The organism is Amycolatopsis sp. NPDC051903, from assembly GCF_044452505.1.
Lineage (GTDB): Bacteria > Actinomycetota > Actinomycetes > Mycobacteriales > Pseudonocardiaceae > Amycolatopsis.
The window spans coordinates 362,183-419,579 of the sequence record NZ_JBITBT010000002.1 but is presented as its reverse complement, the minus strand read 5'-3'; the positions used below and the strand labels follow the sequence as shown (position 1 = coordinate 419,579).

Genomic DNA, 57,397 nt, shown 5'->3' with positions numbered 1-57,397 from the left:
TTCGCGGGTCGCGGTGGTCAGCTGCTCGGAGCGCTCGGCCCAGCGGGCGCGGAACTCCGGGTCGGTGCGCAGGCGGCGGGAGACCTCGAGCCGCGTGCCGAGCCAGTCGGCGGGGTGCTCGCTGTCGCCGGCGAGCAGTTCGCGCATGACCTGCACGAGGCCCTGCTCGGCCACGACGTCGGCCATCCGGACCGCGTCGTCCTCGGCGAGGGCGAGGAACAGCGACTCCTTGTCGCGGAAGTGGTGGAAGATCGCCCCGCGCGACAGGCCTGTCGCCTCCTCGAGGCGGCGAACTGTGGCACCCTCGTACCCGTAACGGGCGAAGCACACGCGCGAACCGTCGAGGATCTGGCGCCGGCGTGCGTCGAGGTGGTCCTGGCTGACCCGTGGCATCCTCGAATCCTGACATCTGGGACGGGGCTTTCGCAATCCGTACGTACGTACTGTGACCCGGAGTCGCCGGAACCGCGCGCCGCCGTTCTTCGTCTCACCTTGGCCACGTACTGCTGACACGGACGGGGCTGGTGACTACGCTGTGCGTGATCACGGTGAGTGAGACTGGGGAAAGGGAACGGCCTTGATCATCGGCGAAGCAGGCCGTGCGGCGCAAACCGTCTTCGGCGACGTGGCCAGCCGCGCTCCCGTGTACGGCGGCGGTGGCGGCGGCACGTTCGAGATGGACCCCGCGGAACTCGACACCGTGATCGGGCTGTGGGAAGACCAGCTCACGAAGATCACCGAGGACGCCCAGACCATCCGCGCCATCTCCGACAACCTCCGCGCGCCCGGCACCGACCCGGCCAGCACCGGCTACGCCAGCACCGGGCTCGACTCGCTGCAGGCGCTCGAGGACCAGAACGAGTCGATGCGCAAGTACGTGCAGGGTTACGTCGAGAAGCTCAAGGCGGCCCGCGGCAAGACCGTCGCCGCCGACCAGGTGGCCGGCGACACGTTCGCGCAGGCCCGGTGACCGTGGCCGAGTTCGCTCGACGGGCGGCCCTCGGGTGCGCCGCGGTCCTCGGTTCGGCCCTGCTCGCCGCGTGTTCCGGTGCGACCGGGGGCACCGCGCAGCCCGCGCCGGCGTCGGCGAGTTCCCCGGCGGACACCAGCGGAGCGAATCCCGCGGTGCCCAAGGTCGGCCACCCGCTGGACGTGTCCGCGTACGTGGGCGATCCGTGCCGGACCGTGCCGCCTTCGGTGCTGACGCCCCTGGGCTACACCACGCCGGGCGAGCCGCACACCGCGGCCGCCGCCGACACCTCCGCCGGTCCCTACTGCGGCTGGCTGATCGGCGCCGAGGGACTGAGCGTCCAAGTGGGACTGCTGACCGGCAACCGCGACCGCGGCACGGGCGGGCTTTCCGGGCTGTACCAGGGCAAAGCCGCCGGGCAGGTCGGGTTCCTCGCGCCCGCGCCCGCGGTCGCCGGGTACCCCGCCGTCTACACGGGACTGCGGGACCGCCGCGCACGGGGCGACTGCGGCCTCGACGTCGGCATCGCCGACGACCTCGTCTTCTCGGTCGCCGCCCTGGGGTACCAGGGCGAGCAGGATTCCTGCCACGTGGCGGAAACCGTGGCGGCCGCCGTCGTCGGCACACTCAAGGGGGCTTAGGTGGACGGCAAGCAGATCTACGACAACTTCAGAACCGGCAACACCTCGGGCCTGCGCGCCGCGGCCACGCAGGTGCAGCAGCTGTCCTCGGCGTACCTGGAGCGGGCGCAGAGCATCAAGGACCTCCAGGACCGCATGGCGAAGTCGTGGCGCGGCGATGCGGCCGACGCCGCCAACGCCGGCGCGGGACCGCTGGAGAAGGCGTTCGCGAACACGGCGGACCCGCTCGACATGACGAACGCGTCGGTCGAAATGCAGGCCAGCAGTTTCGAGGATTCGAGCCACGCGGTGGTCGAGGTGCCGCCGAAGCCGGACAAACCCAACCCGTGGACGACGGGGCTGAAGGCGGCCATCCCGATCGCCGGGCCGTTCATGGCGGCCCACGACCAGAACTCCTACCAGGACAAGCTGAACGAGTACAACGCCGCCAACGACACGAACGTGCGCGTGATGGACCAGTACAACGGCGTCACCACGAGCACGAAGTCGGTGCTGCCGACGCAGTACGGCACGCTCGAGTCCGACGGCGCGGCGATCCGGCTGTCGACGCCGGTGCCGCCGGAGCACGTGACCCTCCCCGGGGGCGGGGGAACGACGACGCCGGGCGCGTCGGGCACCGGCACGACGACGGGCCACGGCCCGGCGACCGGCGTCCAGACCACCGGCACCGCCACGCACCACACCACCGGGAACCACCCCACCACGGGCGGGCCCGACACGAGCAGCACCGGAGGTACGCACCCGCACCCCGCGGGCCCGCACGACCCGACCGGCACCACCACGACGCAGAGCAGCACCGGCGGCACTGACACGCTCACGCCGCCGGGCCCGCGGGTTCCGGGCGGCCCGGACCAGTCGTTCGGGCCCGGCCGCCCCGGCGGCACGCTGTTCGTGCCGACCACCGGTGCGACCCCGGTGCCCGGTCCGGCCGGGCTGGTCGGCGGCAGCCCGGAAGACGCGCCGGGGCGCGGCGTGGCCGGCGGACGGGCCGGCGGTGCGGCGGAGCCGGGGGGTGTGCGCGGTGGCGCGGGTGCGCGGTCCGGCGTCGGTGGCCTGAAGGGCGTCGCCGCGGAGGAAGCGGCTGCGGCGCGGAGCGCGTCGGCGGGCCGGGGCGGGCCGATGGGATCCGCGGGCGCGGGCGGCCGTCGCGGGGAAGAGGAGGAGGACGCCGAGCACCGCCGTCCCGACTACCTCGTCGAAGCCGACCCCGACGCCCTCTTCGGCACCGACCAGCGGACCATCCCGCCGGTCATCGGCGGGTGACGGTCGTGGCGGGACGGGTCGACGTGCCCCTCGAGGCACTCGCGGCGCTGGCCGAACGCGAGCAGGTCGGCTCGTTGCACGTGACCCTGCGGCCCGAACCCGTGTGGCTGTCCGACCTCGAACGCGAAGAAGCGGCCAAGCGCACCGACGACGCGCTCGCCGAAGCCGGCCTGGTCGACGGGCGCGGCCGCGCGACCGTCGCGTTCCTCGACTGGCTGCCGCTGCTGTCGCGGCCCGCGCTGGAGTACTACGGGTGGGTTTCCGTCGACGGCCACACCTACGGCGTGCTCGTCGCGGCCGGCGGGCTGCAGGCCGTGCTCGCGGTGTCCGACGGCGAGCACGTGGGCGTGCAGGAGATCGACCGGCAGCGGCTGGTCGAGACCTTCGTCGAGCAGCTCCCGCGCGTCGGCGCGGGTGGCGGAACTCCGCGCACCGTCAGGGTTTCCGACCTCGCGGAGGCCGCGCGCGGCGGCGTGGACGCGTACCCGCTGGAGCCCGCGGTCGCCGATCTCGTCAGCCTCGTGCAGCGCCCCGTTCACGGCGGCGGTGAGCTGTACGCCGCCCGCCGCGACGAAGTGGGCCGCCGCGTGTGCCTGGCGGAACCGTTGCACTACGCCGACACGGACTGGGGCCGCTACCTCAGCTACACCACGGGTGCCGGCGCGGACGCCGTGATCCACCTCGCGCCGGCCGCGCCGGCCGACCTGTGCCGGACGCTGCGCGAGCTGGCCACCGAACTGGAGTGACGATGCCCGGCCTGCACCCCGAGATCACCCCGTACCGCACGGGCCGGCTCGACGTCGGCGACGGCCACTCCGTGTACTGGGAGGAGTGCGGCAACCCGGACGGCAAACCGGCGCTGGTGGTCCACGGCGGCCCCGGAGGCGGCTGCACCCCCGTGCACCGCCGGTACTTCGATCCCGCGCGCTACCGCGTCGTGCTGTTCGACCAGCGCGGCTGCGGCCGCAGCACCCCGCACGCCGGCGAACCGGTCGCCGACCTCTCCGCGAACACGACCCCGCACCTGATCGCCGACGTGGAGCTGCTGCGCACCACCCTGGGCATCGACCGCTGGCTGCTGTTCGGCGGTTCGTGGGGCTCGGTGCTTTCGCTGCTCTACGCCGAACGCCACCCGGGCCGCGTGAGCGAACTGGTGCTGCTGAGCCTCGCGACCGACCGGCAGGCCGAGCTCGACCTGCTCACCCGCGGGCTCGGCGCGGTCTTTCCCCGGGCGTTCGCGAAGTTCCGCGACGGCGTCCCCGAGCAGGACCGCGACGGGGACCTCGCCCGCGCCTACCACCGGCTCCTGATGGATCCCGATCCCGCCGTCCACGAACCGGCCGCCCGCCGCTGGTGCGAGTGGGAGGACGCGATCCTGTCGCGGGAAACCCCTTCGCCGCGCTTCGCCGACCCGGCCTACCGCCTCGCGTTCGCCCGTCTCGTTACGCACTACTTCGCCAACGCCTGCTTCTCCACCGACGGCGCCGTCCTGCGCGACGCCCCGCTGCTCGCCGGGATCCCCGCGGTGCTCGTGCAGGGCGTCCTCGACCTCGGCAACCTCGCCGGCACGCCGTGGCTGCTCGACCACGCCCTGCCGGACGCCGAACTGGTGCTGGTCTCCGACTCCGGGCACACCGCGGGCACGGGCTCCCTGGCCGACGTCGTCGTGGCCACGCTCGACCGGCTCGCCGGCTGAAGTCCCGGCAACGACCGGAAATCCGGGAAGATTCGCGCGGTGCCCCGCCCCGGCCCGGGACACCGCGCGACCCCCGGCTCTACGGGATGAGCAGCGCCGGCGCGCCCTCGTCGGCGTGGGCCTGTGCGGCCCGCGCGGCGCGCGTCTCCTCGGCCAGCCGGAGACCGGTGACGCGGGGCGGCACGCGGTCGAGGTTCCACTCGGTCAGCAGCAGCGCTACCTTCGCCTGCATTTCGGTGCGCAGCCGCAGGAACGAGTCGGCCGGGTCGGCGCCGACCTCGCCGAGCAGCAGCCACCACGCCCACGCCGCGGCGCCCGCGTTCGCGACGAAGTCCGGGATCAGCGCGACGCCGCGGGCGGACAGGGCGCCTTCGGCCTCGGGGGTCGTGGCGGCATTGGCCGCTTCCACGACGACCTTGGCCTTCACGAGGTTCTCGTTGTCCACGCGCAGCGCGTACGAGATCGCGGCCGGCACGAAGATGTCGGCGTCGGTCGAGACGATCGCTTCGCGCGGCAGCGTGCGCACACCCTCGGGTAGCCGGGTGCGGTCGACCTCGCCGAAGCGGTCGCGCAGCTCCAGCAGCGCCGGGATGTCCAGACCCTGGGGGTCGTGCAGCGTGCCGGCGGCGTCGGCCACCGCGACGACCTTCACGCCCGCTTCGTGCAGGTACCAGGCGGCACCGCCGCCCATGGTGCCGATGCCCTGGATCGCGACGGTCGTCTCGCCGCTGTCCCAGCCCCACGCGGCCGCGGCGCCGAGGCAGGCCTGCGCGACGCCGTAGCCGCCGATCACGTCACCCAGCAGCAGCCCGCCGGGCACGGGGGCGTTGAGGCCGGCCTGCACGCGGCGCAGCGTGCGCGCCGGGTCGGCCGAGCGGTGGATCGCGGCGTGGTAGGACTGCTCGAGCCCGAGCTCCTCGAACACGGAGTCGATGAGGTGCTGCGGCACGCCGAGGTCCTCGGCCGTCACCCAGCTGGCGTCGAGCCACGGGCGCAGGAACTCGCAGAACCGCGTGAGCACGCCGAAGGCCCGCGGGTCCTTGGGGTCGAAGTCGAGGCCGCCCTTGGCGCCGCCGACCGGGAGGTTGAACGTGGCCGTCTTGTTCGCCATCCCGCGGGCGAGGTCCTCGACCTCGCCCATGGTGCAGCCCGCCCGCATCCGCGTGCCACCCGTGGCGACGCCGGACACGAGGCTGTGCACGACCAGGTAGCCGTGCGCGCCGGTGACGGGGTCGGTCCACGTCAGCCTCATCAACGGTTCGGCGTTCTGCGGAAGCATCGGGCCACTCACCTCCAGGAGTCGGGGGCGGCCCGGGTCGGCCGCCGCTTTCGAGAGTGCGGGCGGACCGGGCTTCGCGTCCATTTAACGAAGCTGCACGAAGTTGTTTAGGGTTCCTGCATGGAGCTTTCGTTGCACCGCCTGCGGATGCTCCGGGAGCTGCGGCGCCGGGGGACGGTGACCGCTGCCGCGGCCTCGCTGCACTACACGGCTTCGGCCGTGTCGCAGCAGCTGGCGCAGCTCGAACGGGACGTGGGCGCGAAGTTGTTCGAACGGCTCGGCCGGCGAGTGCAGCTGACCGAGCTGGGTGTGCTGCTGACCGAGCACGCCGAGGAGATCCTGGGGTCGGTCGAACGGGCGACCTTGGCCTTGGAGGAAGCCCAGGGCGCGATGTCCGCCCGGCTGACCGCGGGGGTGTGGGCGTCGGTCGCGTCGGGCCTGCTGCCGACGGCGCTGACGGCGCTGGCCGCGGAGTACCCGGGCATTCAGCTCAAAACGCGCGAGCTGGCCCCCGAGGACACGGCCGAGGCGGTGCGCGACGGCACCCTCGACCTGTCGTTCGTGCTCGACTACTCCGACGCGCCGATGCAGTGGGACGCGGGGCTGGAACGCGCCGTGGTGGCCGTCGAACGGCTGCACGCCGCGGTGCCGGCCGGCGCGGTGCCCGGGGGGTCGGTGGCGCTGAACGAGCTGGCCGAGCACCCGTGGATCCTCGCGAGCCCCAAGTCGCACTTCGGGCGCGCGATGCGCATGGCCTGCCAGCGCCACGGGTTCGCGCCGAAGATCAACCACGAGGTGGAGGAGCAGTCCACGGCCATGGCGATGGTCGGCGCGGGACTGGGCGTCACGCTCGTGTCGGACCTGGGCCTGCGGCTGCTGCGCCCGCCGGGCATCGACGTGGTCACGCTGACGACCCCGCTGCTGCGGACGGTGTCCATCGCCTACCGGCGCACGGAGATCCGGCGCCCGGCGCTGCACCTGGTCATCGCCGCGGTCCAGGCCGCCGCCGCGGAGCTCGGGCTGGGCACCGAACCGGCGCTCCCGTGATCACCCGGATGGCCGGGAATTCCGGATGTTCACGGTGAACACGCAGGTCAGCAGTCCTTACGAGATTCTTGTGAATGCCGTGCGCGGCGGCGAGGCCCTGATTTTGTCGGACCCCGCGTGTAGCGTCCGAAGGCACGAGGTCCCACCCCAGGGACCTCCTTCGATCGGACGGCGAACGATGACTGCGGTGCACGATTTTCCGGAGAAGTCCGGAAGTGCGTCGAACCTGACTGCGCGGGTGCTCGCCGACCGCGCGGCCGGGGAGGCGTACGTCGCCTCGGTGTGCTTCAAGCACGGCCCACCGAGACTGCTGGGCGTGGAACTCGAGTTCACGGTGCACCACACCGAGGACCCGGCCCGCCCGCTCGATCCCGATGTCCTGGCCACGGCACTGGGTCCGCACACCCCGCGGACTTTGCGCCCCGACAGTCCCGCAGCCCCGCTCCCCGGAGGCTCTCCCGTGAGTCTCGAGCCCGGTTGCCAGGTGGAGATCTCCACCCTTCCCCAGGCCTCACTGCGTGAGCTGAACGCAGTCGCTTCGGCCGACCTCTCCTTTCTCACCACCCTCCTCGCCCGCCACGGTCTCGTGCTCGGCGAGTCGGGTATCGACGCGCACCGCCCGCCGCGGCGGGTGCTGCACACCCCCCGCTACGCCGCGATGGAGCGGCGGTTCGCGCCGCTCGGCGAGGGCGGGATCACCATGATGTGCAGCACCGCCGGGCTGCAGATCTGCGTCGACGTCGGAGAGGGCGAAGACGTGGCCGCCCGCTGGGCGGCGGCGCACCTCATGGGCCCGCCGCTGCTGGCGGCCTTCGCGAACTCCCGGGTGCACGCCGGCCGGGACTCCGGCGCCGAGTCCGCGCGCTGGCTCGCGGTGATGGACACGGAGGCGGTCCGCACGCGCGCGGCCGACCCCGGGCCCGATCCGGCCGCCGGCTGGGGGCGGCGGATGATGGACACGCCGCTCATGGTGCTGCCCCGCGGCGACCGGCCGTGGGACGCGCCCGACGGCCTGACGTTCGCCGACTGGATCCGCGGCCGCGGCGCGGCCGCGGTCCTGAGCCCGCCGACCGACGAGGATCTCGACTACCACCTCACCACGATGTTCACGCCGGTGCGGCCCCACGGGTACCTCGAGATCCGCTACCTCGACGCGCAGCCGCCGGGGGAGTGGCTGGCCCCGGTCGCCCTCGTCTCGGCGCTGCTCGCCCGTCCGTCCACAGTGGACGAAGTCCGCGAGCTGTGCGCGCCGGTCGCGGGCCGCTGGGCCGACGCGGCCCGCTCCGGGCTGCAGGACGACAGCATCGCCGCTGTCGCCAAGGACCTGGTGGAGCTCGGGATCACCGAGCTGGGGACCACCGGTCTGGACACCGAAACCACCACCGAGATCACCGAAAGCGTGCGCGCACGCGTGAACGGATCGAGGAGTCACCAGCGATGAGCGTCACCCCCGAGCACAACCCGCTGCTCGAGCTGAGCCCGCAGGACTTGCGGGCCCACGCGGCCGAAGCCCTCACGCGGGCGCGGGCCCGCAGCGTCGCCCTCACCGACGCCGTCGACGACGAGGACCTGGTGCGCCAGCACTCGAAGCTCATGTCGCCGCTGGTCTGGGACCTCGCGCACATCGGCAGCCAGGAGGAGCTGTGGCTCGTCCGAGACGTCGGCGGCCGCGAACCGCTGCGCCCGGACATCGACGACCTCTACGACGCGTTCCAGCACAAGCGCGCCGACCGACCGGACCTGCCGCTGCTGGGCCCGGCCGAGGCCCGCGCGTATGTGCGCGAGGTCCGCGAGAAGGCGTTCGACGTGCTGGAGAAGGCGCCGCTGGAGGGCCGGCGGCTCACCGAGAGCGCGTTCGCGTTCGGCATGATCACCCAGCACGAGCAGCAGCACGACGAGACCATGCTGGCCACGCACCAGTTGCGCCAGGGTGAGCCGGTGCTCCACGCCCCGGAGCCGCCCGCCGCGCCGACGCGGCGGCTGCCCGCCGAGGCGCTCGTGCCGGGCGGCCGGTTCACGATGGGCACGACGGCCGAGCCGTGGGCGCTGGACAACGAACGCCCGGCCCACGAGGTCGACGTGCCCGCGTTCTTCCTCGACACCACCCCGGTCACGTGCGGTGCGTACGTCGAGTTCCTCGAATCCGGTGGTTACGACCAGCGCCGCTTCTGGAGCGACGCCGGTTGGACCTACCAGCAGGAGCACGACATCACCGCGCCGCGGTTCTGGCACCGCGAGCCGGACGGCTGGTGGCGCACCCGGTTCGGGGTGCGCGAGCCGGTGCCGGTGAACGAGCCCGTTGTGCACGTGTCGTACTACGAAGCCGAGGCGTTCGCGGCGTGGGCGGGCAAGCGCCTGCCCACCGAGGCGGAGTGGGAGAAGGCGGCCCGCCACGACCCGGCGACCGGGCGCTCGCGCCGCTTCCCGTGGGGCGACGAGGAACCGGCGGCCGACCACGCCAACCTCGGCCAGCGGCACCTGCGCGCGGCCGAAGCCGGCGCGTACCCGGCCGGTGCGTCGCCGCTGGGGATCCACCAGCTGATCGGCGACGTGTGGGAGTGGACGAGCACCGATTTCCACGGTTACCCGGGCTTCGCGTCGTTCCCGTACCGCGAGTACTCGGAGGTGTTCTTCGGCCCGGAGTACAAGGTGCTGCGCGGCGGCTCGTTCGGCACCGACGCGGCGGCGATCCGGGGGACGTTCCGCAACTGGGACTACCCGATCCGGCGGCAGATCTTCTCCGGCTTCCGCTGCGCCCGCGATCCCCGGCCCGGCGAGGTGAGCTAGCGGCGTGTGCCGGCACCTCGCGTACCTCGGCGCGCCCGTCTCACCGGCCGAGCCGGTGTTCACCGCTCCGCACGCGCTGCTCGTGCAGTCGTACGCGCCGCGCGACATGCGCGGTGGCGGTTCGGTCAACGCCGACGGCTTCGGCCTCGGCTGGTACCCCGAGCCGGGCGGCGCGCCGCAGCGCTACCGCCGCCAGTCTCCGCTGTGGACGGACGCCACGCTGCCCGCGCTGGCCGCGTCGGTCCGGACCACGGCGTTCGTGGCCGCGGTCCGCAACGGCACCACCGGGATGCCGGTGACCGAGGCGGCCGCGGCCCCGTTCACCGACGGGCGGTGGCTGTTCAGCCACAACGGTGTCGTGCGCGGCTGGCCCGGATCGGTGGCCGGGCTGGCGAAGGCGCTCGACGTCACCGAACTGCTGACGCTGGAGGCGCCGACCGACTCGGCGCTGCTGTGGGCACTGCTGCGCGCCCGGCTTCGGGCGGGCGCCGACCCGCTGACCGCGGTCACCGACCTCATCGGCGAGGTCGAGGCCGCGGCACCGGCTTCGCGGCTCAACTTCCTGCTGACCGACGGCGAGACGCTGATCGGCACCACGTGGACGCACTCGCTGTCGATGCGCTCGACGGCGGGCGGCGTGGTGCTCGCGTCCGAACCGTACGACCCGGACCCGGCGTGGACCGCCGTGCCCGACTACCACGCCGTGCGGATCCGCCGTGGCGTGACCGACGTGATTCCCCTGACCTCCGATCGGAGCACCGCCTCATGACCGACGTGGATCTCGAAAGCCATCGCCGCGACGTCGCGGGCGAACTGCGCGCCGACGTGCGCGCGGGCCTGACGGCGAAGCAGAAGTGGTTGCCGCCCAAGTGGTTCTACGACGCCGAGGGCAGCGAGCTGTTCGAGAAGATCACCGAGCTGCCCGAGTACTACCCGACCCGCAGCGAGCGCGAGATCCTCGCCGCGCGCGCCGGCGACGTCGCCCGGCTCACCGACGCGCACACGCTCGTCGAGCTGGGTTCGGGCTCGAGCGAAAAGACGCGGCTCCTGCTCGACGCGCTCACCGCCCACGGCACGCTGGAATCGTTCGTACCGCTGGACGTGTCGGAGTCGGCGCTGGCCGACGCGGCCGAGGCGATCGCGGCCGACTACCCGAAGCTCGAGGTGCGCGGCGTCGTCGGCGACTTCACCCAGCACCTGCAGCTGCTGCCCGGCACGGCGCCGCGCGTCGTGGCGTTCCTCGGCGGCACCATCGGCAACTTCCTGCCCGAGGAGCGCGCGGCCTTCCTGAGTTCGGTGCGCGAGGTGCTCGACGAGGGGGAGTGGCTGCTGCTGGGCACCGACCTCGTGAAGGACCGCGAGACCCTCGAACGCGCCTACGACGACGCGGCCGGCGTCACGGCGGCGTTCAACCGCAACGTGCTGCGCGTGATCAACGAGGGCCTGGGCGCGAACTTCGACGTCGACGCGTTCGAGCACGTGTCCCACTGGGACGAGGAGCACGAGTGGATCGAGATGTGGCTGCGCGCGCGGCGCGAGGTCACCGTCGACGTCCCCGGCGCGGACCTCTCGGTGCACTTCGCCGAGGGTGAGCACATCCGCACGGAGATCTCCGCGAAGTTCCGGCGCAGCGGCGTCGAGGCGGAGCTGGCGGCCGCCGGGTTCGCCGTCGAACGCTGGTGGACGGACTCCCAGCAGCGGTTCGGGGTGAGTTTGGCAAGATCGGTGCGTGCGTAACCCTCTCGAGCCGCTCGCCCGCAAGCTCGGCACGCAGCCGTGGGTGATGACGTTGTCCCGCGCCATCATCTGGACCGACCAGCGGCTGCACCGCTTCTTCGGCGGCCGGGTGAGCCTCGTCGGCATCGCGGGCCTGCCGTCGCTGCGCCTGACCACGACCGGGCGCAAGAGCGGCCTGCCCCGCAGCACGAACCTGCTGTACTTCCCGCACGGCGAAGACTTCGTGCTGACCGGTTCGAACTGGGGGCGGCGGAGGAACCCGGCGTGGACCTACAACCTGCGCGCCGACCCGAAGGCCACGGTGGCCATCCGGGGCCGGGTCGTGGAGGTCAAGGCCCGCGAGCTGGAAGGCGCGGAGTACGACCGCATGTGGTCGGAACTGCTCGCCTTCTGGCCGGGCTACGACATGGAACGCGCGGCGGCGGCGCGGCCGCTGCCGGTGTTCGTCCTGTCCCGGCGCTGACCCACCCGGGCAGGACGGCCGACAAGAATCGGGCATAACGGGACAGAGCTCTTGTCAGGTGTGTGCGGATACGTGAAAGTGTTCGCCAGAAGTTCACCTGAGGGGAGTTGCCGGTGGGGCACCACGGGGGCAGCCGGCGCTGGGTGGCGTGGGCCGGCCTCGTCGTGGTCGGCGGCGGGGTGGTGGTCGCCGCGGTCAACCGGCCGGGGGAACCGGTCGCCGCTGGGCCGATCGTCGTCTCGCGTTCCGGGTGCGGCAACGGGTGGGCGGCGCCTCGTCCGGGGCCCCAGACGCTCCAGGTGCGCAACGACTCCGCGGTGACGCTGGAGGTCGAGCTCATCGACCCCGCCACGGGCGCGGTGTACGGAGAACTCGAAGGCGTCGGCGCCGGCACGACCCGCGCGATGCCGGTGAACCTGGCCGACGGCGCCTACGCGGTGCGGTGCGCCCCCGACGACGGCACCCCCTTCGTGGGGCCGGCCGTCAAGGTCAGCGGGGGAGCGAAGCGGCCCGGACCGGCGGTGGTGCCCGTGACGAACGCGGACCTGCTGGAACCGCTGAAGAAGTACCACGCCTACGTGACCGACGGGCTCGCCACACTCGCCGCGCAGACAGCGCAGCTGGCGCGGGCCGTCCACAGTGGAGACCGGGCCTCGGCGCAGCGGGCGTGGCTCACCGCGCACCTCACCTACGAACGCCTCGGCGCGGCTTACGACGCGTTCGGCGACGCCGACGGCGAGCTCAACGGCACCACCGCGGGCCTGCCCGGCGGAGCCGCGGACCCGGGTTTCACGGGCTTCCACCGGCTCGAGAACGGCTTGTGGCACAACGAAGACCTCGCCGCGCTCGAGCCCGTCGCGACGCGGATCGACGCCGCCGTCAACCAGCTGCGCGCCGACTTCGCCGACGCCCAGATCGACCAGAACGACCTGCCCCTGCGCGCCCACGAGATCGCGGAGAACACCCTGCAGTTCGAGCTCACCGGCCGCACCGACTACGGCAGCCACACCACCTTCGCGACGGCACTGGCCAACGTCACCGGCACCCGCGCGGTGCTCGACGTGCTCCGGCCCCTGCTCGCGTCCCGGTTCACGGGCCTGCCCGGCCTCGACGCCTGGCTCGACCGCACCGAGCGCGACCTGCGCGCGGCCGGGAGCACGGCGTTGACCGCCCTCGACCGGACCCGGCGCGAGAAGATCGACGCCGACGTCGCCGAGCTCACCGAACGCCTCGCCCCCATCGCGGCGATCGCCGAACCGAGGAGGGTGTCGTGACGCTCGGGCGGCGCGCGTTCCTGCGTGGCGCGGCGGCCGCCGGAGCGGGCGCGGGACTGGTAGGCCTCGGCGGGAGCGCGTCGGCGGCGATGCCGGTGCCGTTCCACGGCCCGCGCCAGGCCGCGGTGCTGAGCGAACCGGCGCGGCACTCGGTGGTGGCGGCGTTCGACGTGGTCGCCGAGAACCGCGGGGAGCTGACCGACCTGCTGCGCGAGCTGACGGACCGCGCTGCTTCCCTCACCGCGGGCGGCGCGCCGGCCGCGCTCGGCATCACCGGACCGCCCGCCGACTCCGGCGTGCTCGGGCCCGAGGTGCCGGCGGCGGAACTGGCGGTGCTCGTCGGCGTGGGCTCGTCGCTGTTCGACGACCGCTACGGCCTCGCCGCGCGCAAACCCGCGAAGCTCAAGCCGATGCCGGTGTTCCCCGACGACGCGCTCGAGGAGCGCTGGTGTCACGGTGACCTCAGCGTGGTGCTGTCGGCGGCCGAACCCGACACCGTGCTGCACGCTCTGCGCGACCTGACTCGCGCCACCCGCGGGGGGATGCAGGTGCGCTGGAAGATCGACGGCTTCACCTCACCGCCGCGCCCGGCCGGCGCCCCGCGCAACCTGCTCGGGTTCAAGGACGGCACCGCCAACCCCCAGCCGGCCGACGCGGACCGTCTCGTGTGGACCGACGACGGCGGCAGCTACCAGGTGGTGCGGCTGATCCGCATGCTCGTGGAGTTCTGGGACCGCGTTGCGCTGGCCGAGCAGGAGAACATGATCGGCCGCCGCCGCGACACCGGAGCCCCGCTCGACGGCGCCGAGGAGCACGACGAACCGCGCTACGCCGAAGATCCCGTCGGCACCGTGATCCCGCTGACCAGCCACATCCGCCTGGCCAACCCGCGCACCCCGCAGACCGGCGACGAGCGGCTGCTGCGCCGCGCGATGAACTACGACCTCGGCGTGGACACCAACGGCAACCTCGACATGGGCCTGGTGTTCACGTGTTACCAGCGCGACCTCGAGCGCCAGTTCGAGGCGGTGCAGAAACGGCTCGAAGGCGAGCCGCTCACGGACTACGTCTCGCCGTTCGGGGGCGGGTACTTCTACCTGCTCCCGGGCGTGACGGACCCGGCCGACCACTACGGCCGGGCGTTGCTGGCCTGAACGGGAAGGGGCACGTCGTGGGCAGGAGCAGGAGGACCGCGCTCGCCGCGGGGGCGCTGGGCGCGGCGGCGTTACTGGCGGCGGCGTGTGCGAGCAGCGCGGCGGCACCGGCGGTGCCCGGGCACGCCGTGGACGCGGCGACGTTCGCGACCGCGACGCCGATCAAGCACGTCGTGGTGATCTTCGGCGAAAACATCTCGTTCGACCACTACTTCGGCACGTACCCCACCGCCACCAACGAGAACGGCACCCCGTTCCACGCCGCACCGCACACGCCGAAGGTCAACGGGCTCGACCACGAGCTCCTGACCGACAACCCCAACGCGTACAACCCGAAACGCCTCGGCCCCGGCCAGGCGCTCACCTGCGACCAGGCCCACGACTACAACAAGGAACAGGCCGCCTTCAACGGCGGGCGGATGGACAAGTTCGTCGAGAACACCGAGAAGGACAAGTGCACGGGCCAGCCCGTGCTCTTCGGCGAACCCGGCCTGGTGATGGACTACTTCGACGGCAACACCGTCACCGCGATGTGGAACTACGCCCAGCACTACGCGCTGGGCGACAATTCGTTCGACGCGGTGTTCGGCCCGTCGAGCCCCGGCGCGATCAACCTGATCTCCGGCCAGACCCACGGCCTGCAGCCCGTCGACTCGGTGACGGGCGAGCCGAAGGTCGATCCGAACACGGCGGCCTCGCCCGACGAGCACGGCGTCGGCACGATGATCACCGACCCGGACCCGGCGTTCGACGACTGCTCCGACAAGAACCACACCGCCACCGACAACCTCGGCGCGTTCCAGGGCCGCAACGTCGGCGACCTGCTCAACGCGCGTCACGTCACGTGGGGCTGGTTCGAAGGCGGCTTCAAACCCACCGGCGCGGCGAACGGCTACGCGGTCTGCGGCACGCAGCACCCCAATGTCGGCGGCATCCCGGCGGTGGACTACAGCCCGCACCACGAGCCGTTCCAGTACTACGAGTCCACGGCCAACGCGAAGCACCTGCCGCCGAGTTCGCTGCCCGCCGTGGGCCAGACCGACCAGGCCAACCACCAGTACGACGTGAGCGACTTCGACGACGCGCTGGCCGCCGGCACCATGCCGGCCGTGAGCTTCCTCAAGGCACCGTCCTACCAGGACGGACACGCCGGCTACTCCGACCCGCTCGACGAGCAGGCGTTCGTCGTGTCGGAGATCAACCGCATCCAGGCCTCGCCGCACTGGCGCGACACCGCGATCGTGCTCGCCTACGACGACTCCGACGGCTGGTACGACCACGTGCCCTCGAAGATCGTCAACGGCTCGCACGATTCGGCGCAGGACTCCGCCGTCTGCACCTCGCACCCCGTGCGCCTCGGCGGCTACGCCGACCGCTGCGGTTACGGCCCGCGCCTGCCGCTGCTCGTGATCTCGCCCTACAGCCGCGTGAACCACGTCGACCACACCATGACGGACCAGACGTCGGTGCTGCGGTTCATCGAGGACAACTGGCACCTCGGCCGCATCGGCGACGGCTCGTTCGACGCGCTCGCCGCACCCCTGACGGGCATGTTCGACTTCGCCCACCCGAAGGCGGGCCCGCTGAAGCTCGACCCGAAGACCGGCGCGCCGGTCCGCTGAACCCCGGCGGCCCGACCGAGCCGGTGGGAAACGGCGAAGGCCGCCCCGGAGTCCCGGGGCGGCCTTCGCGGTGTTCAGGCTCAGGCGCTGGTCATCTTGCGCAGCACGTACTGCAGGATGCCGCCGTTGCGGTAGTAGTCGGCCTCGCCCGGGGTGTCGATGCGGACAGTCGCGTCGAACTCGACCTTGGTGCCGTCTTCCTTGGTGGCCGTGACGTGCACCGTGCGCGGGGTCTCGCCGTCGTTCAGCTTGGTGATGCCGGCGATGTCGAACGTCTCCGTGCCGTCCAGCTTCAGCGACGCGGCGGACTCGCCGTCGGGGAACTGCAGCGGGATGACACCCATGCCGATGAGGTTCGAGCGGTGGATGCGCTCGAACGACTCGGTGATCACCGCGCGCACCCCCAGCAGCGACGTGCCCTTGGCCGCCCAGTCACGCGAGGAGCCGGAGCCGTACTCCTTGCCGCCCAGCACGACCAGCGGGGTGCCCGCGGCGGCGTAGTTCTGCGCGGCGTCGTAGATGAACGCCTGCGGGGCGCCTTCCTGCGTGAAGTCGCGGGTGTAGCCGCCCTGCACGTCGTCCAGCAGCTGGTTGCGCAGCCGGATGTTCGCGAAGGTGCCGCGGATCATCACCTCGTGGTTGCCGCGGCGCGAGCCGTAGGAGTTGAAGTCCTTGCGCTCGATGCCGTGCTCGGTGAGGTACTGGCCCGCCGGGCTGTCGGCCTTGATCGCGCCGGCCGGGGAGATGTGGTCGGTGGTGACCGAGTCGCCCAGCTTCGCCAGCACGCGAGCGCCGGAGATGTCCCGCACCGGCGCCGGCTCGGCGGCCATGCCGTCGAAGTACGGGGGCTTGCGCACGTAGGTGGACTCGGCGTCCCACTCGAACGTCTTGCCCTGCGGGGTGGGCAGCGACTTCCAGCGCTCGCCGCCGTCGAACACGTCGGCGTAGTCCTTGGAGAACATCTCCTGCGTGATCGCGGAGTCGATCGTCTCCTGGATCTCCTGCGGCGAGGGCCAGATGTCCTTGAGGAACACGTCGTTGCCGTCGCCGTCCTGGCCGAGCGGCTGGTGCTCGAAGTCGAAGTCCATCGTGCCGGCCAGCGCGTACGCGATGACCAGAGGCGGCGACGCGAGGTAGTTCATCTTCACGTCGGGGTTGATGCGGCCTTCGAAGTTGCGGTTGCCCGAGAGCACCGAAACGACGGTGAGGTCGTTCTCCTGCACCGCGGCCGAGATCTCCTCGGGCAGCGGGCCGGAGTTGCCGATGCAAGTGGTGCAGCCGTAGCCGACCAGGTGGTAACCCAGCTTCTCCAGGTAGGGCCAGAGGCCGGCCTTCTCGTAGTAGTCCGTGACGACCTGCGAACCCGGCGCCATCGACGTCTTGACCCACGGCTTGACCGACAGGCCCTTGTCCACCGCGTTGCGCGCGAGCAGGGCGGCGCCCAGCATCACCGACGGGTTGGAGGTGTTGGTGCAGGAGGTGATCGACGCGATCACCACGGCGCCGTGGTCGAGGATGAACTCGCCGCGGTCCGCGCTGGAGACCTTGACCGGCTTGCTCGGGCGGCCGGTCGCACCGTTGGCGGCCGAGTGCACCGGCACCGCCGACTCGTCCGCGAACGACAGCGCGGCCGGGTCGGAGGCCGGGAAGGTCTCCTCGACGGTCTCGTCGACGTTGGTGTGCGGGGTCGGGACCTCGTCCTCGGCGTAGTCGTGCACCGACTTGCGGAACGAGGACTTCGCGTCGGACAGCTCGATGCGGTCCTGCGGGCGCTTCGGGCCGGCGATCGACGGGACGACGGTGGAGAGGTCCAGTTCGAGGTACTCGGAGTAGTTCGCCTCGTGCGCCGGGTCGTGCCAGAGACCCTGCTCCTTGGCGTAGGTCTCCACGAGGGCGACCTGCTCGGCCGAGCGGCCGGTGAGCTTGAGGTAGCGGATGGTCTCGTCGTCGATCGGGAAGATCGCCGCGGTGGAGCCGAACTCGGGGCTCATGTTGCCGATGGTGGCGCGGTTGGCCAGCGGCACCTGGGCGACGCTCTCGCCGTAGAACTCGACGAACTTGCCGACCACGCCGTGGCGGCGCAGCATCTCGGTGATCGTGAGCACGACGTCGGTCGCGGTCACGCCGGCGGGGATCTCGCCGGTGAGCTTGAAGCCGACGACGCGCGGGATGAGCATCGACACCGGCTGGCCCAGCATGGCGGCTTCGGCCTCGATGCCGCCGACGCCCCAGCCCAGCACGCCCAGGCCGTTGACCATCGTGGTGTGCGAGTCGGTGCCGACGCAGGAGTCGGGGTAGGCCTGTCCGTTGCGGGCCATGACCGTGCGCGCGAGGTGCTCGATGTTGACCTGGTGCACGATGCCGGTGCCCGGCGGGACGACCTTGAACTCGTCGAAGGCGCCCTGGCCCCAGCGCAGGAACTGGTAGCGCTCGCGGTTGCGCTCGTATTCGATCTCGACGTTGCGCTCGAAGGCGTCGGCGCGGCCGAACACGTCGATGATCACGGAGTGGTCGATGACCAGCTCGGCCGGCGCCAGCGGGTTCACCTTGTCGGGGTCGCCACCGAGGTCGGTGACGGCCTCGCGCATGGTGGCCAGGTCGACGACGCACGGCACACCGGTGAAGTCCTGCATGATCACGCGGGCGGGCGTGAACTGGATCTCGATCGACGGGTCGGCGCTGGGGTCCCAGCCGCCGAGCGCGCGGATGTGGTCGGCGGTGATGTTCGCGCCGTCCTCGGTGCGCAGCAGGTTCTCGAGCAGGATCTTCAGGCTGTAGGGCAGGCGTTCGGCACCTTCGACCTTGTTCAGGCGGAAGACCTCGTACGAGGCGTCTCCCACCTTCAGCGTGTCTTTGGCGCCGAAGCTGTCCTTGCTGGCAGGTGCAGTCACGTCTAACTCCAGTGGCGTGGACTCGCGCCTTTGCGGGCGTCCGTCCCGGGTCAGTTCGGTGTGTGTTCGGTGTGTTCCACGGCCTTCGGGGAGACCACGGCCGAGTCTTGCGCACCCCCACCGTAGGACCGGAATCGGGATGGCACACCTCGTCCGTCGCCCCAAACAGTACGCGTGTCCTGTATTCAACTCAAGACGACACGCGGGGTGAGCTGGGCCATTCGGACACGCCGCGGCCCGAGGGTCCCCCGATGAGGGGAATTGCTGTCTACGGTGTGTGAGTTCCGCCTGAGGCTTGTGATAGTGGTGTGACAGCAGTGGCACGGGGTGTGATCACTGCTGCTGAGCGGAGGTGGCGCGTCGTGGTGGTCCGGCGTGGACGGGTCGGCAGACCGGGCGTTCGGCGTGGGCTCACCGTCGGCGCTTTCGCCCTCGTGGTCCTGTTCGGAGCAACGGGTACGGGCCTGGCGGTGCCGCCGCCCCCGCCCAACCCGAGCGACTCCGAGCTCGACTCTTCCCAGGCCGCGGCCAGCGAGAAGGCCGGCGAGGTCGGCAAGCTCACCAACCAGCTCGCGCAGGCCGAGCAGAAGCTCAGCTCGCTGCAGGACGACGTCGAGCTGAAGCAGGAACAGGCCATGAAAGCCCTGGTCGACCTGCAGACCGCGCAGGACGCCGCGGCGCAGGCCGAGCTGGCGGCGCAGTCGGCGCGCAAGGAGGCCGACGCGGCCGCGGGCGCGATCGAGAAGGCACGCCAGGACCTCAAGACGTTCGCCGCCGCCAGTTTCGAACAGGGCAGCACCGTCGGTTCCGTCGCCGCGTACCTCACCGCCGACAGCCCGAAGGACCTGCTCGCGCGCGCCCAGATGCTCGACGCCATCGGCGGTTCGCGGCTCAACGCGCTCGACCGGCTCGAGCAGGCGCAGACGGCGAAGTCCAACAAGGACGCCGCCGCGCGCAAGGCCGTCGAGGTCGCGCAGCAGAAGCAGGACGCGGCCAAGCAAGCCAAGTCGGGTGCGGACGCGGCGCAGGCCGCGGCCGTGCAGGCCCAGCAGTCGCAGGCCTCGCAGAACCAGCAGCTCGAGGCGAGCAAATCCGCCGTGGAGCAGCAGCTCTACACGGCGCAGTCCAAGGTCAACGGCCTGCAGGGGCAGCGGCAGCGCTACCAGGACTGGCTCGCGCAGAAGCAGCGCGAAGACGAGGAACGCGCCCGGCAGGCCGCTCTGGCCAGGCACCCGTCGAGCGGTGGCGGGGGAGGCGGGCGTCCGTCGCCGGCGGCGGGGTCGTCGATCGAGGCCGTGATCGCGCGGGCGCTGTCGCAGCTGGGCCGCCCGTACGCGTGGGGTGGCGGCAACGGCAGCGGCCCCACCCGCGGCATCCACGACGGCGGCGTCGCCGACATGTACGGTGACTACCGCAAGATCGGCTTCGACTGCTCGGGCCTGATGATCTACGCCTTCGCCGGCGTCCGGGCCCTCCCGCACTACAGCGGCTACCAGTACACCTCCGGCCGCCACGTCCCGCTGTCCCAGATGCGCCGCGGCGACATGCTCTTCTACGGCGGCTCCGGCGGCATCCACCACGTCGCCCTGTACCTCGGCGGCGGGCAGATGGTGGAGGCCCCGGAGTCCGGCTCGTACGTCCGCGTGACTGCCGTCCGCTACGGCGGCATCATGCCCTACGCGACCCGGCTGATCGGCTGACGTCGGAGGCTCGCCCCGTGACCTGGGGCGGGGTGCGTGAGCGTTCGCGCACCTGGCTCGCCGCGGCGACGCCGCTTCGGTGTTCGGCGCGCCGGAGCACCGGTTCCGGCTCGATCCGGTGCTGAGCGAACGCGAGGCAGCCGCGGTCGAAGCGCAGTTCGGCGCTCAGCTGCCTGGGGAGTACCGCGGTTTCCTGCTCGAGGTCGGCGCCGTGGCGCCGGGCCCGGCTAAGGGTTGTTCGGGGTCCGGCGTGCGAACGGGCGGCGCGAGTTCGCCAGCGACCAGTGGCGGGGCCACGACCAGGTGGATCTGCGCACCGAGTTGCCGCACCGGACGGCCTTCCACCACCCCCGTGGCCGGACTTCACCGGCCTCCCGGAGTCGGAGCGGCGCGAGCTCGCCTGGACTCTGGACGCCCGCGAGGAAGCGGCGACCCGGGGCACGCTGCCGTTGTGCCCACCACGGGTGCGGCCACTACGACCTCCCGGTCGTCACCGGGCCCGACCGCGGCGCGGTGTGGGCCGGTGCGGAAGCCGCCGACGGCGGGATCGGCCCGGTCGCCCGCGCGCAGGACCGCACGACGTTCGACCGCTGGTACCTCGGCCGGCTCGACTCGGCCGAGACGAGCGCGGGGCGGCTCAGCCGGGACGGCGGACGTAGGGCGTCGTGGTGGTCACGGCGGTGAAGCCGAGCCGTTCGAGGATCGGGCGGCTCGGCGGCAGGGCGTCGACCTGCAAGTAGCGCACGCCGCGGGCTTTCGCGGCGGCCACGCGGTGGGCGACGAGCGCCCGGTAGAGCCCGCGGCCCCGCCACTCGGGCCGGGTCGCGCCGCCCCAGAGGCCGGCGAACGTGGTGCCCCGGACGAGCTCCAGGCGGGCGGCGGAGACGAGCCGCTCGCCGGCTTCGGCGACGACGTGGGTGGTGGTGCCGTCGTCTTCGGCGGCGCGGGCCAGGAGTTCGCGGGCGACCGCGCCGGCGTCAGTGCCGAAGACGGCGGCGCTGAGTTCGGCGATGCGGCGCAGGTCGTCCCGTCCGGCCGCTTCCCGCACGGTCACCGCGGCGGATGGCGGCGCCGACGCGGTGACGGCGTCGACCGGGGCGATGAGGACGGTTTCCGTTTCCTCGGGCGCGAACCCCGCGGCGAGCAAGCAGTCCGGCAGCTCGGCCGGGCGGTCGTAGGCGCGGGTCTTCCACTCGAACTCTTCACCGCGGGCGGCGAAGAACCGGACCTGGCGCTCGATCAGCGCCGCCAGCTCCTGCCCCGTCACCCCGAGGTCCGGCTCGCCCACGACGAACCCGCGGCGAGCGCCGGAAATCCGGGCGACCGGCCCGTCGCGCTCGAGGCGGGTGCCGGGCTCGGCGGTGGTCAGCTCGGCCGCGCGCACTTCGGCGTCGTAGGCCGCGAGCAGGGTGTCGTCCACGGGAGGACGTTAGCGCGCCCGGACGAGTCCACTGTGGACCACCCGTGAAAACGGCGAAACGGACACCGGTCAACGGGTGAGACCGTCTTCACAGCTGTCACACCGCTGATGCGGTTGGCTACCGTCACGGGCCAGCGTGCCGCGCGGACGGTTCGCGCTGCGAAGCAGTACGGTCGCGACAGGCCCCGCAGAAGCAGAACCACAGGAGGCAGAGTGACCGAGCCCGGCTACGCCGAGGGTGGGAACGGGCAGCAGCCCGGCACCCCGGCGCGGGACGCCCAATTGCTGGAACGCACCGTGTTCGAGGTCAAGCGCATCATCGTCGGCCAGGACCGGCTGGTGGAGCGCATGCTCGTCGGGTTGCTGGCGAAGGGGCACCTGCTGCTCGAAGGCGTGCCCGGGGTCGCGAAGACCCTGGCCGTGGAGACCTTCGCGCGGGTGGTCGGCGGTTCGTTCTCCCGCGTGCAGTTCACGCCCGACCTGGTGCCGGCCGACATCCTCGGCACGCGGATCTACCGGCAGGGCGCCGAGCGCTTCGACGTGGAACTCGGCCCGGTCGTCGCCAACTTCGTGCTCGCCGACGAGATCAACCGCGCGCCCGCGAAGGTGCAGTCGGCGATGCTGGAGGTCATGGCCGAGCGGCACGTGTCCATCGGCGGCGAGACCTTCCCGATGCCGGATCCGTTCCTCGTGCTCGCCACGCAGAACCCGATCGAGAACGAAGGCGTGTACCCGCTGCCGGAAGCGCAGCGCGACCGCTTCCTGTTCAAGATCGTGGTCGAGTACCCGACCGCCGAGGAAGAGCGCGAGATCATCTACCGCATGGGCGTCACCCCGCCCGTGCCGCACGAGGTGCTGAGCCCGGCCGAGCTGGTGCGCCTGCAGGGTGTGGCCTCGCAGGTCTTCGTGCACCACGCGCTGGTCGACTACGTGGTGCGGCTCGTGCTCACCACGCGCACGCCCAACGACCACGGCCTCGCCGACGTCGCCGGCTGGGTGTCCTACGGCGCCTCGCCGCGCGCGAGCCTCGGCATCATCGCCGCCGCCCGCGCGCTCGCGCTGGTCCGCGGCCGCGACTACGTGCTGCCGCAGGACGTGGTCGACGTGGTGCCCGACGTGCTGCGCCACCGGCTCGTGCTGTCCTACGACGCGCTGGCCGACGGGGTGCCCGTGGACCACATCATCACCCGCGTGCTGCAGACCGTGCCGCTGCCGCAGGTCTCGGCCCGCCCGCAGGGCGGCAGCGGGCCGGTGCCGGCGGGCGCCCCCGTCAGGTAGCGGCGTGGCTGGCAAGGCGCAGAAGGACCAACGCCCGGCGTGGGCGCCACCGGTGCTGCGCGGCGACCGCCTCGAGGCGGGCCTGCGCACGCTGGAGCTCGACGTCCGCCGCCGGCTCGACGGGCTGTTGCAGGGCAACCACCTCGGGCTCGTGCCGGGACCGGGTTCGGAGCCGGGGGAGGCACGGCCGTACCAGCCGGGCGACGACGTGCGGCGGATGGACTGGGCCGTCACGGCCCGCACGACCACCCCGCACATCCGCGAGACGGTCGCCGACCGCGAGCTGGAGACGTGGGTGGTCGCGGATCTGTCCGCGAGCCTCGACTTCGGCACCGCCCTGTGTGAAAAACGCGACCTCGTCGTGTGCGCGACGGCCGCCGTCGCCCACCTCACCGGCGGGGGCGGCAACCGCATCGGGGCGCTCGTGTCCAACGGTGAGGGCGTGAACCGCCTCCCGGCGCGCGGCGGGCTCGCCCACGCGCGCGGCCTGATCCGCCGGCTGGCCGAGACCCCGCGGGCACCCGAAGGCGTGCGCGGCGACCTGGCCGACGCGCTGGAGCAGCTGCGCCGCCCGCCGCGGCGGCGCGGGCTGGCCGTGGTGATCTCGGACTTCCTGGGGCCCACGGACTGGCAGCGGCCGCTGCGGGCGCTCGGCGGGCGCCACGAGCTCATCGCCATCGAAGTCCTCGACCCGCGCGACGTCGACCTGCCCGACGTGGGCACCGTCGTGCTGGCCGACCCGGAGACAGGGAAACAGCGCGAAGTGCACGCTTCCGCCTTGCTGCGCAAGGAGTTCGGCGCCGCGGCGCACGCCCACCGCCAAGAGGTCGCGGCCGGTCTGCGCCGCGCCGGGGCGGCCCACCTGGTGCTGCGCACCGACTCGGACTGGATCGCCGACATGGTCCGGTTCGTCGTGGCCCGCAAGCGCCGCTGGTCGGGAGGTGCCGCGTGAGCCAGTACGCGAAGGGACCGCTCGGCCACGCTCGCCGGCCGGGAGCCGCCCGGTTCGGCGCTGTGTTTCGAGGCGCTGTGTTTCCAGGCGCTGTGTTTCGGGCTGAAGTCGCGGCGTGCGCGAGGCCCTCGCGCGCGGCCCTCGGCGCCTCGGACCGGGGCGAGGTGATCGCGTGAGCCTGACGGGGTTCACCTCGCCGTGGTGGTTCCTGCTGCTGATCCTGGTGGCGGCCGTCGCCGTCGCGTACGTGCTGGCCCAGCGGGCCCGGCGCAAGCGCGTGATGCGGTTCGCGAACCTGGAGCTGCTGGACAAGGTCGCGCCGAAGACGCAGGGCTGGATCCGGCACCTGCCCGCGGTGCTGATCGTGCTGTCGCTGCTGGTGCTCACCGTGGCGCTGGCCGGGCCGACGGCCGAGCAGAAGGTGCCGCGCAACCGGGCGACCGTGATGCTCGTGATCGACGTGTCGCTGTCGATGGAGGCGACCGACGTCGCGCCCAACCGGTTGAAGGCGGCGCAGGACGCGGCCAAGCAGTTCGCCGAGAACATGACGCCGGGCATCAACCTGGGCCTGATCTCCTTCGCCGGCACCGCGACCGTGCTCGTCAACCCGACGACCGACCGCGCCGGTGTCGTGAAGGCGATCGACAACCTGAAGCTCGCGCAGTCGACGGCCACGGGCGAAGGCATTTTCGCGGCAATGCAGTCGATCGAGAGCTTCTCCGCCGTGGTCGGCGGGGCGGACGGCCCGCCGCCCGCGCGCATCGTGCTGATGAGCGACGGCAAGCAGACCGTGCCCGAGGACCTGTACGCCCCACGCGGCGCGTACACCGCGGCGCAGGCGGCGAAGCAGGCGCAGATGCCCATCTCGTCGATCTCGTTCGGTACCACCCACGGTTCGGTCGACATCGAGGGCAAACCGCAGGACGTCCGCGTCGACGACGATTCGCTGAAGGAGATCGCGCACCTGTCCGGCGGCGACTTCTACAAGGCGGCCAGCGCGGACGAGCTGAAGAAGGTCTACGCCGACCTGGGCGAGCAGATCGGCTACGAGCTCAAGAACGCCGACGCCAGCAAACCCTGGGTCGTCGTCGGCACGCTCGTGCTGATGATCGGCGCGGCCGCGGCGCTGCTGATCGGGCAAAGACTCCCGTAGTCAGGTACCTGGCGGCAGGGCGAACCCGTTCTGCCGCCAGGCTTCGTACAGCGTGATGGCCGCGGTGTTGGCCAGGTTCAGGGAACGGCTCGTCGGCAGCATGGGCAGCCGTACGCGGTCGGTGATCTCCGGGGCCCGCTGGACCTCGTCGGGCAGGCCTTCGGACTCCGGGCCGAACAGCAGCACGTCGCCGGGCTCGTAGGCGACGTCGGTGTACAGGCGGGTGGCCTTGGCGCTGAACGCGTACACCTTCGCCGGCAGCAGCGCGTGCCACGCGGCGTCGAGGTCGGCGTGCACGCGGACCCGCGCGAGGTCGTGGTAGTCGAGGCCGGCGCGGCGCAGCTGCTTGTCTTCCAGCGTGAAGCCGAGTGGTTCGACCAGGTGCAGTTCGCAGCCGGTGTTGGCGGCGAGGCGGATCGCGTTGCCGGTGTTGGGCGGGATCTCGGGGTGGTAGAAGAGCACGCGGAACACGGCAGGACCTCAGGACGCGGTGGGGGCGGGCAGGTGGGCCGCGTAGGCCTCGCGCACCGAGGCGGGCGGCTTGGTCTTGCGCAGGGTGGCCGGGTCGACGAAGACGTAGCGCACCCGGACCTCGGTGGTGATCAGGCCGTCGCGGCGGATCTCGAACTCGTAGGCCATCGACGTGGTCCCGAGGTGCGCCAGGTACGCCGCGACCACGAGGTCGTCGTCGTAGCGGCAAGGCGCGCGGTAGCGCAGGTTCGACTCGGCGACCACCACGTCGACCCCCGTGGCGAGGAACGCGTCGTGCGAGCCGAACAGCGACTTCTCCACCTCGAACGAGGCCATGTCCACGTACGCGAGGTAGTGGGCGTTGAAGACGATCCCCTGGCCGTCGCACTCGTGGTAGCGCACGCGCAGCGGCATCTCGACGAGCGGGCGGCGGGACGGGTTCACCCGTCCAATCTAGCGAGGGCGGTTCAGCCGTGGAGCGCCCGGTAGGTGTCGGCCGCGCCCGGGTGCAGCGGGACGGGCTGGGTGCCGATGAGCGTGCGCACGTCGAGGAACTGCGTGCCGACCGCCTGCGCGGGCACGAGATCCGCCGCGCGCCCCGCCAGCACGCGCACCACCGCGGCGGCGACGTCCGGCGGCAGCGCGGGCGCGCACACGAGCAGGTTGGCGACCCCGATCGTGGCCGGTGCGCCGACGCCCGGGTAGGCGCCCGCCGGGACCTGCACCTGTTCGTAGACGGGGCCGTGTTCGGCGCGCAGCCGAGGGATCACCGACGCGAGCGGCAGCAGCGCGAGCGGGGTCGTGCGGTTGAGCTCCGCCAGCGCCGGCGTCGGCAGGCCGCCGGACCACAGCAGCGCGTCGATGCGGCGCGCCGCCAGCGCCGCGATCGCTTCGGCGAGCGGCAGGTGCCGCGCCTCGACGGCGACCCCGGCCGCGGCGAACAGGCGGTCGCCCAGCTGCGCCGCACCCGACCCGCCCGCGCCGACCGACACCGGCCGGCCCGCCAGGGCGCGCAGGTCCGTGACACCGTCGTCCGCGCGGACCACGAGCTGCAGGTAGTTCTCGTACACCCGGCCCAGCGCCCGCAGCGGCACCGGCGCGGGGAACGGCGGCCGGCCCGCCAGCGCGGACTGCGCGACGTCGGCGAGCACGAGCCCGAGGTCGGCTTTCCCGTCGCGCACCCGCTCGACGTTCGCGACGCTCGCCTCGGTCGGCACGGCCGCGCAGTGCAGCCGCGGCTCCGCGCGGTTCAGCTCGGCCGCGAGGACCTCGGCGAACGCGAGGTAGAAGCCGCCCTGCTCACCGGCGGCGATCGTCACGGACCGGTCGGGACCGCGGTACCCCGGCGCGCAGCCGGAGACCGCGAAGGCGAGCCCGCCGAGCAGCGCCGTGCGGCGCGTGACGGTCACAGGGCCACCGCCGGCAGGGTCACGCGCGCCTCGAGCCCGTGCGGGACCGCGGCGCGGAGTTCGAGCACGCCACTCCGGGCGCGGGCCTGTTCCCGCGCGATGGCGAGACCGAGCCCGGTCCCGCGGGGCGCACCGTCGCCGCCGGCGCGCCAGAAGCGTTCCGTGGCGCGGGTGAGGTCCGCGGCGGGCAGGCCGGGGCCGTCGTCGGTCACCACCAGCGCCGCGGTGCCGTTGGCGGCCTCCCAACTCGCCGAGATGGTCGAGCCGCGCCCGGCGTGGTGCACGGCGTTGTCCAGCAGCACGTCGAGGATCTGCGCGAGCTCGCCCTCGGGTGCGGCGACCAGGACGGGTTCGTCGTGGCCGGGGCAGGGGAGCAGCGTGGCGCCGGCGTCGTCGGCGGCCGGGCGCCACGCGTCGACGCGTTCGGCGATCACGGCGGCGAGGTCCGCCGGCTCGCCGGGGTCACCGCCGGCACCCGCGGCGATCCGGGTCGTGGTGCTCTCGGCGGTCGCGAGGGCGAGCAGGCCGTCGAGGATCCGTTCCAGGCGTTCGACCTCGGCGACCGTCGCCCGGTAGGCGGCCTGGTCCCGGACGTCGGCGCCGAGGGCGTCGACGCGCAGGCGCAGCGCCGCCATCGGGTTGCGCAGCTGGTGCGACGTGTCGGCGACGAGCCGGTGCTGCTGATCGGCCGCCTCGGCGACGGCGTCGGACATCCGGTTGACCGACGCCGCGAGCGAGCGCAGCTCGCCCGGCCCGGAACTCTCCGGCACCTGCGCGCGGTGCCCGCCCGCCACGGCGAGCACCCCCGTCTCCAGGTCCAGCAACGGCCGCACCATCCAGCGCGCCAGCAGCACGGCCAGCAGGACGAACACCACGGCGACGAGCAGCGCGCCGGCCGCGATCGCGCCCCAGCGGGCGGCGACGTCGGCCGCCGCCGCGGCCACGGACGCGCGCAGCACCACCACCCCGGACACACGCGTACCCGAGCCGACCGGCCGGGCGAACAGCACCGGTCCGGCCGACCACGGGCTCACCGGCTCGACGCGTGGCGCCGGTTCGTTGCGCATCGTGGCCTCCACGAGCGCGCGCACGTCCGGCGCTCCGGCGGTCAGTCCGCCGGTCTGGACCACCGGCGCGCGCTGGGCATCGACGACCACCACGGCTTCGCCGTAGAGCGCCGAGTACCGCTGCGCTTCCGCGGTGAGCGCCGCCGGATCGTGCGAATCCACCGCCTGCTGGGCGAGCACCACGAACCGGTCGACGTCGCCGCTGCGCGAGATCACCAGCTGCTGCGTGCGCTGCTCCGCCGTGGCCGACAGCAGCGGCACGGCGAACGCGGCCACCACGAGCAGCGCGAGCGCGACGAGCACGACCAGAAGGCGGGTGCGCACCGGTCAGTCCCGGCCCAGCCGGTAGCCGAAGCCGCGGATCGTGGTGAGCAGGCCGGGCCGGTCGAGTTTCGCGCGCAGCTGGGTCATGTGGACGTCCAGCGACCGCGACACGGCGAGGTACGCGTCGCCCCACACCTGGTCCATCAGCTGCTGGCGGCTCACCGCGGTGCCCGGGCGCGCGGCGAGCACCGCCAGGACGGCGAACTCCTTGGTGGTGAGCCCGATGTCGTGGCCCGCCACGAGAACCCGCCGGGCGCCGAGGTCGATCTCGACGTCTTCGAGACGCACCACCGCGTCCGCGGCCGGCGCGCCGCGGGCCCCCGCGCGCCGCACGACGGCGTCCATGCGCGCCAGCAGCTCCGCGAGCCGCACGGGTTTCGTGAGGTAGTCGTCGGCGCCGAGCCGCAGCCCGCGCACGACCGAGCGCTCGTCGCCGCGCGCGGTCAGCACGATCACCGGCACCGGCGAGACCTGCCGGATCTTGCGGAGCACGTCGAGCCCGTCGAGGTCCGGCAACCCGAGGTCGAGCAGCAGGAGATCGGCGTCGCGGTGGCGGTGCAGTGCGTCGGCACCGCGGCCGACGCTGGTCACGGCGTGGCCGCGCGCGTGCAGCGTCTCGGCGAGCGCACCGGCGACCCCGGTGTCGTCCTCCACGAGCAGTACGCGCACGGCCGTCCTCCGTTCAGTCCTCGTCCCGCTCCAGTGCGGACGAACGCGACGTTTCGCGCATTGTCCCGTACACGACGAGGGAGACGAGGATGCAGCCCGCGACGTACCAGAAGAACAGCGATTCGTGCCCCGCCTTCTTCAGCGCCTGCGCGATGAGTTCCGCCGTGCCGCCGAAGATCGCGACGGTCAGCGCGTAGGGCAGCCCGACACCGAGCGCGCGGATGCGGGTGGGGAACAGCTCGGCCTTCACGATCGCGTTGATCGACGTGTAGCCGGTGACGATCACGAGCGCGCCGAGCAACAGCAAGAAGGCCAGCACCGGCTGCCTGGTGTGCGCCATCGTGGTCATGATCGGCACGGTGAGCACGGTGCCGGCGATGCCGAAGAACAGCAGCAGCTTCCGGCGCCCGATGCGGTCGGACAGCCGCCCGGCGAGCGGCTGCAGGATCGCGAACAGGAGCAGCGCGATGAACAGGATCCACGTGACGGTGCGCCGCGGGATGCCGGCGGTGTTCTCGAGGAACTTCTGCGTGTAGGTCGCGTAGGTGTAGAACGCGACGGTGCCGCCGAGCGTGAGGCCGACGACGAGCGCGATCTCCTTGGGGTACTTGACGAGCGTGCGCAGCGTGCCGCGTTCACCGGCCTGGCGCCCGGGCCCGCTCTCGGCCGCGACGCGCTGATAGCTGGCCGATTCGTCCATCGTGCGCCGCAGCGCCATCACCAGCACCGCCGCGATCGCGCCGACGACGAACGCGATGCGCCAGCCCCAATCGCCCATCTGCGCGTCGGTGAGCACGCTCTGCAGGATCAGCTGCAATCCGAGCGCGAGCAGCTGCCCGCCGACCAGCGTCACGTACTGGAAGCTGGAGTAGAACCCGCGCTTGCCGGGAGTGGCCACTTCGGACAGATACGTCGCCGAGGTCGAGTACTCGCCGCCCACCGACAGGCCCTGCAGCAGCCGGGCGAGCACCAGCAGGATCGGCGCGGCGACGCCGATCGACGCGTAGCCGGGCGTCGCGGCGATGAGCAGCGAGCCGAACGCCATCATCGAGACCGACAGCACCAGCGCCGAACGCCGGCCGAAGCGGTCGGCGAACCGGCCCAGCAGCCACCCGCCGAGCGGGCGCATGAGGAACCCCACGGCGAACACGGCCGCGGTGTTGAGGAACTGGGCGGTCGCGTCGCCGCCGGGGAAGAACGCCTTGGCGAAGTAGGTGGTGAACGCCGAGTAGGCGTACCAGTCGTACCACTCGACGAGGTTGCCGATCGAGCCGCGCAGCACGTTGCCGACGACCCGCCGTTCGCCCTCGCGGGCCGTGGTGGGGATCCGGGTAGTCATCCTTGACCTCCTGTGTCGCGACTGACGGTGACCATCCCGTTCGCGCGCGGCAAGGTCGCGGCGCGGTTCCTAACTTCCGCTTAGGGCACTCGCCCCGCCCGTTGCGCCATCCGGACGCGGGCCGCGCCCGGCGATCCTGATCACGTTTTGTTCGGTTCGCACGCCGGGCCCGACCCCGGTTTGTAGGAACCCTCTGGTCTGCGCAAACGACCCGGCGCGTCTGGCCCTAGATTCCCCAGCGGGCGCGGCGCCCGCCCGTGCGCCGAGGCGGCGCCGGGTGCGGCGGCGCGGCGCGCGGCCGATAGCCTCGTCCCGGCACGAACCCGGCACGGGTTCGGCCCCCGTGACACCGAGCAGAGGGAGACGTGCAGTGGGACGGTCGGTCTTGGTCACCGGCGGCAACCGGGGCATCGGTCTGGCGATCGCCCGCGACCTCGCCGAGCAGGGCCACCAGGTGGCGGTGACCCACCGCGGTTCCGGCGCGCCGGAGGGGCTCTTCGGGGTCGAGGCCGACGTCACCGACAACGAGCAGATCGACGCCGCGTTCAAGCTGGTCGAGGAGCACCAGGGGCCGGTCGAGGTGCTCGTCTCCAACGCCGGACTGACCGACGACACGCTGCTGATGCGCATGAGCGAGGAGCAGTTCGAGCGCGTGGTGAACGCGAACCTCACCGGCGCGTTTCGCGTCGCCAAGCGCGCGTCGCGCGGGATGCTGCGCGGCCGCTGGGGCCGGTTCATCTTCATCTCGTCGGTGGTCGGCCTGTCGGGCTCGGCCGGCCAGGCGAACTACGCCGCGTCGAAGGCCGGCCTCGTCGGCTTCGCGCGTTCCCTCGCGCGGGAGCTCGGCTCGCGCAACATCACCTCGAACGTGATCGCGCCCGGCTTCGTGCGCACCGACATGACCGACGCGCTCGGCGAGGACCGCAAGAAGGAGATCCTCGCGAACGTGCCGGTCGGCCGTTACGCGGAGCCCGCGGAGATCGCCGCGGCCGTGCGGTACCTCGCCTCCGACGAGGCCGGCTACGTCAACGGCGCCGTGCTGCCCGTCGACGGCGGCCTCGGCCTCGGCCACTGACCTTCCCCCTTCCCGAACTCCCACGAACTGGACTGGAGGACCCGTTGCCCGGACTGCTCGAAGGCAAGCGGCTGCTGATCACCGGTGTCATCACCGACGCCTCGCTCGCGTTCCACGCGGCCAAGATCGCGCAGCAGGAGGGCGCGCAGGTCGTGCTCACCGGTTTCGGCCGGCTGTCGCTGGTGAAGACCATCGCGAAGCGCCTGCCGGAGCCGGCGCCGGTGCTCGAGCTCGACGTGACCAACTCCGAGCACCTCGACTCGCTCGCCGACCGCGTGCGCGAGCACGTGGACGGCCTCGACGGGGTGCTGCACTCGATCGGCTTCGCGCCGCAGACTTGCCTCGGCGCGCCGTTCCTGGACGCGCCGAGCGACGACGTGAAGGTCGCCGTGGACGTGTCGGCGTTCTCGTTCAAGTCGCTCGCCGTCGCGACCCTGCCGCTGCTCACGCCCGGCTCGTCGATCGTCGGCATGGACTTCGACGCGCGCGTGGCGTGGCCGGCCTACAACTGGATGGGTGTCGCGAAGGCGGCGCTGGAGTCGGTGAACCGCTACCTCGCGCGTGAACTCGGCCCGCGTGGCATCCGCGTGAACCTCGTCAGCGCCGGCCCGATGAAGACCATGGCCGCGAAGTCGATCCCGGGCTTCAACGAGCTCGAGGACGGCTGGAACGACCGCGCCCCGCTCGGCTGGGACAGCTCCGATCCGGACCCGACGGCCAAGACCGTCTGCGTCGCGCTGTCGGACTGGCTCCCCGCCACCACCGGCTCGATGATCATGGTCGACGGCGGCGTGCACGCTCTCGGTATCTGAGCTCTTCCCGGCGAACGGCTCCCGCGTGCGGTTTCGCGGGAGCCGTTCGCCGTTCGCGCTAGCGCGCCGCGGCCGTTTCGGGGGAGCGCGCCGAACCGCGGACGGCGGCGCGGGCGTCGTCGGAGCGCTGCAGGCGCAGGGCGAAGGTGACGGCGGCCAGTGCCAGCCCGCCGAGCACCGCTCCCACCCAGGCGACGCTCGGGAACCCGAGGCCCGCGTTGAGCGCGACGCCGCCCAGCCACGGCCCGGCGGTGTTGCCGACGTTGAAGCCCGAGGTCGTGCTGGCGCCGACCAGCGGGGAGGACCCGCCGGCGACCGTGTACGCGCGGACGTTCAGCGCCGGGTTCGCCGCGAACGCCGCGGCGCCCAGCACGAGGACCGCGACCACGGCCACCGTCGCGTGCGAGGTGAGCGCCAGGGTGACGAGGGCGGCGACCGCGAGGCCGAGGCTGCCGTACAGCGTCGCGAACGGGTGGGCGTCGGCGAACCTACCGCCCGCGAGGATGCCGACCAGCGCGCCGGCGCCGAAGAGCACCAGCACGAGCGGGACCCACGACGAGTTCACACCGTCGGTCGTCGTGAGCAGCGGGGCGAGGTAGCTGAACGCCGCGAACACCATGGCCTGCGTCAGCGCGATCACGCCGAGCGCCAGCCAGAACCGGCCGCTGCGGAACACCCGCAGCTCGGTCCGCACCCGCAGAGCCGGCGAATCCCCTGTGCCGGTTCCGGTGCGCGGCACGAACGCGAGGACCCCGGCCACCGCGAGCACGGTCAGCGCGGCCACCGCCCAGAACGCCGTGCGCCAGCCCGCGTGCTGGCCGAGGAACGTGCCGGCGGGGACGCCGGCGATGTTCGCCACGGTCAGCCCGCCGACCAGTACGGCGAGCGCGCGCCCGCGGCGCGCGGCGGGCACCAGCGAGACGGTGGTCGCCGCCGCCACGGCCCAGAACCCGGCGCAAGCGAGCGCGCTCACGACGCGCGTCGCGAACAGCAGGCCGTAGCCGGGGGCCAGTGCACCGGCGACGTGCGAGCCGGCGAACACCACGAGCAGCGCGAGCAGGGTCGTGCGGCGGGGGAGCTTGAGGGTGCCGACGGCCAGCAGCGGCGCGCCGACGACCATGCCGACGGCGAACGCCGAGATGAGCAGGCCGGCGTCGGGGATGCTGACGCCGAGGTCGGCCGCCATCCCGGGCAGCAGGCCGGTGATCATGAACTCCGAGGTGCCGAGGGCGAAGATGCTGAGCCCGAGCACGAAGACGGCCAGGGGCACGGTGCGTCACTCCTTTTGGATAGATCAGTACACAATCAGCCCGTGACACATCGACGGTGATGGCGGGTGTTGGTGGGGTCAGCGGCGGGCGAGCGCGGCGACGGCGATGTCGGCCACCGCCGTCATCGCCGGGCGCAGCGCGCCGCGGCGGGACATCAGCCGCAGCCCGCTCACGGTGCTGTGCACGAACTCCGCGATGTCACGCGGATCCCGGTCGCGGGTGATGCTGCCGTCGGCCTGGCCGAGGCGGGCGCAGTCGGTGAGCGACGCAAGGTGCGCGGCGGTGTCGGCGTCGACCCTCGCCCGGATCTCGGCGTCGGCGGTGCCGAACTCGGCGACGGTGTTCACGATCAGGCAGCCGCGGCGCCCGTTCGTGAGCTCGTCGTCGATCACGGAGGCGAGCAGCCGGCGGATCCCGTCGAGGCCGTCCTCGGCCTGCGCCACTACGGCCGCCCGCGCCTGGACGCCCCGCTCGACGTAGTGCTCGAGTGCGCGGCGGAACAGGATTTCCTTGCTGGTGAAGGTGTTGTACACACTGCTGCGGCCGAGTCCGGTCGCAGCGCACAGGTCCTGCGTCGAGGTGGCTTCGTACCCGCGGGCCCAGAAGGCGTTCATGGCACCTTCGAGCGCTTGGGTCTCGTCGAACTCGCGTGGCCTGGGCATGCCGTCACCGTACCAGGTTTTGGATAGATCAGTACACAATGAGCCCGATCCGCCGTGCGCGCCGCCACAGGGGCAAGATGACACCGTGGGTTACGACGCGTTGTTATGGCTTTCGTTCGGCGGTCCGGAGGGGCCCGACGAGGTGATGCCGTTCCTGGAGAACGTCACCCGGGGCCGGGGGGTGCCGCGCGAGCGGCTGCTCGAGGTCGCCGAGCACTACCAGCACTTCGGCGGGGTGTCACCGATCAACCGGCTCAACCGGGCGGCCATCGCGGCGGTCGAGAAGCAGTTCGCGGCCGAACGGCTCGACTTGCCGGTGTACTTCGGCAACCGCAATTGGCAGCCCATGGTCGAAGACACCGTCGCGCGGATGAAGGCCGACGGCGTGCAGCGGGTGCTGGCGTTCCCCACCAGCGCCTACGGCGGCTACTCCGCGTGCCGCCAGTACGACGAGGACATCGAGCGCGCCCGCGCCGCCGTCGGGCCCGGCGCGCCGGAAATCGTGAAGCTGCGCCAGTTCTTCGACCACCCGCTGTTCGTCTCCGCGATCGCCGACGCCGTGCGCGCCGCCCACAGCCGCCTCGGCGACCGGCCGGACACGCGCACGGTGTTCACCGCGCACTCCGTACCCGTGAGCGCCGACGTCGCCGCCGGCCCACCGGAAGAGGGCGGCCGCCGCTACTCCCGCCAGATCGCCGAAGCCGCCCGGCTCGTGGCCGCCGAGGCGGGCATCGCGGAGTACGACGTGGTGTGGCAGTCGCGGTCCGGGCCGCCGCAGGTGCCGTGGCTCGAGCCCGACATCGTCGACCACCTCGACGCGCTGCACGAGGCCGGGGTGAAGTCCGTGGTGGTGAGCCCCATCGGCTTCGTGTCCGACCACCTCGAGGTGATCTGGGACCTCGACAACGAAGCCGCCGAGCGCGCCGCCGAACACGGGATGGCCTTCGCCCGCGCGGCGACGCCGGACGTCGACCCGCGCTTCGCCGAACTGGTGGTGGAACTGGTGCGCGAACACGTTTCCGGCGCGCCGGCGCGCAAACTGTCGCCGTTCCCGGCCGCTGGGTGCACCGTCAACGGCGAGCCGTGCGCCGTCGGCTGCTGCGAATCGGCGAAGCGGCCCGCACGCTGACGGTGCGGGCTCAGCGCAGCAGATCCGTGGCCACGGCCCAGAGCCGCGCCGCGTTGTCCGGATCCAGGGCGTAGGCCGCGACTCCCGGCACGCCGAACCCGGCGGGCCGTTCGGTCACCACCGGGGCCTCGGCCACGTCCTCGAAGTACCGGCCGCCCACCCCGTCCGCGAGCGGCGACGCGGCGAGGAACACCGACGTCGCGGCGCCCTGCTCCACCGTTTTCCGGTACGGCTCGGGCGTTTTCAGCCCGCCCGTGTGCTTCTGCAGGTTGGTCGCGATGGCGCCGGGGTGCAGCGCGTTCACGCGGATCCCGTCGGCCGCCCACCGGCGGTCCGCTTCGACGGCGAACAGCACCTGCGCCGTCTTCGACTGCCCGTAGGCGGCGAGCGGGTCGTAGGGCCGGAACCGGAACGCGAGGTCGTCGAACACCACGGGGGAGAACAGGTGACCGCTCGACGACACCGACACCACGCGGGCCGAACCGGCTCGCGCGAGCGCGTCGTGCAAGCCGAGGGCAAGCGCGAAGTGACCGAGGTAGTTTGTGGCGAACTGCTGTTCCTGACCACCCGTTCCGCGTTGGAGTTCAGGCAGCGCCATGATCCCGGCGTTGCCGACGAGGATGTGCAGCGGCCCGCGCCAGCCGTGGGCGAACGCGTGCACGGAGTCCAGGTCGGCGAGGTCCAGCCGGGCGACGTGGATCGCGTCGTTGCCGGTCCCACTGCGCAGTTCGGCTGCGATCCGCTGCCCGGCGCCGGGCCGCCGCACCGCCAGCGTCACCTCGGCGCCGGCGGCCGCCAGTGCGCGAGCCGTTTCGATCCCGAGCCCCGAACCGGCCCCGGTCACCACCGCCCGTCGCCCGGCGAGGTCGACACCGTCGGTGACTTCGGCCGCGGTCGTCGTGCGTCCGTAGGGCGTCTTCAGAAGTTCACTCATGCCTTCCAGCGTGCGCACGAACGTGCGGACCAGGCAGGATCGCCCGACACCAGGGCCCGCAGGGCCACCCAGATCCGGCGAACCGCACCTAGACTCGCGGGGTGACGAACGCGCTCGGTGACTACCTGCGGACCCGGCGGCAGCGCCTCACCCCGGCGGAGGCCGGCCTGCCCGGCCACGGCCACCGCCGCGTGCCCGGGCTGCGCCGGGAAGAGGTCGCGTTCCTCGCCGGCGTGAGCGCCGACTACTACGTGCGCCTCGAACAAGGCCGCGACCGGCACCCGTCCGAGCAGGTGCTGCTGGGCATCGCGCGGGCGCTGCGCCTCGACGAGGACGCCACCCGGTACCTGCTGCAGCTGGCGAACCCGCCGGCGCGCCGCCGCCGTGCGCCCCGGCCGGAGCAGGCGAGCCAGGGCATCCGCACCCTCATCGACAGCTGGCCGCTCACCCCGGCCTACGTGCACGGCCGGTACCTCGACGTGCTCGCGGCCAACCGGCTCGCCGTGGCCTTGTCGCCGTTCAACGCGCCGGGGCACAACAGCCTCCTGGCGGCGTTCCTCGAACCGGAGATGCGGGAGCTGTACGAGGACTGGGAGGACATGACCGCGCGGGTGGTCCCGTACCTGCGCGCGATCGTCGGTGCGGACGCCGAGGACCCGCGGCTGGTCGAGCTCCTGGGCGAGCTGACCCTGCGCAGCGAACGATTCAGCACCCTGTGGGCGCGCCAGGACGTGAGGCGCAAGAGCACGGGCACCACGCGGTTCGACCACCCACAGGCCGGCCGGCTCGAGCTGCACTACGAAAAGCTCGTGCTGCCCGGCACCGAGCAGACGCTGATCACCTACCACGCCGAGCCCGGCTCGGAATCCGAAGAACGGCTGCAGCTGCTCGCGATGCTCAGCGCACCGGACGAGACCGGCGAACGCCGGGCCACCCGCAGCCACCGCGACTGACGCGGTCGGCGTTCGCTCACAGCTGAGCCCGCGGGCTGTTCGCGGTGAGCTGAACCGCTCACGGCTGCCGGTCGGCCTGCTCCGCGAACACCCGCACCGCTTCGTTGACCGCCGCGGTCCGGGCCGTGCGGACGGCGTCCGACAGCGGCCGCAACGCTTCCGCCCGACGGGAAACGGCCGAAGCGGACAGGGCGCCGCCCGGGTCGTCGGTCTGCGCGATGGCGAGGATCGCCGAGATCTCCTCCGCGCGCTGCAGCACGCGCAGCGCCCGGGCGGGTGTGCCGGCCGGCCATTCGACCTGCGGGCGCGACCGCAGGTGCGCCGAGAGTTCCGCGCGTACGCCGGGGCGGTCGCTGGCGACGTCGAGCGCCTGCAGCGCACCGGCGCTCGAGCGGATCGCGTCCGTGAGCCCGTGTTCGGCGTCGGCCAGCGGCTGGTACTCCAGCGGGGTCGCCGAGGCCAGCGAGTACACCGTCCAGCGCACCAGGCCTTCGGCGATCGGCTCGGGCACGAGGCCGAACCCGAGCTCGGTCAGCACCGTCGCGTCACCGCAGCGCAAAGCCGCTTCCGCGAACGGGCCGGGCCCACCGAGGCCCCGGACGTCGCCCGGTACGGGGAGCACGAGCTGGGCGCTCTTGGCCCCCTGCGCGCGCAGCGCCATGAGGAGCTGGACGGGGGTGGCCGCGCGGTTGAACGCGAGCGGCAGGTCGAAGGCCTCGGCCGCGGGAGCGTCGGCCGCGACGACGTCGTGGGCTTCGCCCCAGGCAGCGAGGGCGTCGAGCACATCGTCGGAAGCCGCGGCTCCGTTGAGCCACGCGGAGGACCAGACGGCGAGGGTCGCACTGGGACGGCACACGACGCTCTATTTTACCGGTACTCGACACTTCGTGGACGATCGCCCACGCTGGAGTCGCTCCACGTCGACGGATGGCGCAACGGTAAGTAGCGTCGTCGGGGTGACCGCTGTTCCAGACTCACTTCCCCGTACCGCGGGCGAGCTTCGCGCCGCCGGGTACACCCCGCGTCCCATCGCGCAGGAGATCCACGACAACCTGCTCGCCGCGCTGAAAGAGGGCCGCGACGCGTGGCCCGGCATCGTCGGCTTCTCCCGCACTGTCCTGCCGCAGCTCGAGCGCGCGCTGCTCGCCGGCCACGACGTCGTCCTGCTCGGTGAACGAGGACAGGGCAAAACCCGCCTGCTGCGCACGCTCGCCGGCCTGCTCGACGAGTGGACCCCCGTGATCGAGGGTTCCGAACTCGGCGAGCACCCCCTCGCCCCGATCACCCCTGCCTCCCTTCGCCGCGCGGCGGAGCTGGGCGACGACCTGCCGGTGGCCTGGCGCCACCGCAGCGAGCGCTACACCGAGAAGCTCGCGACGCCGGACACGTCCGTCGGTGACCTCATCGGCGACGTCGACCCGGTGAAGGTGGCCGAGGGCCGCAGCCTCGGCGACCCCGAGACGATCCACTTCGGGCTCGTGCCGCGCGCCCACCGCGGCATCGTGGCCATCAACGAGCTGCCCGACCTGGCCGAGCGCATCCAGGTCGCGCTGCTCAACGTCATGGAGGAGCGCGACATCCAGGTCCGCGGCTACACGCTGCGGCTGCCGCTGGACGTGCTGCTCGTCGCCACCGCCAACCCCGAGGACTACACCAACCGCGGGCGCATCATCACGCCGCTGAAGGATCGCTTCGGCGCGGAGATCCGCACCCACTACCCGCTCGAGGTCGAGGCCGAGGTCGCCGTGGTGCGCCAGGAAGCGGACCTCGTGGCGGAAGTGGGCGAACCGCTGCTGGAGGTGCTGGCCCGGTTCGTGCGCAACCTGCGCGAATCGCCGGTGATCGACCAGCGTTCGGGTGTGTCGGCGCGCTTCGCCGTGGCCGCGGCCGAAACCGTCGCCGCGGCGGCGCTGCGCCGGGCGGCGCTCACCGGAGAGGAGCCGGCCGTGGCGCGGCCGGTCGACCTCGACGCGGTGCCCGCCGTGCTGCGCGGCAAGATCGAATTCGAGCCGGGCGAGGAGGGCCGCGAGGTCGAGCACCTCGTGCACCTGCTGCGCCGGGCCATCGCCGAAACCGCGCGAGAGCGCTTCGCTGGACTGGACCTGCGTCCGCTGTCCGACGCCGTCGCCGACGGCCACCTCGTGGCCACCGGCGAGCGGGTGCCGGGCAAGGACGTGCTGGCCGCCCTGCCGGAGCTGCCGGTGCTGCACGAGGTCGCCCAGCGTGCCGGGGTGTCCTCCGACGAGCCGGCGGGCCGCATCGCGGCCGCGGTGGAACTCGCGCTGGAGTCGCTGTACCTGGCCCGCCGGCTGGCGAAGGACTCCGACGATCACACCACGGTGTACGGCCAGTAATGCCGCTGCTCCCGGAGGGGTACTCGTACGGCCCGTGGCACGACGGGCCGGACCCGCTGGCACCGCCCGCGGACCTGCGCGACGCGCTCGACGAGATCGGCCGCGACGTGATGGGTGGTGCGTCGCCGCGCTCGGCGCTCGAAGAGCTGCTGCGGCGCGGCACCGAACGCACGGCGGGGCTGGATGAGCTGACGCGGCGGCTGTGGCAGCGCCGCTCGGAGATCCAGCGCCGCCACCGCCTCGACGGCACGCTGCAGGAGGTGCAGCAGCTGCTGAGCGAGGCACTGGACGCCGAGCGCCGTGAGCTGTTCCCGGACCCGGACGACGAGGCGCGCTTCCGCGAGGCGCAGCTCGACGCCCTGCCGCCGGGCACGGCCGCGGCCGTGCGTGAGCTGAGCGAGTACGACTGGCGCTCGTCGGAAGCCCGCGACAAGTACGAGCAGATCCGCGATCTGCTCGGCCGCGAGGCGCTCGACGCGCGGTTCCAGGGCATGAAGGAGGCGCTGCAGAACGCCGGGCCCGAGGACGTCGAACGCGTCAACCAGATGCTCTCGGACCTCAACGCGCTCCTGCAGGCGCACGCGCAGGGAGCCGACGACATCGACGAGCGCTTCGCCGAGTTCATGCGCCGCCACGGCGAGCTGTTCCCGGAGAACCCGCAGAACGTGGACGAGCTGATCGACGCGCTGGCCGCCCGGGCGGCGGCCGCGCAGCGGATGATGAACTCGATGTCCGCCGAGCAGCGCGCCGAGCTGATGGAGCTGACGCAGCAGGCGTTCGGCGATCCCCGCATCGCCCAGCAGCTGTCCGCGCTGGACGCGCAGCTGCAGGCGCTGCGGCCGGGCGAGGACTGGCAGGGTTCGGAGCGCTTCCGGGGCCAGGACCCGCTCGGTATGGGCGAGGGCGCACAGGCGATGCAGGACCTCGCGGAGCTGGACAACCTGGCCGAGCAGCTGGGCCAGTCCTACCCGGGCGCCCGGCTGGAGGACATCGACCTGGAGGCGTTGCAGCTCCAGCTCGGGCCTGACGCCGGCGTGGACGCGCAGCGACTGTCCGAACTGGAGCGTGAGCTGCGCCGTCAAGGCCTGTTCGAACGCGCGGCCGACGGATCACTTCGGTTGTCGCCCAAGGCGTTGCGGCGCCTGGGCGAGACGGCGCTGTCCGATGTGGTCAACTCGCTGCGCGGCAAGACGGGCGAGCGCGAGACCGAGTCGGCGGGCGCTGCGGGTGAGCCGACGGGGTCGAGCCGGCCGTGGCGGTTCGGGGACATGCAGCCCTGGGACGTGCCGCGGACGGTCCGCAACGCCGTGCTGCGCTCGACCTCGGTCGGCTCGCGGGCGGTGACGCTCGACGTCGAGGACGTGGAGGTCGTCGAAACCGAGCACCGCTCCCGGGCGGCGGTGGCGCTGCTCGTGGACACGTCGTGGTCGATGATCCAGGAGGGCCGCTGGCTGCCGATGAAGCGCACGGCGCTCGCGCTGCACCAGCTGATCTCCACGCGGTTCCGCAACGACGCGTTGCAGCTGATCACCTTCGGCCGCTACGCGATGAAGGTGGACCTGCCGGAGCTGGTGGGCCTGGAGGGCACGTGGGAGCAGGGCACGAACGCCCACCACGCGCTGCTGCTGGCCGGCCAGCACCTGCGCCGCCACCCCGACGCGCAGCCGGTGGTCCTGATGGTGACCGACGGCGAGCCGACGGCGCACCTGGAACCCGACGGCGAAGCCGTGTTCGACTACCCGCCGGACCCGCGGACCATCTACAAGACACTGTCCGAAGTGGACCGGATCGCGAAGGCGGGCGCGTCGGTCACGGTGTTCCGGCTCGGGGACGACCCGCGGCTGGAGGCGTTCGTGGACACCATCGCCCGCCGGTCGGGCGGACGGGTGGTCGCCCCGGACGTCGACGGCCTGGGTGCCGCCGTCGTCGGCGACTACCTCCGCACGCGCAGGAGGTAACTTGCGCCGCGGCTTTCCTCGAAGGTGACCACAGCGCGAGATCGCGCCGGTGTTGGGATGGAGCGGTGCGATCGGCCCCGGCCGATCAGACCGCTCCATCCCGACACCGGCTCAAAGGCGATCTCGCACGCCTCGGCGAAGCCGAGGCAATTCACGATTGTGGGCGATGATGCGTGCGCCGTCGCCGGGGACGAGGGTGATGTGGCGGGTTTTCGTGCGTTCGGGTTTGCGGGCGGCGGGCGTCACGCGGTAGCGGCGGAAGAGCTCCTCGAGCACGATCGTGGCCTCCAGCAACGAAAAGCCGGCGCCCAGGCACCGGCGGACGCCGCCGCCGAACGGGAACCACGTGCCGGTGGCCGGGCCGCCGCCGAGGAACCTCGCGGGGTCGAACACCTCGGGGGAGGGGTGGTGCGCCGGGTCGGCCTGGACCATCGAGATCGACGGCAGCACCGTGTGCCCCGCCGGGATCCGGTAGCCGCCCAGCTCGATGTCCTTCGTCAGCCGCCGCGCGACCTCGGAGATGATCGGGTGCAGCCGCATCGCTTCCTTGGCGACGGCTTCGAGGTAGCGCTCGTCGCCCTCGTCGGCCGCCTTCGTGGTGGCCGCGGCCGCGACGGGGTTGCGCGCGAGCTCGTGCAGCGACCACGCGAGCGCCGTCGCGGTGGTCTCGTGGCCGGCGAGCAGCAGCGTCACGAGCTGGTCGCGCAGCTCCGCGTCGGTCAGCGGGTCGTCGCCGGGCACGGTGAGCAACCGCGACAGCACGTCCGTGCGGTGCTCTAGATCGGGCACCTTCCGGCGGTCGGTGATCTCCGCGTGGATGAGCTCGTCGACCCGCACGGCGATCTCGCGGTTGCGCCGCCACGGCCCGATCTTCTGCAGCAGCGGGCTGTGCCAGCCGAAGATGTCCAGCGCACCCACGTCGACGACGTGCCCCAGGAGCTTGCGCAGCTCTTCCAGCCGCGGTCCCTCGCCGACGCCGAACACCACGCGCAGGATGATCTCCAGCGTCAGCGCCTGCATGCGCTCGTGCACGCGGAACGGGCGGTCCACCTGCCAGCTGTCCAGCTCCGCCCTGGTCAGCTCCGTGACCATGGCCCGGTAGCCGCGCAGCGCGGCGCCGTGGAACGCGGGCATCAGCAGCTTGCGGGCGCGCAGGTGCTCCTGCTCGTCGGTCAGCAGCACCGAGTGCTCACCCATGATCGGCTTGAGCACCACGTTGCCCTCGCCGGCGTGGAAGGTCTCCACCGGCCCGGAGAAGACCTCGCGGATCAGGTCGACGTCGCCGACCAGCACCACGTTGCGCTCGGGGTAGATCCGCAGCCGCACCAGATCGCCGTAGCGGCGGCGCAGCAGGGGGAGGAACTTGTGCCGGAACGCGCCGAACAGCACCGTCTGCGCGAGCACGGGCAGGTGCGGACCAGGCGGGAGCGGGGACGAGGTTCTCATCACAGTAGGCAGACCCACCCGGACGTTCCTACTCGCGCGTAACCCGCCTTGTCCACCACACCGCCAGGTGACCACGCTGCGAGATCGCGCCGGGTTCTGGAGTGAGCGAGGCGATCGGCCCCCGGCCGATCCGATCGCTCACTCCAGAACCCGGCCTGACGGCGATCTCGCCCGCCGCGGCGAAGCCGCGGCCGAAGATACAGTCGGGGTATGCAGACTTGGTCCTCCGTCGACGTGCCCCGGTTACCGGGCACGCCTCGCCCGCTCCGGCTCCACGACACGTCGACCGGGCAGATCCGCCCGACGGCACCCGGCGCCACCGCCCGGATGTACGTCTGCGGCATCACCCCCTACGACGCCACGCACCTCGGTCACGCGGCCACGTACCTGGCGTTCGACCTGGTCAACCGCATCTGGCGGGACAACGGGCACGAGGTCCACTACGTCCAGAACGTGACCGACATCGACGACCCGCTGCTGGAGCGAGCCGAGCGCGACTCCGACGACTGGGTCGTGCTCGGGATGCGCGAGACGGCGCTGTTCCGCGAGGACATGGAGGCGCTGCGGGTGCTCCCGCCGCGCCAGTTCGTGAGCGTCGTGGAGGCGATCCCCGAGATCGTGGAGGTCGTCGCGAAGCTGGTGGCCAACGGCAGCGCGTACCGGGTCGACGACGCCGAGCACCCCGACGTGTACTTCGACCACGCGGCCTCCGGGCGGTTCGGCTACGAGTCGCGCTACGACGAGCCGACGATGGCGAAGTTCTTCGCCGAGCGCGGCGGCGACCCCGACCGCGCGGGCAAGCGCCACCCGCTCGACGCGCTGCTGTGGCGCGGCGCGCGCGAGGGCGAGCCGTCGTGGGAATCGGAGCTGGGGGCCGGGCGGCCGGGCTGGCACATCGAATGCAGCGCGATCGCGGTCAACCGCCTGGGGCTCGGGTTCGACCTGCAAGGCGGTGGTTCGGACCTGCGGTTTCCGCACCACGAGTTCAGCGCCGCGCACGCGGAGGCGGCGGCCGGGGACCACCCGTTCGCGCGTCACTACGTGCACGCCGGGATGATCGGCCTGGACGGCGAGAAGATGTCGAAGTCGCGCGGGAACCTGGTGTTCGTCTCGCGGCTGCGCGCCGACGGTGTCGACACCGCGGCCATCCGCCTGGCGCTGTTCGCCGGCCACTACCGCGAGGACCGGGCCTGGACCGACGCGCTGCTGGCCGAGGCCCAGGAGCGGCTGGCCCGCTGGCGCGAGGCCGTGGCCCTGCCCGCGGGGCCCGACGCGACCGAGACCCTCGCCCGCGTACGCGACCACCTCTCCGACGACCTCGACACCCCGAAGGCGCTCGAAGCGATCGACGCCTGGGTCACCGCCGCGTTGCGCCGCGACGGCACCGACACCACGGCGCCCGGGCTCATCCGCACCGCGGCCGACGCCCTGCTCGGCATCGCCCTCTGAAATCGCCGTGATCGCCGGCCCGCACTCGCGGGTCGGCGATCACCGTATAACGATCTATACAGCCGCGCGTTCGACCGCTGTCAGCTCGACGTGGTCACCCCGCCAGCTCCGGCGCAGCCACCGATCGTGAGACGCGATGACCACGACACCCGGCGCGTCGTCGAGTGCCGCGAACAGTTCCTCGGCCAGCGTCAGTGACAGGTGGTTGGTCGGTTCGTCGAGCAGCAGCACGTCCGGCGGATCGGCCAGCAGCACCGCGAGCGCGAGCCGGCGCCGCTGGCCCACCGACAGCTCGCCCACGGGCCGCCGCAGATCCCGCGGGGAGAGCAGGCCGAGCCGCGACAAGGGCGGCGCGTCCGCTCCGAGCGCGGCGCGGTACACCTCGTGGGCGAGTTTCGCCGGGTCGGTGAACACCACGTCCTGCTCCAGCAGTCCCACGCGCACGCCGGGTCCGAAGTGGACGGTGCCGGTCGCGGGCGTCAGCCGCCCCGCCAGCACCGCCAGCAGCGTGGACTTGCCCGCGCCGTTGCCGCCGGTCACGAGCAGCCGGCCCGCGCCGCCGACGTCGAGCCGGGCCAGCGCGAGCCGGCCCGGCACGTCGACGTCCCGCACCGAGATCGCCGGTCCTTCACCGGCCGGCGCCGCCGTCAGCGACGCGCGGAACCGAAGCGGCGCAGGCGGTTTGCGCACCTGGTCGCGTTCGAGCTCCTCGAGCCGCAGCTGGGCGTTGCGGACGCGGCGGGAGACCTGCTTCTGCACGCGGCCGCCCTTGAAGTTGTAGAGGTTCTTGTCCCCGTCGGACTGCGCGCGGTTGTGCGCGACCCGCCGCGCGGTCACCGCGACGGACTCCCGCAGCTCCTTCAGCTCGTCCTGCTCCTCGGCGTAGCGCTGTTCCCAGCGCGCGCGTTCGGCGCGTTTCTGGTCGAGGTAGTCGCTGTAGGCGCCGCCGTAGCGCGTCGCGCCGCCCACGAGCCGGTCGGCCGGTGCCGGGTCGAGGTCGACGATGTCCGTGCACACCGCGTCGAGGAAGACGCGGTCGTGCGAGGACAGCACGACGATGCCGGACAGCTCCGCGAGGTGGTGCTCGAGGAACTCCATGGCGGCGTCGTCGAGGTGGTTCGTCGGCTCGTCGAGCAGCAGCGTTGCCGGCCGCCGGATCAGCAGGGCCGCCAGCCCGAGCCGTGACCGCTGTCCGCCGGACATCGCGCCCAGCCGCCGGTCCCGCGCGACGCCGCCGAGCCCGAGCCCTTCGCACACCAGCTCGGCGCGGCGGTCGGCGTCCCACAGGTCGTGGACCTGGGCCCACTCCAGGAGCTTCCCGTACTCGTCGAGCACGGCCGGGTCGTCCGGCCGGTCGGCCATGGTCGCGGTGAGCTCGTCGAGCCGAGCGGCGGCCGCGCGGATGTCGGCGAGCGCGTGGTCGATGACGTCGCCGACGGACGCCGACGGCGGGAACGGCAGCTCCTGGAGCAGGAACCCGAGGTCGTCGCCGCGGACGATCTCACCCGAACGCGGCTGTTCGAGCCCGGCGAGCAGCCGCAGCAGCGTGGACTTGCCCGAGCCGTTCTCGCCGACGAGGCCGAACCGGCGCCCGGCCGACGCGGTGAGGCAGACGCCGTCGAGCACGGTCGTGGCGCCGTAGCCGAACGCGACGTCGGTGGCTTGGAGGAAAAGAGACATGGGGGATCACCGGCCCTGGGTGTGCTACGGGATTCCCCGACGGGACTCGTGGCTCGCGGGAGCGGGGCTCGACCGCGAGCTGCCTCGGTACGGGGAAGGGCTCGGCTCAGTTGTCCATGATGCGCACAGCCTAATGCAACGCCAGTAGGGTTAGTCAACCCCGAATTTCACGCGGCGGCTGCGCGGTGTCGGCGGTGTCGGTGACCTGCGCCGTGGCCACGTCGGCAGCCTGTTCACCGTCGGTGAGAAACGCGACGAGCGCCGTCAGCTGACGCCGGTCGAAACCCGCGAGGCGCTCGCCGAAGCGCTGGGCGAGCGGGGCGTAGAGGTCGGTGAGCTCGGCCATGCGATCGGGCAGCGCGCGCACGCGCAGCCGGCGCCGGTCGGCCGGGTCGGGTGCGCGTTCCACGAGCCGGGCCCGCTCCATGCGGTCGAGCATGCGGGTGAACGCGCCGGTCGTCATGCCGAGCAGCCGCGCCAGCTCCGTGGGGGAGTCCGTGGTCCCGCTGTGCACGAGTTGCAGGCAGTGCAGCTCGGCCGGTGTCACGCCGAGCCGGTCGGCCACCGCGGTGTGGAAGCGGACGGTGGCGCTGACGAAGCGGGGCAGGGCGAGTGCGGCGGCGGTGGCGAGTTCTCGCTGGTGGGGCAAGCGGACCGTCCCTGGGGGTGGCTGGCGGGCACAACGACTGCACGAAGCAGTAACTGTCCGTGATGGTAGCGAAGCCCGTTGACAGTGGGTCAGGCGGCTGCAACTCTGAAAGAGTAGTTTCGAAATAAATCCTTCAGAGTTTCGGGGGGGTCCGATGGCGGAGCTGCCACCACGCAAGCGCGTCGACGACGCCGAGTTGCTGCGAGCGCTGGCGCATCCGCTGCGCTCGGCGCTGCTGCACCACCTGATGGCCGTCGGGCCGCGCACGGCGAGCGAGTGCGCCGAGGCGGTGGGCTCGACCGCGTCCAACTGCAGCTGGCACCTGCGCCGCCTGGCGCGGCACGGGCTGGTCGAACGCGCCGAGGCCACCGACGGCCGCGAACGGCCGTGGCGAGCGCTGCAGGTCGGGCTCGACTTCGGCGAACTGGGGGAGGACCCGGTGCTGAGCCGGGCGCAACTGGCCGTGGTGGGCACGCAGCTGGCTCAGGAGCAGGAGCTCACCCACCGCTACCTCGACGGCGTCGACGGCCTGGACCCGGACTGGCGCGCCGCGGGCGCGCTGAACGCCTACTCGCTGCGCGTGACGCCGGCCGAGCTCGAGCGCCTGGTGCACGCGATCGACGCGCTCGTGCGCCCGTACGTCGGCGCGATCCGCGAAGACGCCCCCGCCGGCGCGCTGCCGGTCCACGTGGGCCTGCGGGCCTTCGCTCGGCTGGGCCCGGACGGGAAGCCGGTGCCGTGAGACAGCTGCTGGGGGTCCCGTCGTTCGTCCGGCTGTGGGTCGCGGCGTTCTTCAGCGAATCGGCCGAGTGGATGCTGCAGGTCGCGCTGCCGGTGTTCCTGTTCGCGACGACCGGTTCGGCCGCGACGACGGCACTGAGCGTGGTGCTGGGCCTGCTGCCGGCGATGCTGCTGAGCCCGGCCGCCGGCGTCGTCGCGGATCGCTGGAACCGGCGGGTGGTGCTGGCCGTCGTGTGCGCCGGCCAAGCGGTCGTGGCGCTGCCGCTGCTCGCCGGCTCGGGCGTGCCGGTCGCCGTGGTGTACGTCGTGATGGCCGCGCAGGCCGGGCTGGCGTCGGTGTTCGAACCCGCCCGCAACGCGCTGGTGCCCGAGCTCGTCGGCGTCGCAGAGGTGACGGGGGCCAACGGTCTGATGAGCGTGAACGGCAGCGTCGCCCGGCTGGCGGGCGGCTGGGCCGGCGGCGCACTGCTGGGCTGGGGCGGGCTCGGCCACGTGGTGCTCGGTTACCTCGCGGCGCTGGCGGTCGCCGCGGTGCTGCTCGCGCGACCCTTCCCCGGCGTCGCGGCCCCGCGCGGCGTGGCGCGCCGGGCGCCGGTTCCCGGCGGCTGGTTCGACGGCCTGCGGGACCTCACCCGCGACCCGCACCTGCGGGCCACGGGCGTCGCGACGGTGCTCACGTCCGTGGCGCAGGGCATGTTCCTGGTGCTGTTCGTGGTGTTCGTGCTCGACGTCCTCGGCGGCAGCGAGGCCGACGCGGGGCTCCTGCGCGGCGTGCAAGCGATCGGCGGGCTCGCCGCGGGCTTCGCGGTCGCCACGTGCGCCCGGCGCGTGCCGGGTGCGCAGCTGCTCGCGTGGGGCGCGCTGGCGGTCGGCCTCGTGTCGGCGCTGATCTGGAACCTGGCGGCATTCACGACCGCGCTCGGCGTGTACGTCGGCTTGTTCGCGGTGGCCGGCGGGCCCGCGGTCGTCACCGGCGCCGGGCTGCTGGCGCACGTGCAGAGCGTCGCCGCGCCCGAGCGGGCCGGGCGGGTGCTGAGCACGGTGTTCGCGGTCATGGCGGCGGGTCAGGCGGCCGGTGCGCTGCTGGCGGGCGCGCTGGTCGCCGTCACCGGACCGGCGCTGCTGCTCGACGTGCAGGCAGCCGTCTACGTGCTCGCGGCACTGGTGCTGCTGGGGTGGCGTAAGGGCCGGTTCGGGGGATCTCGCGGCCCCGGACTGGCTACGGTGGAGGAGTGCCGTCTCTCTTCGCCACCAGCGACCTCCACGTGACCCACGAGGGCAACGGCCCGATGCTCGACCGGGTCGTGCCCGACTCGCCGGAAGACTGGCTGCTCGTGGCGGGTGACGTCGCCGAACGCTCGTCCGTCATCCGCGCGACGCTCGCCACGCTGCGCGAGCGGTTCGCGAAGGTCGTGTGGGTGCCCGGCAACCACGAGCTCTGGACCACCCCGAAGGACGAGTCGCAGCTGCGCGGGCAGGCGCGCTACGAGTTCCTGGTGGAGCAGTGCCGCGAGCTCGGCGTGCTGACGCCCGAGGACGAGTTCCCGGTGTGGGCGCACGGGCCGAAGCCACTGACGATCGCGCCGCTGTTCGTGCTCTACGACTACAGCTGGCGCACCCCGGCGGCCGAGGGCAAGTCCATCGACGAGGCGCTCGCGATCGCCCGCGAGAACGGCGTGGTGTGCACCGACGAGTACTTCCTGCACCCCGACCCGTTCCCGAGCCGCCAGGCCTGGTGCGCCGAGCGGCTCAAGATCAGCACCGACCGGCTCGAGGCGATCCCCGCCGGGCACGGCACGATCCTCATGTCGCACTGGCCGCTGCACCGCCATCCGACGGCACCGCTGCACTACCCCGACTTCGCGCTGTGGTGCGGCAGCACCGAGACCGAGGACTGGCACCTGCGCTACCGCGCCGAACTCGCCGTGTACGGGCACCTGCACATCCCGCGCACCACGTCGGCCGACGGCGTGCGCTTCGAGGAGGTGTCGCTCGGCTACCCGCGCGAGTGGAGCCGCCGCGCCCGCGGTGCCGTGCCGATCCGCAAGCTACTGACGGCGGAGTGACCGTGCCCGGCGACCCCCGCGTCCGCACCGTGCTCGGCGACGTCGAACCGGCCGAGCTCGAGGTGTGCGACGCCCACGACCACCTGTTCTTCGCGTCCCGGCAGCTCCCGGGCCAGGAGCTCGACGACGTCGCGGCGGCCGAGGCCGAGCTGCGCGCCTTCGCCGCGGCCGGCGGGCGCACCGTCGTGCAGTGGACGCCCTTCGGTCTCAACCGGCGCACGGCGGACCTCGTCGCGCTGTCGGCGGTGACGGGCGTGCACTTGGTGGCCGCGACCGGTTTCCACCGCGCCGAGCACTATCCGCCGGCCGTGGTCGACCGCGTCGCCGACCGGCTCGCTGAGCTGTTCGTCTCGGACCTGCTCGAGGGCACGCCCGCCGGCGACGAACCGGACGCCGACCGCATCGGCCCGCGCGCCGGGCTGATCAAGGTGGCCGGCGCGTTCCACGTCGTCGACCGGCACGCGCGCTGGACGATGGTCGCCGCGGCGCAGGCCCACCACGAGACGGGCGCGCCCATCGCCGTGCACCTCGAACTGGGCACCGCGGCGCGCGAAGTCGCCGACCTGCTGTGCGGCGAGCTGGCCGTGCCCCCGTCGCGCGTGATCCTCGGTCACCTCAACCGCAACCCCGACCCGCGCGTGCTGCGCGAGGTCGCCGCCACCGGCGTCTACCTGGGCTTCGACGGGCCGTCCCGCGCCAACCACGCCACCGACTGGCGCCTGACCGACCTGCTCTACGACCTCGTCACCGCGGGCCACACCGCCCAGCTCCTCCTCGGCGGCGACACCACCACCGCCGCCGCCCGCCTCTCCTCCGGCGGCGGCCCGGGCCTCCCGTACCTGCTCACGACCCTGCGGCCCCGCCTCACCCGCGCCCTCGGCGCCGACGCGGTGGACTCCATGCTCCACCGCAACCCGGCCCGCGCCTTCGCCGCCCGCTGGCGGCGCTGACCGGGGGCACCTGAGGCGGCTAGTCCCGGATGTCGTTCCACTGGGCGCCGCAGCCGAACTGGCCGTCCGTGCTGGTGACGCACACCTGGGTCCTGATCCGGTTGATGCCGCCGACCCGGTTCGGGTCGCCGATGGTGAACGTTTCGCCGGGCTTGTTCGCGATTTCGGAGTCCACCTTGGTCGAGCCCGCGAACGCGGTGAAGCGCGCATCGGCGTTGTAACCCGGGCCCTCGACGCTGACGGACACCTTGGCCGTCCGGTTTCCCCAGGTGATGTCGCCTTCGGCGTAGACCGTGCACGGCGAGGTCCAGCAGACCTAGATCTTCCGGAAAATAACAGACTTACCGGCTGATCGGGATAGTTTGTGCCACAAGCGTGAACGGAGATGCGAAAAGGCCCCCGCCGCGGGTGCGGCAGGGGCCTGGTCCGGTCCGGGGTCAGCGGAGCCCGAAGCCGCCGCCTTCCTGGCCCGGACGGCGCCGGCGGAGGTAGCGCTCGAATTCGGCCGCGATCTTGTCGCCGGAGACCTCTTCCATGGTGAAGTCGGTTTCGGCGTCGCCGCGTTCTTCGAGGCTGCGGACGTACTCGCTGATCTCTTCGTCCTCCTCGGCCATTTCGGTGACGGTGCGCTGCCACTCCTCGGCCTGCTCCGGCAGCGCGCCCAGCGGGATTTCGACGTCGAGCACGTCCTCGAGCTTGTGCAGCAGCGCCAGGGTCGCCTTCGGTGACGGCGGGTGCGACACGTAGTGCGGCACGGCCGCCCAGATCGACACGGCGGGGATGCCGGCCTGCACGCAGTAGTCCTGCAGCACGCCGACGATGCCGGTCGGGCCCTGGTAGTTGTTCAGCTCGAGGCGGAACCGGCTGGCCGTGTCCTTGTCGTAGGCGGTGCCGGTGACGGGAACGGGGCGCGTGTGCGCGGTGTCGGCCAGCAGCGCGCCGAGCGCGACCACCGTGTCGACGTCCAGCTGCATGATGTGCTCGAGCAGTTCCGCGCAGAACGCCCGCCACCGCATGTTCGGCTCCGGGCCCTGGACCAGCACCACGTCGCGGTCCAGCCCCTCCGGCCGGCAGATCGACAGCCGCGTGGTCGGCCAGTCCACCTGCCGGGTCACGCCGTCCACCATGCGGATCGTGGGGCGGCTGACCTGGAAGTCGTAGTAGTCGTCCGGCTCCAGCTCGGCCAGCGGGGTGGCGTCCCAGTTCAACTGCAGGTGCTCGATCGCGCGGCTGGCCGCGTCACCAGCGTCGTTCCAGCCTTCGAAGGCCACCACCATCAGGGGGCGGTTCGTTTCCGGGCGGGCGCGATCCGGGTCACCGGGTCGCTGGGTCTCGTCGACTGGCTCACTCACTTGGCCAGCCTACGACCATCGGCCCCTTCCGTGCGCAGCGTGTCCGGCGGCGTGGCGCCGCCTCGGCCCGCCCGGGCGGCGGTGCTGGTTCCGGTGACCGGGACGTCACCCGCCACCGCAGCTCACCGCCCCGCGGACGGCCTTCGGCGGGTGCGGCGGGCGATGGGATACTGGCGACGATCCGGCCCGCCGCCGTGCCCGGTTCCCCCGGCCCGTTCGCCGGAGCCGGTGCCGGCGCGGCGTAAAACCCCACCCTTTCGGGGCGGGTTTCGCGGGCCGCGCCGGCCGCGCGCCGTCCGGGGGTTTCCGCACGCAGCACCGACCGACGCACCGACAAGGAGAAACCGTGACTGCACCGTCCTCTTCGGACGGATTGGCGGCCGTCCTGTGGGACATGGACGGCACGCTCGTCGATTCCGAAAAGCTCTGGGACGTCGCGCTCTACGAATGCGCGGAAGCGCTCGGGGGGACGCTGTCGGAAGAGCAGCGGATGACGCTCGTCGGGTCCAACATGGACGCCACCGCCACCTACCTGCTCGAGGTGACCGGCCGCGACGTCACCCCGGAGTCCGTCGCCGAGACCGGCGTCTGGATCCGCGGCCGCACCGCGGGCCTGTTCGACGACGCGCTGCCGTGGCGCCCCGGCGCCCGCGAGGCGCTGGCCGCGGTCAAGGCGGCCGGCCTGCCGTCCGCGCTGGTCACGTCCACGGAACGCGCGCTCACGGAACTCGCGCTGAACACGATCGGGCGCGAGTTCTTCGACGTCACTGTGTGCGGCGATGAGGTCGACGGCCTCAACAAGCCCCACCCGCGGCCCTACCTCAAGGCGGCCGAACTGCTCGGCGTGCCGCCGCGGCGCTGCGTCGCCGTGGAGGACTCGCCGCCCGGCGCGGAGTCGGCCGCCCGGGCGGGCTGCGCCGTGCTCGTGATCCCGAACGACGTCGAGGTGCCGGAGGGAGAGCGGCGCGTGTTCCGCGGTTCCCTCGTCGGCGTCGACGTGCCGGTGCTCGCCGGGCTGCTGTCCGGAGTGTGACCCCGGCGGCATCGGGGTCACCCGGGGCGGCGCCCGCGCGCGCGGGATGGAAGGATCGGGCCCCGTGAAGACCTTCGATGAGCTGTTCGCGGAGCTTGCCGAGCGCGCCCGCACCCGTCCCGACGGGTCCGGCACCGTCGTCGCCCTCGACGACGGGGTGCACGCGCAGGGCAAGAAGGTGCTCGAAGAAGCCGGTGAGGTGTGGATCGCCGCGGAGCACGAGTCCGACGACCGGCTCGCCGAAGAGATTTCGCAACTGCTGTACCGGGTCCAGGTGCTCATGCTCGGCCGGGGGATCTCGACCGAGGATGTGTACCGCTACCTGTGACGCGCTCGCGCACCGGAGATCGAGGAGAGAGCGAAATGCTGCGTGTTGCCGTGCCGAACAAGGGAGCCCTCGCCGCGGCGGCGGCCGAGATGCTTTCCGAGGCGGGCTACCGCAAGCGACATGACGGCAAGGACCTCACCGTCCTCGACCCGGTCAACGAGGTCGAGTTCTTCTTCCTGCGCCCCAAGGACATCGCGATCTACGTCGGCTCCGGCGAGCTCGACCTCGGCATCACCGGCCGCGACCTCGCGCTCGACTCGGGCGCGCCGGTCGAGGAGATGCTGGCGCTGGGCTTCGGCGGCTCCACGTTCCGCTACGCCGCCCCGGCGGGCCAGGACTGGAAGCCGGCGGACCTGCACGGCAAGCGCCTTGCCACGTCGTACCCGCGGCTCGTGCGCGAGGACCTGGCACGTCACGGCGTCGAGGCCGAGGTGATCCGCCTCGACGGTGCCGTCGAGATCTCGATCCAGCTCGGCGTCGCCGACGCCATCGCCGACGTGGTCGAGTCCGGCCGCTCGCTGCGCCAGCACAACCTGGTGGCCTTCGGCGACCCGATCTGCGTGTCGGAGGCCGTGCTGCTGCAGCGCGCGGGCAGCGAAGCTTCGAAGGCGAAGTCGCAGCTGGCGGCCCGCCTGCGCGGGGTCGTGTTTGCGCAGCAGTACATGATGCTCGACTACGACTGCCCGCGTTCGCTGATGGAGCAGGCCATCGCCATCACTCCGGGCCTGGAGTCGCCCACCGTCGCGCCGCTCGCGGACGAGGGCTGGGTGGCCGTGCGGGCGATGGTGCCGCGCAAGAAGGTCAACCAGATCATGGACGAACTGGCCGAGGTGGGCGCCAAGGCCATCCTGGCCTCGGACATCCGCTCCTGCCGGTTGTAGCTCTGTTGTCTGCCTCGGCTTCGCCGAGGCGTGCGAGATCGCCTTTGAGCCGGTTTCCGGACTGAGCGGTCTGATCGGCCGGGGGGCCGATCGCACCGCTCAGTCCGGAAACCGGCGCGATCTCGCGGTGCGGCTGACTTTGGATGTGTGGCTTTCCGCGAAACCGGCGCGAAGTGGTGGGTAGCCGGTGGTTTTCGTTGTCCACAGTGGAGCAGAGACGCTCCACTGCTTACCGCGGCCTGTTCGGCCGTTTGGGCATCAGGTCGTAGAGCTTCTTGCGGGCGCCGTTGTCGTTGGCGTTGCGGGTCATCGCGACTTCGGAGATGAAGTCCTCGAAGACGAACTCGTCGTCGGCGGGCACTTCGGTGGGGCCGAGGTTCTGGCCGAGGTAGCTGTCGAGGGTCTCGGCGATCTCGCGGAACGACAGCGCCTGCAACGTCTCCGGCGCGTACGTGGTCACCGGCACGCCGTTCGCGGCCGCCTCGTTCATGACCACGCCGAGCGGGACGTGCGAGAGCATCGGCACGCCGAACTCGTACATCTCCTGCAGCGCCGCCGACGCGTAGTGCGAGATCGGCCTGCGGTAGAGGCCCGGCACGATCCCGAACCACGCGATCGGTGAGCGGCCGGTGGTCTGTTCCACGTACCGCACCTGGTCGGACAGCAGCCGCAGCGCGCGGATGCTCGTCTTGTCCGGCTGCACGGGCACGAGGATGCCGTGTGAGGCCGCGAGCGCGTTGTTGGTGAGCACGTCGAGCGCCGGCGGGCAGTCGATCACCACGTGGTCGTAGTTCGCGAACTGGATCACGCGGGCGAGCTGCCAGCCGGGCACGCGGAACTGGTCCAGGCGGCGGATCAGGTCGAACATGCCCGGCGACGTCGGGATCACGTCGAACGCGCCGCCGCGGCCGAGGTTGCTGCGCGGGTGCGGCACCGCGAGCTCCTCGATCGGGCCCTTCCACAGCTTCGTGAGCGCCTTCGCGAGGCTGGGCGAGCCGTCGGGTACCTCGGCCAGGCCGAGCATCTCGGTGGTGGCGTGGCCCTGCGGGTCGAGGTCGATCAGCAGCACGCGCCGGCCGCGTTCGGCCAGCGCCGCCGCCGCGCCCACGCTCAGTGAGGTCTTGCCGACCCCGCCCTTCTGGTTGACCACCGAGGTGATCTGCATGCCGGAGCGCTCCCTTGTCGATCGTTCCGCGAAGGCTATTGGATCCGGGGCGCGGGTGCGCGGTTATCCGCCTTCGGCCTGTCGCGGCCGGATGAGCAGAGCCTGCGCACCGGTGCCGACCGGACCGGAACCGTCGTGCAGGGTACTCGTCGCGGTGCCGACGCCGTGCGGCCCGACCAGCGAAACCGCGTCGAGGCCGATCCACTCGCCCTCGGGGACGCGCCGCAGGTGGACCGTGAGCTCCGAGTTGATGAACAACCACTCACGGCCGGGCAGGAAGTGCGACACGCCGTTGCCGGAGTCCGCGATCGCGAACAGCCGCTGCAGCCCGGTGGGTTCCTCGCCGTCGACGAGCGGCACGCGCTGGCGGCCCCACACCGCGGCCGGGCCCGGCGCGGAGATCCCGCCCCGCACGGCCCGCCACTCGACCGCGTTCAGGTAGCCGCCGCTCCAGTCGTCCGGGAACGCTGTCTCGGTGCCGGCGTCCGCGCTCGGCAGCAGCGGCCCCGCGTCGGTGGCGATGGCCGAGGTGTCGCCGGTGGCGATGCGCCACGCGGTCGCCCGCGCGACGAGCTTGCCGCCGGCGGACAGCTCCGACTGCAGCAGCTCGACGGAGCGGCCCGGCCGCTCGACCCACGAACGCTGGGCGAGCTCGGCGACGGGCGCGGGACCGAGGATGTCGACGGTCACGCGCGCGAGCAGCGACGGGTGCGGTGCCTCCAGCCGCTCCAGCCCGCGCACGAGCAGCGCGGACGGCGGCCCGAAGTGCTGCGCGCCCGGCGCCCAGGGCCCGCTCGTGTGCTCCGTGGCGGCGTAACGCTCGTCGCCGAGGGAAACGTAGAACGCGTCGGCCATCAGTCGGCCCGGTCCAGCGCGGACTCCTCGCCGCCGTCGGGCTCCGGCCAGCCCGGGTACTCCGGGGGCGTGCCCCCGAACTCCGGGCAATGCGCCTGGTGGTCGCACCACGAACAGAGCTTGCCGGGATTGGGCCGGAAATCACCCGTCTTGCCCGCCTTGAGGATCGCCTGCCAGATCGCCTCGAGCGTGCGCTCGAACCGCACCAGCTCCGCCTCGTCGGGCGTGTAGGCGAGGGACTGGCCGTCGGTGAGGTACATCAGCTTCAGCTGGCGCGGCACGACGCCGCGCAACCGCCACAGCACCACCGCGTAGAACTTCATCTGGAACATCGCCTTCGCCTCGCCGATCTCACGCGGCGCGGCTCCGGTCTTGTAGTCCACCACACGGATCTCGCCGGTGGGCGCGACGTCGACGCGGTCGATGTAACCCCGCAGCAGCACCCCGGAGCCCAGCTCGATCTCCACGTGCAGCTCACACGCCTCCGGCTCCAGCCGGCGCGGATCCTCCAGCTCGAAGTACGCGTCCAGCAGCTTTTCGGCCGACGCGAGCCACTTGCCGGTCTCCTCGGCACCCTCACCGGCGAACAGCTGATCGGTCCACTCCGGACTCGCGGCCGACAGCTCATCCCACGTCGGCCCCAGCAGATCCTTCGCCCGCGGCGCCACCCGCTCGCCCGCGGGCAGCGAGAACAGCCGCTCAAGCACGGCGTGCACGAGCGTGCCCCGCACCTGCGCCTTCGTCGGCACCTCGGGCAACCGGTCGACCGCGCGGAAACGGTAGAGCAACGGGCACTGCTTGAAGTCGCTCGCACGCGAAGGCGACAGCGCCGGACGCCTTCGGACGGGCTCACCACCGGCACCCGGCGGGGTGGTGACTGTAGCGGTGTCGGGCATGGCCAGAGCGTAACGCCGCCCACCGACAGGATCTGATTGCCTCGCTGTGTTCGATTGCTTCGCCTTCGGCAAAGCGGCGGGATCGCTTCGACCCGGCTTCTTCCCTCCCGGTGTCATCGGCCGGGGGGCCAGTTCAACGCACACACCAAGAC

54 protein-coding genes (1 of these 54 only partly in view) are annotated in these 57,397 nt (G+C 72.5%); 32 read left to right on the top strand and 22 right to left on the bottom strand.

Annotated elements, in window-relative coordinates:
* Window positions 1-393: the 5' portion of a TetR/AcrR family transcriptional regulator gene (locus tag ACIA77_RS06225; RefSeq protein ID WP_395884706.1), read on the bottom strand. 195 nt of this gene lie to the left of the window's left edge; 393 of the gene's 588 nt are visible here — the first part of the coding sequence; its start codon is at window positions 391-393; its stop codon lies beyond the left edge, outside the window.
* Between the two features lie 184 nt (window positions 394-577).
* On the opposite strand from ACIA77_RS06225, the gene ACIA77_RS06220 reads away from it, so the two are divergent.
* From ACIA77_RS06220 to pip, 5 genes are read left to right on the top strand one after another with little or no spacing between them, the layout of a single operon-like run.
* Window positions 578-970 carry a hypothetical protein gene (locus ACIA77_RS06220; protein ID WP_395884705.1) on the top strand — a complete coding sequence of 131 codons (393 nt, stop codon included), beginning with the start codon at window positions 578-580 and terminating at the stop codon, window positions 968-970.
* A complete protein-coding gene (locus tag ACIA77_RS06215) occupies window positions 967-1,611 on the top strand; it encodes a DUF3558 domain-containing protein (protein ID WP_395884704.1) in 645 nt (214 codons plus the stop codon). Before ACIA77_RS06220 ends, ACIA77_RS06215 begins: the two co-directional genes overlap by 4 nt.
* A complete protein-coding gene (locus ACIA77_RS06210; RefSeq protein WP_395884703.1) occupies window positions 1,612-2,874 on the top strand; it encodes a WXG100 family type VII secretion target in 1,263 nt (420 codons plus the stop codon).
* Window positions 2,871-3,620, top strand: coding sequence for an ESX secretion-associated protein EspG (locus tag ACIA77_RS06205; protein ID WP_395884702.1), 750 nt, complete (start codon window positions 2,871-2,873; stop codon window positions 3,618-3,620). Before ACIA77_RS06210 ends, ACIA77_RS06205 begins: the two co-directional genes overlap by 4 nt.
* 2 nt (window positions 3,621-3,622) lie before the next feature.
* On the top strand, window positions 3,623-4,570 hold the full coding sequence (gene pip / locus ACIA77_RS06200; protein ID WP_395884701.1) for a prolyl aminopeptidase: 948 nt from the start codon (window positions 3,623-3,625) through the stop codon (window positions 4,568-4,570).
* 79 nt (window positions 4,571-4,649) lie between these two features.
* Here the strand turns inward: pip and ACIA77_RS06195 are convergent, their stop codons facing one another.
* Complete coding sequence (locus ACIA77_RS06195) at window positions 4,650-5,849, bottom strand: Glu/Leu/Phe/Val dehydrogenase dimerization domain-containing protein (protein WP_395884700.1); 1,200 nt, start codon at window positions 5,847-5,849, stop codon at window positions 4,650-4,652.
* Between the two features lie 120 nt (window positions 5,850-5,969).
* Here ACIA77_RS06195 and ACIA77_RS06190 point away from each other — a divergent pair, with 120 nt between their 5' ends.
* From ACIA77_RS06190 to ACIA77_RS06150, 9 genes are all read left to right on the top strand, one after another.
* The gene (locus tag ACIA77_RS06190) at window positions 5,970-6,896 is read left to right on the top strand and encodes a LysR substrate-binding domain-containing protein (RefSeq protein WP_395884699.1); all 927 of its coding nucleotides are present in this window, start codon (window positions 5,970-5,972) and stop codon (window positions 6,894-6,896) included.
* Between the two features lie 178 nt (window positions 6,897-7,074).
* Window positions 7,075-8,337: a glutamate-cysteine ligase family protein gene (locus ACIA77_RS06185; RefSeq protein ID WP_395884698.1), complete on the top strand. Its 1,263-nt coding sequence runs from the start codon at window positions 7,075-7,077 to the stop codon at window positions 8,335-8,337.
* Window positions 8,334-9,683: an ergothioneine biosynthesis protein EgtB gene (gene egtB / locus ACIA77_RS06180; RefSeq protein ID WP_395884697.1), complete on the top strand. Its 1,350-nt coding sequence runs from the start codon at window positions 8,334-8,336 to the stop codon at window positions 9,681-9,683. Before ACIA77_RS06185 ends, egtB begins: the two co-directional genes overlap by 4 nt.
* Window positions 9,684-9,687: 4 nt before the next feature.
* Window positions 9,688-10,452 (top strand): ergothioneine biosynthesis protein EgtC, encoded by a 765-nt coding sequence (gene egtC / locus ACIA77_RS06175; RefSeq protein WP_395884696.1) that lies wholly within the window; start codon window positions 9,688-9,690, stop codon window positions 10,450-10,452.
* Window positions 10,449-11,420: an L-histidine N(alpha)-methyltransferase gene (gene egtD / locus ACIA77_RS06170; protein ID WP_395884695.1), complete on the top strand. Its 972-nt coding sequence runs from the start codon at window positions 10,449-10,451 to the stop codon at window positions 11,418-11,420. Before egtC ends, egtD begins: the two co-directional genes overlap by 4 nt.
* Entirely contained in the window at window positions 11,413-11,883 is a 471-nt protein-coding gene (locus tag ACIA77_RS06165) for a nitroreductase family deazaflavin-dependent oxidoreductase (protein WP_395884694.1), read from the top strand. Before egtD ends, ACIA77_RS06165 begins: the two co-directional genes overlap by 8 nt.
* A gap of 113 nt (window positions 11,884-11,996) precedes the next feature.
* Entirely contained in the window at window positions 11,997-13,157 is a 1,161-nt protein-coding gene (locus tag ACIA77_RS06160; RefSeq protein ID WP_395884693.1) for an EfeM/EfeO family lipoprotein, read from the top strand.
* Window positions 13,154-14,311 carry a Dyp-type peroxidase gene (locus ACIA77_RS06155; protein WP_395884692.1) on the top strand — a complete coding sequence of 386 codons (1,158 nt, stop codon included), beginning with the start codon at window positions 13,154-13,156 and terminating at the stop codon, window positions 14,309-14,311. Before ACIA77_RS06160 ends, ACIA77_RS06155 begins: the two co-directional genes overlap by 4 nt.
* Before the next feature lie 17 nt (window positions 14,312-14,328).
* The gene (locus tag ACIA77_RS06150; RefSeq protein ID WP_395884691.1) at window positions 14,329-15,933 is read left to right on the top strand and encodes a phospholipase C; all 1,605 of its coding nucleotides are present in this window, start codon (window positions 14,329-14,331) and stop codon (window positions 15,931-15,933) included.
* A gap of 80 nt (window positions 15,934-16,013) precedes the next feature.
* On the opposite strand, the gene ACIA77_RS06145 is transcribed toward ACIA77_RS06150, so the two are convergent.
* On the bottom strand, window positions 16,014-18,824 hold the full coding sequence (locus tag ACIA77_RS06145) for an aconitate hydratase (RefSeq protein ID WP_395884690.1): 2,811 nt from the start codon (window positions 18,822-18,824) through the stop codon (window positions 16,014-16,016).
* Between the two features lie 365 nt (window positions 18,825-19,189).
* On the opposite strand from ACIA77_RS06145, the gene ACIA77_RS06140 reads away from it, so the two are divergent.
* Entirely contained in the window at window positions 19,190-20,524 is a 1,335-nt protein-coding gene (locus ACIA77_RS06140; protein WP_395884994.1) for an NlpC/P60 family protein, read from the top strand.
* 637 nt (window positions 20,525-21,161) lie between these two features.
* Here the strand turns inward: ACIA77_RS06140 and ACIA77_RS06135 are convergent.
* On the bottom strand, window positions 21,162-21,944 hold the full coding sequence (locus tag ACIA77_RS06135; RefSeq protein ID WP_395884689.1) for a GNAT family N-acetyltransferase: 783 nt from the start codon (window positions 21,942-21,944) through the stop codon (window positions 21,162-21,164).
* A gap of 213 nt (window positions 21,945-22,157) precedes the next feature.
* On the opposite strand from ACIA77_RS06135, the gene ACIA77_RS06130 reads away from it, so the two are divergent.
* The 3 genes from ACIA77_RS06130 to ACIA77_RS06120 all read left to right on the top strand — a co-directional run bounded on the left by ACIA77_RS06130 (window position 22,158) and on the right by ACIA77_RS06120 (window position 25,327).
* Window positions 22,158-23,222: an AAA family ATPase gene (locus ACIA77_RS06130; RefSeq protein WP_395884688.1), complete on the top strand. Its 1,065-nt coding sequence runs from the start codon at window positions 22,158-22,160 to the stop codon at window positions 23,220-23,222.
* A gap of 4 nt (window positions 23,223-23,226) precedes the next feature.
* Complete coding sequence (locus tag ACIA77_RS06125; RefSeq protein WP_395884687.1) at window positions 23,227-24,174, top strand: DUF58 domain-containing protein; 948 nt, start codon at window positions 23,227-23,229, stop codon at window positions 24,172-24,174.
* Window positions 24,175-24,346: 172 nt separating this feature from the next.
* A complete protein-coding gene (locus ACIA77_RS06120; RefSeq protein ID WP_395884686.1) occupies window positions 24,347-25,327 on the top strand; it encodes a VWA domain-containing protein in 981 nt (326 codons plus the stop codon).
* Here the strand turns inward: ACIA77_RS06120 and ACIA77_RS06115 are convergent, their stop codons facing one another.
* From ACIA77_RS06115 to ACIA77_RS06090, 6 genes are read right to left on the bottom strand one after another with little or no spacing between them, the layout of a single operon-like run.
* The gene (locus ACIA77_RS06115; RefSeq protein WP_395884685.1) at window positions 25,328-25,798 is read right to left on the bottom strand and encodes a tRNA (cytidine(34)-2'-O)-methyltransferase; all 471 of its coding nucleotides are present in this window, start codon (window positions 25,796-25,798) and stop codon (window positions 25,328-25,330) included. It lies immediately after the preceding gene.
* 9 nt (window positions 25,799-25,807) lie between these two features.
* The gene (locus ACIA77_RS06110; RefSeq protein WP_395884993.1) at window positions 25,808-26,212 is read right to left on the bottom strand and encodes an acyl-CoA thioesterase; all 405 of its coding nucleotides are present in this window, start codon (window positions 26,210-26,212) and stop codon (window positions 25,808-25,810) included.
* Window positions 26,213-26,265: 53 nt separating this feature from the next.
* Complete coding sequence (locus tag ACIA77_RS06105) at window positions 26,266-27,207, bottom strand: TAXI family TRAP transporter solute-binding subunit (protein WP_395884684.1); 942 nt, start codon at window positions 27,205-27,207, stop codon at window positions 26,266-26,268.
* Complete coding sequence (locus ACIA77_RS06100) at window positions 27,204-28,598, bottom strand: sensor histidine kinase (RefSeq protein WP_395884683.1); 1,395 nt, start codon at window positions 28,596-28,598, stop codon at window positions 27,204-27,206. The genes ACIA77_RS06105 and ACIA77_RS06100 overlap by 4 nt, the downstream gene beginning before the upstream one ends.
* 3 nt (window positions 28,599-28,601) lie before the next feature.
* The gene (locus tag ACIA77_RS06095; protein ID WP_395884682.1) at window positions 28,602-29,267 is read right to left on the bottom strand and encodes a response regulator transcription factor; all 666 of its coding nucleotides are present in this window, start codon (window positions 29,265-29,267) and stop codon (window positions 28,602-28,604) included.
* Between the two features lie 13 nt (window positions 29,268-29,280).
* Entirely contained in the window at window positions 29,281-30,606 is a 1,326-nt protein-coding gene (locus ACIA77_RS06090) for an MFS transporter (RefSeq protein ID WP_395884681.1), read from the bottom strand.
* 370 nt (window positions 30,607-30,976) lie between these two features.
* Here ACIA77_RS06090 and fabG point away from each other — a divergent pair, with 370 nt between their 5' ends.
* Together fabG and fabI are read left to right on the top strand one after the other, a co-directional pair.
* Window positions 30,977-31,681, top strand: a complete 705-nt coding sequence (gene fabG / locus ACIA77_RS06085) for a 3-oxoacyl-ACP reductase FabG (RefSeq protein ID WP_395884680.1) — start codon at window positions 30,977-30,979, stop codon at window positions 31,679-31,681.
* A gap of 44 nt (window positions 31,682-31,725) precedes the next feature.
* On the top strand, window positions 31,726-32,493 hold the full coding sequence (gene fabI, locus ACIA77_RS06080; RefSeq protein ID WP_395884679.1) for an enoyl-ACP reductase FabI: 768 nt from the start codon (window positions 31,726-31,728) through the stop codon (window positions 32,491-32,493).
* Between the two features lie 58 nt (window positions 32,494-32,551).
* On the opposite strand, the gene ACIA77_RS06075 is transcribed toward fabI, so the two are convergent.
* Together ACIA77_RS06075 and ACIA77_RS06070 are read right to left on the bottom strand one after the other, a co-directional pair.
* Window positions 32,552-33,763, bottom strand: coding sequence for a Cmx/CmrA family chloramphenicol efflux MFS transporter (locus ACIA77_RS06075; RefSeq protein ID WP_395884678.1), 1,212 nt, complete (start codon window positions 33,761-33,763; stop codon window positions 32,552-32,554).
* A 78-nt stretch (window positions 33,764-33,841) separates the two neighbouring features.
* Window positions 33,842-34,426 (bottom strand): TetR/AcrR family transcriptional regulator, encoded by a 585-nt coding sequence (locus ACIA77_RS06070; RefSeq protein ID WP_395884677.1) that lies wholly within the window; start codon window positions 34,424-34,426, stop codon window positions 33,842-33,844.
* Window positions 34,427-34,511: 85 nt separating this feature from the next.
* Between ACIA77_RS06070 and ACIA77_RS06065 the strand changes: the two genes are divergently transcribed.
* Window positions 34,512-35,555 carry a ferrochelatase gene (locus ACIA77_RS06065; protein WP_395884676.1) on the top strand — a complete coding sequence of 348 codons (1,044 nt, stop codon included), beginning with the start codon at window positions 34,512-34,514 and terminating at the stop codon, window positions 35,553-35,555.
* Between the two features lie 10 nt (window positions 35,556-35,565).
* Here ACIA77_RS06065 and ACIA77_RS06060 read toward each other — a convergent pair whose 3' ends face one another.
* Entirely contained in the window at window positions 35,566-36,489 is a 924-nt protein-coding gene (locus ACIA77_RS06060) for an SDR family NAD(P)-dependent oxidoreductase (protein ID WP_395884675.1), read from the bottom strand.
* A 101-nt stretch (window positions 36,490-36,590) separates the two neighbouring features.
* Between ACIA77_RS06060 and ACIA77_RS06055 the strand changes: the two genes are divergently transcribed.
* Window positions 36,591-37,442, top strand: coding sequence for a helix-turn-helix transcriptional regulator (locus ACIA77_RS06055; protein WP_395884674.1), 852 nt, complete (start codon window positions 36,591-36,593; stop codon window positions 37,440-37,442).
* Between the two features lie 58 nt (window positions 37,443-37,500).
* Here ACIA77_RS06055 and ACIA77_RS06050 read toward each other — a convergent pair whose 3' ends face one another.
* Window positions 37,501-38,298 (bottom strand): hypothetical protein, encoded by a 798-nt coding sequence (locus ACIA77_RS06050; protein WP_395884673.1) that lies wholly within the window; start codon window positions 38,296-38,298, stop codon window positions 37,501-37,503.
* A gap of 100 nt (window positions 38,299-38,398) precedes the next feature.
* Between ACIA77_RS06050 and ACIA77_RS06045 the strand changes: the two genes are divergently transcribed.
* Both ACIA77_RS06045 and ACIA77_RS06040 read left to right on the top strand, forming a co-directional pair.
* The gene (locus tag ACIA77_RS06045; protein WP_395884672.1) at window positions 38,399-39,796 is read left to right on the top strand and encodes an ATP-binding protein; all 1,398 of its coding nucleotides are present in this window, start codon (window positions 38,399-38,401) and stop codon (window positions 39,794-39,796) included.
* The gene (locus ACIA77_RS06040; protein WP_395884671.1) at window positions 39,796-41,754 is read left to right on the top strand and encodes a hypothetical protein; all 1,959 of its coding nucleotides are present in this window, start codon (window positions 39,796-39,798) and stop codon (window positions 41,752-41,754) included. Before ACIA77_RS06045 ends, ACIA77_RS06040 begins: the two co-directional genes overlap by 1 nt.
* Window positions 41,755-41,865: 111 nt before the next feature.
* Here the strand turns inward: ACIA77_RS06040 and ACIA77_RS06035 are convergent, their stop codons facing one another.
* Window positions 41,866-43,200, bottom strand: a complete 1,335-nt coding sequence (locus ACIA77_RS06035) for a cytochrome P450 (RefSeq protein WP_395884670.1) — start codon at window positions 43,198-43,200, stop codon at window positions 41,866-41,868.
* 210 nt (window positions 43,201-43,410) lie between these two features.
* Between ACIA77_RS06035 and mshC the strand changes: the two genes are divergently transcribed.
* Window positions 43,411-44,649 (top strand): cysteine--1-D-myo-inosityl 2-amino-2-deoxy-alpha-D-glucopyranoside ligase, encoded by a 1,239-nt coding sequence (gene mshC / locus ACIA77_RS06030; RefSeq protein WP_395884669.1) that lies wholly within the window; start codon window positions 43,411-43,413, stop codon window positions 44,647-44,649.
* Window positions 44,650-44,703: 54 nt separating this feature from the next.
* Here the strand turns inward: mshC and ACIA77_RS06025 are convergent, their stop codons facing one another.
* Together ACIA77_RS06025 and ACIA77_RS06020 are read right to left on the bottom strand one after the other, a co-directional pair.
* Window positions 44,704-46,329 (bottom strand): ABC-F family ATP-binding cassette domain-containing protein, encoded by a 1,626-nt coding sequence (locus ACIA77_RS06025; protein WP_395884668.1) that lies wholly within the window; start codon window positions 46,327-46,329, stop codon window positions 44,704-44,706.
* Between the two features lie 154 nt (window positions 46,330-46,483).
* Window positions 46,484-46,978, bottom strand: a complete 495-nt coding sequence (locus ACIA77_RS06020; protein WP_395884667.1) for a MarR family winged helix-turn-helix transcriptional regulator — start codon at window positions 46,976-46,978, stop codon at window positions 46,484-46,486.
* A 154-nt stretch (window positions 46,979-47,132) separates the two neighbouring features.
* Between ACIA77_RS06020 and ACIA77_RS06015 the strand changes: the two genes are divergently transcribed.
* Genes ACIA77_RS06015 through ACIA77_RS06000 form a run of 4 tightly spaced genes read left to right on the top strand, consistent with a single transcriptional unit; the run spans window position 47,133 to window position 50,735 of the window.
* The gene (locus ACIA77_RS06015; RefSeq protein ID WP_395884666.1) at window positions 47,133-47,720 is read left to right on the top strand and encodes an ArsR/SmtB family transcription factor; all 588 of its coding nucleotides are present in this window, start codon (window positions 47,133-47,135) and stop codon (window positions 47,718-47,720) included.
* Window positions 47,717-48,988 carry an MFS transporter gene (locus ACIA77_RS06010; RefSeq protein WP_395884665.1) on the top strand — a complete coding sequence of 424 codons (1,272 nt, stop codon included), beginning with the start codon at window positions 47,717-47,719 and terminating at the stop codon, window positions 48,986-48,988. Before ACIA77_RS06015 ends, ACIA77_RS06010 begins: the two co-directional genes overlap by 4 nt.
* Window positions 48,952-49,785, top strand: coding sequence for a metallophosphoesterase family protein (locus ACIA77_RS06005; RefSeq protein WP_395884664.1), 834 nt, complete (start codon window positions 48,952-48,954; stop codon window positions 49,783-49,785). The genes ACIA77_RS06010 and ACIA77_RS06005 overlap by 37 nt, the downstream gene beginning before the upstream one ends.
* A 2-nt stretch (window positions 49,786-49,787) precedes the next feature.
* A complete protein-coding gene (locus ACIA77_RS06000) occupies window positions 49,788-50,735 on the top strand; it encodes a phosphotriesterase (protein ID WP_395884663.1) in 948 nt (315 codons plus the stop codon).
* Window positions 50,736-50,754: 19 nt separating this feature from the next.
* Here ACIA77_RS06000 and ACIA77_RS05995 read toward each other — a convergent pair whose 3' ends face one another.
* Complete coding sequence (locus tag ACIA77_RS05995; protein ID WP_395884662.1) at window positions 50,755-50,982, bottom strand: hypothetical protein; 228 nt, start codon at window positions 50,980-50,982, stop codon at window positions 50,755-50,757.
* A 190-nt stretch (window positions 50,983-51,172) separates the two neighbouring features.
* Window positions 51,173-52,087 (bottom strand): PAC2 family protein, encoded by a 915-nt coding sequence (locus tag ACIA77_RS05990; RefSeq protein WP_395884661.1) that lies wholly within the window; start codon window positions 52,085-52,087, stop codon window positions 51,173-51,175.
* A 346-nt stretch (window positions 52,088-52,433) separates the two neighbouring features.
* Here ACIA77_RS05990 and ACIA77_RS05985 point away from each other — a divergent pair, with 346 nt between their 5' ends.
* The 3 genes from ACIA77_RS05985 to hisG all read left to right on the top strand — a co-directional run bounded on the left by ACIA77_RS05985 (window position 52,434) and on the right by hisG (window position 54,329).
* On the top strand, window positions 52,434-53,120 hold the full coding sequence (locus tag ACIA77_RS05985; RefSeq protein ID WP_395884660.1) for an HAD family hydrolase: 687 nt from the start codon (window positions 52,434-52,436) through the stop codon (window positions 53,118-53,120).
* 64 nt (window positions 53,121-53,184) lie between these two features.
* Entirely contained in the window at window positions 53,185-53,448 is a 264-nt protein-coding gene (locus tag ACIA77_RS05980; RefSeq protein ID WP_184778231.1) for a phosphoribosyl-ATP diphosphatase, read from the top strand.
* Window positions 53,449-53,483: 35 nt separating this feature from the next.
* Entirely contained in the window at window positions 53,484-54,329 is an 846-nt protein-coding gene (gene hisG / locus ACIA77_RS05975; protein WP_395884659.1) for an ATP phosphoribosyltransferase, read from the top strand.
* Between the two features lie 229 nt (window positions 54,330-54,558).
* On the opposite strand, the gene ACIA77_RS05970 is transcribed toward hisG, so the two are convergent.
* The 3 genes from ACIA77_RS05970 to ACIA77_RS05960 form a co-directional block, all read right to left on the bottom strand.
* Window positions 54,559-55,494: a ParA family protein gene (locus tag ACIA77_RS05970; protein WP_395884658.1), complete on the bottom strand. Its 936-nt coding sequence runs from the start codon at window positions 55,492-55,494 to the stop codon at window positions 54,559-54,561.
* Window positions 55,495-55,557: 63 nt separating this feature from the next.
* Window positions 55,558-56,349 (bottom strand): thioesterase family protein, encoded by a 792-nt coding sequence (locus ACIA77_RS05965; RefSeq protein WP_395884657.1) that lies wholly within the window; start codon window positions 56,347-56,349, stop codon window positions 55,558-55,560.
* Window positions 56,349-57,245 (bottom strand): RecB family exonuclease, encoded by an 897-nt coding sequence (locus tag ACIA77_RS05960; RefSeq protein WP_395884656.1) that lies wholly within the window; start codon window positions 57,243-57,245, stop codon window positions 56,349-56,351. Before ACIA77_RS05960 ends, ACIA77_RS05965 begins: the two co-directional genes overlap by 1 nt.
* Window positions 57,246-57,397: the final 152 nt, after the last annotated feature.

Coding starts and splice junctions, on each gene's coding strand:
- pip (WP_395884701.1), top strand. CDS start 3,623: ATGCCCGGCCTGCACCCCGAGATCACCCCGTACCGCACGGGCCGGCTC.
- ACIA77_RS06195 (WP_395884700.1), bottom strand. CDS start 5,849: ATGCTTCCGCAGAACGCCGAACCGTTGATGAGGCTGACGTGGACCGAC.
- ACIA77_RS06190 (WP_395884699.1), top strand. CDS start 5,970: ATGGAGCTTTCGTTGCACCGCCTGCGGATGCTCCGGGAGCTGCGGCGC.
- ACIA77_RS06185 (WP_395884698.1), top strand. CDS start 7,075: ATGACTGCGGTGCACGATTTTCCGGAGAAGTCCGGAAGTGCGTCGAAC.
- egtB (WP_395884697.1), top strand. CDS start 8,334: ATGAGCGTCACCCCCGAGCACAACCCGCTGCTCGAGCTGAGCCCGCAG.
- egtD (WP_395884695.1), top strand. CDS start 10,449: ATGACCGACGTGGATCTCGAAAGCCATCGCCGCGACGTCGCGGGCGAA.
- ACIA77_RS06110 (WP_395884993.1), bottom strand. CDS start 26,212: ATGCCGCTGCGCGTGCGCTACCACGAGTGCGACGGCCAGGGGATCGTC.
- ACIA77_RS06090 (WP_395884681.1), bottom strand. CDS start 30,606: ATGACTACCCGGATCCCCACCACGGCCCGCGAGGGCGAACGGCGGGTC.
- ACIA77_RS06070 (WP_395884677.1), bottom strand. CDS start 34,426: ATGCCCAGGCCACGCGAGTTCGACGAGACCCAAGCGCTCGAAGGTGCC.
- ACIA77_RS06060 (WP_395884675.1), bottom strand. CDS start 36,489: ATGAGTGAACTTCTGAAGACGCCCTACGGACGCACGACGACCGCGGCC.
- ACIA77_RS06040 (WP_395884671.1), top strand. CDS start 39,796: ATGCCGCTGCTCCCGGAGGGGTACTCGTACGGCCCGTGGCACGACGGG.
- ACIA77_RS06035 (WP_395884670.1), bottom strand. CDS start 43,200: ATGAGAACCTCGTCCCCGCTCCCGCCTGGTCCGCACCTGCCCGTGCTC.
- mshC (WP_395884669.1), top strand. CDS start 43,411: ATGCAGACTTGGTCCTCCGTCGACGTGCCCCGGTTACCGGGCACGCCT.
- ACIA77_RS06025 (WP_395884668.1), bottom strand. CDS start 46,329: ATGTCTCTTTTCCTCCAAGCCACCGACGTCGCGTTCGGCTACGGCGCC.
- ACIA77_RS06015 (WP_395884666.1), top strand. CDS start 47,133: ATGGCGGAGCTGCCACCACGCAAGCGCGTCGACGACGCCGAGTTGCTG.
- hisG (WP_395884659.1), top strand. CDS start 53,484: ATGCTGCGTGTTGCCGTGCCGAACAAGGGAGCCCTCGCCGCGGCGGCG.
- ACIA77_RS05970 (WP_395884658.1), bottom strand. CDS start 55,494: ATGCAGATCACCTCGGTGGTCAACCAGAAGGGCGGGGTCGGCAAGACC.
- ACIA77_RS05965 (WP_395884657.1), bottom strand. CDS start 56,349: ATGGCCGACGCGTTCTACGTTTCCCTCGGCGACGAGCGTTACGCCGCC.
- ACIA77_RS05960 (WP_395884656.1), bottom strand. CDS start 57,245: ATGCCCGACACCGCTACAGTCACCACCCCGCCGGGTGCCGGTGGTGAG.